This is a genomic window from Cupriavidus consociatus, assembly GCF_017814975.1.
GTDB lineage: Bacteria > Pseudomonadota > Gammaproteobacteria > Burkholderiales > Burkholderiaceae > Cupriavidus > Cupriavidus consociatus.
The window spans coordinates 229,730-287,212 of sequence record NZ_JAGIQA010000001.1 but is presented as its reverse complement, the minus strand read 5'-3'; the positions used below and the strand labels follow the sequence as shown (position 1 = coordinate 287,212).

Sequence of the window (57,483 nt, the reverse complement as noted above, 5' to 3'; positions counted from 1 at the left end):
CTATCCGTGGTGGAATAAAGCCCCGTCACGCGGTTACCGTACACGAGGCTGAGATGCCGCAGCCGATCGACATTCTTGTCCAGCACTGTAACGCGTGCTCCCATGCCCACCGCGATCTGAAGGGCATTGGTGCCGACCACGCCGGCACCGATCACCACCACGTGGGCGGGGGCGACCCCCGGGACGCCGCCAAGCAACAGGCCCATGCCGCCCCGCGGTTTCTCCAGATGCGCGGCAGCAACCTGGACCGACATGCGGCCCGCCACCTCGCTCATCGGGGCAAGCAACGGCAGGCCGCCATCGGGCCCGGTGACAGTCTCATAGGCAATGCAGATAGCGCCGGACCTGACCAGACCGGCGGTCAAGCTCCGGTCCGCGGCCAGATGGAGGTACGTGTAGAGAATCTGCCCGGCCTTGAGCAATGCCAGCTCGGATGGCTGTGGCTCCTTGACCTTGACGATCATCTCGGCCCGGTCATAGACGCTCATCGCATCCGCCGCCAGCTGTCCCCCCGCTGCCTCGTACTGCCGATCGGATAGGCCCACCGCAGCGCCGGCACCGGCCTGGATCATGACGGCATGGCCGTGGCTGACCAGCTCACGTACGCAAGCTGGCGTGAGGCCTACCCTGTACTCCTGGTCTTTGATCTCTTTAGGTACACCGATCCACATGGTGCCTCTCACAGTGGTGGGCAGCCAGCCCCCTTGCGGCAACCTCACATCTCTATTCCAGCGCAAATTCCGCGCAAAGCAACCTTGGCAGGCCCGCAAGCATCGGGCAATCCATGTCGGCATGGCGAGGCGACCGCGGCCTGGTGCCGCGGGTGCCCTTTACGACATGCGCGCATGGTCGTTCCGGAGGACGCTCCGGGGCGGCCCCACAACGCCGGAGATGGGCAATTTTCCGCCTGGCGCGACAGCTTTCACGTTGAGCGCTCTCCACATCGATGCAGAGTTACGGCGCGTGTTGATGTATGTCAAATACTCGCGGCACCTTCGCACTACGCTGACTACAACGCATGGCAATAACGATTTATCGCGCGTTGTGGACTCAGGAGACCAACCATGTACCACCGCATCTTGCTCGCCATCGACGGCAGCCGCTCGTCTGACCTGGCCCTGAGCCAGGCCATCATCGTTGCTCGGGCCACAGGCGCCGAGGTCAAGGCGCTGTATGTGGTGGACGACAGCGATGTCTACTTCGAAGCCAGCTACTTTGATCCGCGCGAGGTGGTAACAACGCTCGCGGCTCATGGCCGGAAGGCGCTGGACGCCGCCACGGCGCGCCTTGGCGAGGCAGGCATCCGAAGCACCGCGCAGCTTGACGAGAAGCCTGTGACACCGGGGCGGATCTCGTCGACCATCGTCGCGGAAGCTGACGCATGGAACGCCGACCTGATCGTCATGGGCACGCACGGACGCCGCGGTGTCCGGCGCATGCTGATGGGCAGTGTTTCGGAGGGCGTACTGGCCAGGACGAGCAAGCCCGTACTGCTGGTACGTAGTGAAATGGAAGGCTAGTCCGTAGATCGCTGCAAAAAGAGGCGACATGCCAGCAACCGTGCGAGCCATTCAATTGGAGGAGATAACCCGGCCGCTGCGGCCGGGTTGTTACCCGACAAAGTTCCACTCCCGCGAACACGCCGGCGCAGAGTTGGCAAAGCTGTTAAGCACGTACCGCGTCCCCGGCGTACTGGTACTGGCCATCCCGCGTGGCGGCGTGCCAGTCGGCCGGGTTGTCGCCGATGCACTGGAGGCAGACTTCGACGTGGTCATGGCTCGCCGCGTCGCTGCCGGGGTCGCCGTGGACGATACCGGCACGGCCTGGACCAGCGGTGCGCCGAGCGTTATCGACGAGCACGCCGCGCAATGCCGCGCACAGACCGACGCACTGTGCCGCCAACGCGCCTTGTACGCGGGTGTGCGCCAGTTCGCCGATCCACGAGGCCGGACCGTGATCGTGGTCGACGACGGCCTGGTTAGCGGCGCCACCATGATTGCAGCGCTCGCCAGCGTCCGCAAACGGCAACCCGCCCCCCTGATCTGCGCCCTTCCTGTTGCTAACCGCGTCGCTCTTGAAGAGGTACGTGCGCTGGCTGACGAGGTCATCTGCCTGGCTACGCCCGAACGCGTGGGCTGCCTGGCGCATTGGTATCGCGAGTTCCAACTGCTCACCGACGACAAGGTAAGGCAGCTGATTGAGAAGGCGTCGCCGACCTCGAGCCGGCACGCCGCCGACCGCTCGATAGCGCGTCTTCCTGCGCTCAGCATGGCCTTGCGGATACCGTATGCAATCAGCGGCCTGCCGGCCATGCTGGAATCTCCGCCAAATCCGCAAGCCGTGGTGCTCATGGCCTATGCCGGCAATGCTCAGCGCCGCAATCCCCGCAGCCAGTATCTGGCACGAAAGCTCCGCGGGAACGGCTTCGCCACCATGCTGGTAAACCTGCAGCCGGGCGACCGCAGCCGTGATGCCCAGGCTTTCGACATTGACGACCTGGAGGCCCGGATCAAGGCCAGCCTGGCCTTCCTCGACACACGCACCCCATACGCCACCCTGCCTGTAGGCTTGTTCGCCGCTGGCATCGCTGCCGCGGCGGCGCTGCGTGCCGATGTTTCCGCTCCCGGCCGCGTGGGCGCAATCGCCTGCGTTGCGGGCAGGCCAGACCTTGCCGGCGCGGCCATCCTGCACAAGCTGTCCACTCCCCTCCTCCTGATGTACGCGAGCGGCGATGCGGACAGCCAGCGCGTCAATACCGAGGCCCTGACGCAGGTCGACTGCATCCGGCAGTTGCAACGCATCCAGACCAATGGTCGTGGCTTTGACGACCGCAAAGCGCTGGAACGTATCGCCACGCTGACGGCTGACTGGCTCGGACCGCGCACATCAAGCGGCCAGCGTCGGACGGACTAAGGCCCAGCATGAGCGAGTGCTCGTCAACCGCTTCCCACGTCCTGAATCCCTTCGCTTCAATCGGGTTGCTGACACCTGCCCAGCGCAAACACGGGAAACGCTGACACCAGTTTCGAAACCTGCGCGACTACCGCGTGCCAGCAACGATGAGAAAAGCCAAGGCTCGGCATCGATCAATACCCCTGGCGCTCGAGCTTGCTCACGATCGGTTTGTTCCCAATCACGTCAATGCGAGGCAAGCTGCCGGCGGATATGTGCCGCCTTACTGCCGCCAGCAATTCAGCGGCGTCGCATCGTCCCTGCTCGATGGCACCCACCGCACCGCCGCTGACAGCGAACCGGCCACCACAGGCGGCGCAGCGATATATGCGGCCCCCACCTGTCGGATCGCGCCGGTCGAACCAGCGTCTTGCCAGCGCAGTGCATAGCAAGCAGGGCACGGCTGCTACTGTGCTCATCGTATGACCTCATTCAAAGTTCCACCTCACCCCGCCTGCCGGACCAGCGGAGGTCTGACCAGCAACGACTTCTCGGGAGTGATGGCGTCGCCAGCGGGAAGGGCCCGCTGCTCGGACCCTCCGATCGCGCCAGCATTGGCTCAAGTTTCAGTTAAGAAACGTTGCACGGGGAGCAAGAAGTGTTTGAAAGCCAACAAAAGCCAGAAATACCGCTTGTTGCAGGTCTTCCGCCCGATTGTATTTTTGCCCTCTCTTGCTTGCGTCAAAGTGTCTTGTCAGGCGGCCACAAAAGGGCCTTCCACCCCCGCGGCCTACGCCTCCAGGTAACCCTTGCGCAGTTTCTCCGCCACCAGCTTGTCCATCTCGCGCCGGGCCCGCTCGGCGCTGTCGAACGCCTTCACGCTGGTCTGCCCCGCGCTGCCGATGCGGCCATAGGTGACGGAAAGCTCCGCCCCGCGCACGCTGGCCCGCCAGAACTTGCGCGACGTCCCCTGCTCGAAGCGCAACGTCTGCGTGAACGCTTCTTGCACACCCGGCGCGGTTGCCGCCGCCTGAAGTTCGTCCGTTGCGGCCGCGCCCTGCATGGCGGCAGGCTTCGCCAAGGGCGCCGCCATCTCCACCTCCGCGTCCAGTGCGCGATCTTCGCCTTTGGCCAGCATGGCTTCGATCCGGGCCAGCACGGCGTCCCGATCGTCGAGCCAGTCCTTGCCCGGGATGTCCAGCACCCGCCAGCCGAAACTGCGCAGGATGCCGGGTCGGAACACATAGCGTTCAGCGGTATCCGTTACCGCCTCCGACGGCGAATCGAGCAGGATTGCCAACGCGTAGCCTTGTCCCGACGGCTCGGCAATGGCCAGGTCGCAACGGAACTGCGAGCGTCCGACGTTGGCGTGCACCTGGTGGCCGCGTGCGCGCAGCGCCTCGGCCAGAGCGTCGCGGATGCTGTCCGGCGTGGCCTCGCGCGTGAAGACGTCGCGGGCACCCGGATTCAGCGCGCCAAGCACCGCCTGGGCACGCGCGAACTGGCCGCGCGCGCTGGCCTGCGCGAACTGCAGGAACGCGCGCAGCGCGGCCGCGCCATCGTTGTGCACGTTGGTGATCGCTTCGGCCTGGATCGTCGACACCACCGCCATCCGATGGCGCGCGCGGCTGAAGATCACGTTCAGGCGCTTCTCGCCCCCACGCTGGTTGATCGGGCCGAAGTTCATCAGCATCTTGCCATCCGGCCCCGGCGCGTAGCAGATGCTCAGGATGATCACGTCGCGCTCGTCGCCCTGCACGTTCTCCAGGTTTTTGACGAACAGCCCGTTGAACTGGTCGTCATCCTCGCGCACGTACTCGCGCTCGAGGCGCATTGCGAAGTCTGCGTCTTCGGCGGCCAACGCCTCGAGCGCTGACTCGATGGCGCCCTGCTGCGCCTCGGAAAACGCCACGATGCCCAGGCTCAGCCCGGTCTCGCGGCACAGCATCTCGCGCACGGTGCGGGCGATGTAGACGGCCTCAGGCGTATTGCGGCGGTCCGCATAGACGCCATCGGCCAGCCAGTGGAAGCTGACTGGCCGCGCCAGCAACGCGTCGGCGCCAGCGATGCCGGCATCCTGCTGGTCCGAGCGCAGCTGAGCCGCCTCGTCCTCGGCCTGTTCCAGCACACGGTCGGGAATGGTGACAAGGCGCCCGTCGTAGAAGGCGGCGTTGGAGAAGCTGATCAGCGATTCGTGACGGCTGCGGTAGTGCCACGCCAGCAGCGTTGCTGGCAGGTTGCGCGCGGCCTGGTTCAGCAGGCTGTCCGAATCGAGGTTGATGGCGATGCGGTCGCCCTCCTCCTCCACCACGATCTCGTCGTCTCCCTCGGCGCCACCGGCCGTAAAGAAGCTCGTCGGGGGCAGCTGCATCTCGTCGCCGACCACTACCACCTGGCGTGCGCGGCTGAGCGCGGGCACGGCCTCCTCGGTCGGAATCTGGCTGGCTTCGTCGAAGATCACCACGTCGAACAGGTCCGGCGACAGCGGCAGCGTGTCGGATACCGACAACGGGCTCATCAGCCAGATCGGCTTCAGGTCGTTGATGACGAGGCCGGTCTCGTCGTCGGAGAGATCACGGATCGAGCGGTGGCGCATGCTCTTGCCGAACTCATGCTCCAGTTCGCGCCGGCCCGTGGCGTATTGCTTCTTGAACGCCTTGCCGTCGGCGTCCAGCATCGTGGCCGACAGCGAAGACACGCGCACATGCTCGGCGAAGTGCTTGTGCCGCGTGGCGCGCACGACCTCCGCGTTCAGCGCGAGCAGTTCGCGCTGGCCCTGCGCCACGGCACGCGCGGCCTGCGCGAGCGCGGCACCACCAAGTCTCGCCAGCAGCGGGTTCTCGCGCGCAAGGCGACGCAGCGCCTCGTCGGCCACCAGCGCTTCCAGTTGCGCGGGCTCATGATCGAGCCACTGCAGCGTAGCGGCACAGGCGGGATCGCCTGCATGCACAGCGCGCAACAGCGGCAACAGGTCCGGCAACTCGTCGAGCGCTTCGCGCAGGTCGCGCAGCAGTTCGGCGATGTCGCCGAGGCGCGCATCGCCGGCCAGCGCCAGCCCGTCGCGCACGCGCTGCGCGAGCTTCTCCAGCGCCTCGCGCGCACCGGCCTCGGCGCGCGCCGCCGCGACCGGATCGACGGCCTGGCGCAGATGCGCGACCAGTTCGCGCGGGCCCGCGCCCGACTGCAGGCGCTGCTCGAGTTCGTTGAGTGCGCGCAGGAAGGCCTGCATCTCGCTCACGCCATAGCGGCGGCGGCTGTCGGCATCGGCTGCCGCCAGCGCCGCACTCGCGGCGTGTTCGGCGGCCAGCGCTTCCAGCACCTTGCCGTAGCCGGGATGGATGGCGTGCTTCCCAAAATCATAGCGGCGCTTCAGTTCGCCGCGCAGCCGCCACCACGCGGGCTGCAGCCAGCGCGCGATCGACGGCTCCAGCCGCCGCGCGAGCGCCAGCGCCGATTCGGTATCGCCAGGGCTCAGCTTGTCGTGCCAGTTCGACGTGACGGCGCGCGCGTCCGCAAGTGCCTGCGTGCGTGTGTCGAGGTCCGCGCGGAGATCGCGCAGTGCCGCTTGTGCCGGCGAGGCCGGATCGAGCAGGTCCAGGTGTGCGGCAAGGCCCGTGTCGAGCAGCCATTGGCTGTCGACGGCAATCGCGCATGCCTGTTCCAGGCTGGTGTCCGGGCCGGTAAGGCTCGCCGTGCTGTCCAGCAGCGGGTCAAGCGCATCGAACAGGGCCTCGGCGTCCTGGCACAGTTGCTCGGCGCGGCCATACGCGCGCTCGTCGGCCACCAGTTGCGCAGACAGGCGCGCGAACGGATGCGCGGCCAGGCTGCCGAGACCGAAGCGCTCGCGCATCGCGCGGTGCAAGCGGTGTGCAAGATCGCGCTGGCGGCCCCATGCGGCGAGGGCCGGCAGGCGCTCGCGCATCGCAGGCCCGGCTTCCGGCACCGCAGGGAGCGTTACCACGCGGCGCAACACTGCACGCATGCTGTCGCCGAGTGGCTCAGGCGCTGCGGCCATTGCCGATTCGAAGGCGTCGATACGATGCTGGTGAGCGGCGAGGGCCTCCGCCACCTGTTTGCGGCGTGCCACCAGCGCATCGCCGTCGTGCGGCTGCGCGATCCACTGCTCGTAGCAGGCGCGCAGGTCGGCAATGAAGGCCTTCTTGTCGGTCTGCGAGTCGTGGATCAGGCAGCACAGCGAATCCAGCCCGCTTTGCTTGAGCCGATGGAACACCACATCGAGCGCGGCCCGCTTCTCGCAGACGAACAGCACGCGCTTGCCACGCCCCGCGTAGTCGGCGATCAGGTTCGTGATGGTCTGCGACTTGCCCGTGCCCGGCGGGCCCTGGATGATGAAGCTGCGCTGGCTGCGCGCAAGGCCGACCGCAGCGTTCTGCGTCGCATCGGCCGCCACCACGTTCCATTGCTCGGCCGGCGCGAGCGGCGCGGGCGCTTCCGTCTCCACGTCGCGCGGCTCGATCGAGAACACGCGGTCGAACGACGGATTCGCGCCGGGCTCGTCGAGCAGCTGCGCGTAGTCGCGCACCAGCGACATCTTGCGATAGTTGAAGTTCGCGAGCGTCACCTGCGTCAGGTCCAGATCCCAGGCATAACGGTGGCCCTCGGACTCCTCGAGCACGAAACCCTGGCGCTCTTCGCTTTGCGCCGCGGCTGCGCCGCTCATCTGCGGCTGGCGCGGGCCGGCACCCGTGGGCGCGCCGGCCTCGAAACGCTGCGGCAGCTCGCTCGGCCGCACCCAATGCTCGAACAGCGCGCGGCCCAGCGGGCGGTAGTCGTCCTGCGCATAGCTGTATGGCCGCAGCCAGCCGCCCGTGCGCGCAGCGGCCGTGCCTGGCCTGCGACGCTGAAACTGCTGCATCCGCTGCAGCGCCTTCTGCCGCACCAGCCGTACGGCGGCCTTGTCGACGAGGCGCAGCTCCACCGAAGGCTCGGAACGGCGAATCTGTGCGAGGATCCCGGCATGGATCTCCTCCAGCGAGGTCTTGCCGAGATCCACGGTCTCCTCGAGCCGGATGTCATAGAGCTGGCTCAGGTAGTGGCGCAGTACCGGATTGAACTCGGCTTCGCCGCCCGCGCACTGGATCACATACTGGTCGCGCACGCCCTTGCGCCTGACCAGCTCCACCGGCAGCCACAGCAGCGGCGTCACGATACGCTCGTCCGGCGCCTCCTTCAGGTTGTGCCAGCGCAGGAACGCAACCACCAGGCGCAGGTTGCTGAAGCCATATTCGGCGCGATCGCGGCGCGTCTCGGCGATCAGGCGATCGAGCGATGCCGGCAGGTATGGCTGGTCGTCGAAGCGCAGCCAGCGCTGCAGCGACACCGGTTTGCCCGCCACCAAATCGGCTGCGAACGGGCCGCCCCAGGTGCAGATGTGTTCGGGCCGCACGCTTTCGATCTGCAGCATCAGCGGCACGCTGGCCACCGTCAGGTTGACACTGGCCGCGGTCGGACGGAAGTGCAGCAGGCGGTTGCGCCGCGACAGGTCGAACAGGCGGTCACGCAGGTGCGTGAGCACGGCGGCACGGCGCGGCGTGGCGCCAGTCGTGCCAGCCAGCGCCCGTTCCACGTCCAGGGCTGCCGGCTGCTCGCGCCATGTGCGCAGCCGCGTCGCGAGCGCGGCGACATCGGTGGCACGATCGTGGCGGTTGATCCCGGTCATCTCGACGATCACCGCGGCGACGATCGGGTGCAGGCGCTCGTGCAGCAGGAACAGGTTGCGGCGGTGCGTCACGAAGCTGCGCAGATCGTGCTCATCGGCGAAGTCCAGGCCGCAGGCGAGGCTCGCCAGCACCATGCCGAGCAGGAAGACATCGCCGATCTCGTCATGGTGGCCCAGCAGCCCTTCCCAGCTCGCCGGCCCGCGCAGGTAGACCGGGCGCTCGATCGGCGCGGTTGCGTCAAGCTGCAAGGCCAGGTCGGTCTGGTCGCGCTGCCCGTCGTCGGCATGGCCGAGCTGCAGCGCGCCGACGATATTCAGGCCCGAGGCCGGATGCGGCTGCACGCGGTGCACCGCGCCGAGGTCCATGACGGGGAGTTCGCCATCCGGCCGCCGCAGTCGCAGCGCGCCGTCCTCGCTCACCAGTATGCTGTCGGGATCGAGCGCCGCCACCCTGCCCTGCGCATGCAATGCGGCGACCTGCGCGAACAGGGGCAGCACCAGCACCAGGACGTCGTCGACAGGCAGCGCCGCGCCCGCCTGCGCATCGATCAGTGCCCGCAGCGTGCGCGGCTCGCCGCTATCGTTCATACCGGCGTTGGTGTTCGTGCCGTGGGTCGTGCTGTCATTCATGCCCGGCCCTCCCTGGCCAGTTGGTGATCGAACTGGCGATCGAGTTGGCGCTGGTAGCGGTCCAGTTCGCGCTTGCCGAAGCCGGCGTCGCGGCGCAGGTTACCTTGCAGCGCTTCGAGGCTGCCGAGCCCCTGAGCCATCTGGCCGGCGCGCAGCAGGGCCGCGTCCTGCTGGTCGGGGTCTGCCAGCGCCAGGTCCATCATCAATGCATTCAGATAGCCGCGAACGCTGTCGTCGATCACGCCCTGCCCCAACTTTTCGGGCCCGATCGCCGGTTCAACGTCACGCCAGTCTGGGAACATCATGCGCACCTGCGCAAGCACCGCCTCGCTCGCCAGCGGCGTGCCGGCGAGAAAGTGAGCCAGGAAGCCGCGCGTGAGCGCCTGCAACCGGACCTGTCCGGGGAGGTCCAGCTTTTCCAGCGCCAACGGGCCGTGCAGGCGGGTCTCGATCCACGGATCAAGATCGGCCGCGCCCTCCCACCACAGCGCCAGCGCGCGGGCCCGGATAAAGGTCTCGGGATGGCTGTGGGCGGCGCTCGCGCCCGGCTCGCTGGATTCAATCTCGACCGCCTGGCGCAGGTAGGCGGCCGCGTCCACGCTGCCCATGCCGGTCTGCACCTTGACCAGCGTCGACACCGCCGGCGCCACCGCACCGGCCGCCACGGCGCCGCCACGGTCGGCAAACAGCTCGGTATGCAACGCGTAGCGCCGCCAGGTCTCGCGGTGGCTGGCACTCGCGCCTGGCGCGGCGAGTGCGTCGTTCAGGATGCGGTCAGCCACCAGGAACTGGTTGTCGTCGCGCGACCACAGCAGGTAGTGGGCCAGCTCGTGGCCGAACACCGCCCGCAGTTCCGGCGGCGCGAGCCGCTCCAGCAGCGGACCCTGCATGACGATGTGGACTTCTCCGGGCACATAGACCAGCGACGCGTTCATGTCCTGGCCCGGCGACTGGTAGAGCGTTGCGCGCGCTTCGATGCCAAGCCGCGACATCGCCTGCGCCAGCGCAGCGTGTACCTCGGCGTGGGGGTCAGCCTCGATCCGGTAGGTGTCCCGCAACAGCATCGAGCGCAACGCTTCGCGGTGGTCAGCGCCGGTAGCGCGAGCGCTGGCCCAGCGCCAGACCTCAGGCTCGTGGCGACGCAGATAGCCGACCACCGTTGCGTGATAGGCCAGCGGCAGCAGCGCGCCGCGATCCGGGGCTTGAGAGTCCATGCGGGACGTTCCAGGGTTGGTGGTAGCCGATTCTACAAGGTGGCGATCGCCAGGGGAGTCACCGTGGCAACTTCCCGCGCGAGCCGGTCCGCATGCCGCACCGTGTAAACTCCCGCACTGGCTGATCGCCGAACATCTCCTACCTGAGAAAGAACATGACTCGACAACCACTTCGTACGCTGTGCCTGACCCTGCTGCTGAGCGCCGCCATTTCCCCGGCGCTGGCCGATGACCTGAAGAACGCTGCGGGAGGCGGCCTTGGTGGCGCCGCGGGTGCGGCCCTCGGTGGCGCGCTAGGCGGCAGCACGGGCGCCGTGATCGGTGGTGCGGTGGGTGGCGGTGCGGGCGGCGCGGTGACGGCCAACAAGAAGGAACGCACGGGCGCGATCGTGGGTGGCGCGCTTGGCGGCGGCGCAGGCGCGGCGGCTGGCAATGCCCTGGGCGGCCGGACGGGCGGCATCGTCGGTGCCGCGGCCGGCGGTGCAGCGGGTTCGGCGCTGGGCGGCAACGTATCGCGCAACAACCATGCCGATGACCACAATAGTGGAAATCGTGGCAATCGCGGCAAGCACAAGGGTCACAGCAAACATCGCCACAACGACTGAGGTCATAGCAGCAGCCGTCTTGCACAGGCAGGTGCCCGGGACTGCCGATGCCGGACGGCCCAGAGCAGGCCGCGCAGCGCCGGCTGGTTCGCCAGCCTGATGGCGGCAGTGCATTGCTCGAGCACCGGGGTGAGAGGGAACATCGACATCTCGGCCGCGCATCCCAGCAAGACTGCAATGTCGACCGGCGAGCCGATGGTGAGCGCATGCCTGAGCTGTTCGCTCAGACACCGGGCCGCGCGGTCGCCCGGTTCTCCGCGAGTATCCGTGCCAGACCGGATCTCGCGACGCTTGGCGCGAATATAGTGCAGCAGGTCCGTTGGCGAGATGCGGCTGACGGAAGTATCCATGGCGCCGTTCCGGTCACTCGCCTACAGGATTCGGCCGGGATTCAGGGTGCCGTGCGGATCGAGCAGCCGCTTCAGTTCCGCCATCAGTGTCAGTTCCTCCGGCGAACGGCTGTAGGCCAGAAATTCCTTCTTGATGATGCCGATGCCGTGCTCGGCAGAGATGGCACCGCCAACGCGCCTCACTGACGAATAGACCAGTTCCTCGACGCGATGCAGATCGGCACTGTCATGGGGGCCGGACAGCACGTGCAGGTTGCCGTCCCCGATGTGCCCGAAAAACAAGTGGCGCTGACCGGGGAACGCCTCGCCGAGCCTCTGGCGCGTGGACTTGACGAAGGTCTCCATGGACGCCATCGGCACGCTGACATCGAACGCCGCGTGGGGCTTCATCTGCGACAGCAGTTCGCCGACGGACTCGCGATAGGCCCACAGCCCGGCCGCATCGTCGAGCGACTGCGCGACGATGGCGTCGTCCACGACCGCCGCCTCCATCGCCCGCTCGAGAAATGCTTCGAGCGCCTGGCGTTCGGCGGATTCGTTGCCGCCCAGGCATTCGATCAGGACATAGAGGGAATACGATTGCTCGAACGGCGGCCGCAGCGCCGTCACTTCCTGTGCTGCCGTCATGAAGTCGCTCCACATCACCTCGAAGGCGGACAGCGTCGGCAATGCGGCTCGGCTCAAGCGAATCAGCCGGGCCGCGGCATCGAACGAAGACAGTGCGCAAAGCGCGGTACACGAGCCTTCCGGTTTGGGAAAAAGCTTCACAACGAGCCTGGTGATGACGCCGAGCGTGCCTTCGCTGCCGATGAAGAGATGCTTGAGATCGATACCGGTGGTGTTCTTCGTCACGCTGTTGAGCATTGTGAGCAGCCGCCCGTCGGGCAGCGCCACCTCGATGCCGAGCACGAGATCCCGCATCGTGCCGTAGCGGATTACCCGGTTGCCGCCCGCGTTCACCGCAGCATTACCCCCAACCTGGCATGAGCCGCGGGCGCCGAGATCGAGCGGAAAATACCAGCCCTGCTCTTCAACGCTTTGCTGCAGTGTCTCCAGTACCACGCCGGCCTGAACCGTGGCGGTGCCGCCGACCAGGTCGATCGACTCGATGCCGCTGAGTTTCGACAGCGAAAGCGCAACCTCGCTGTCCCGCGGCGTGGCGCCACCCGCGAGCCCCGTCAAGCCCCCTTGCACTACCACCTGCTGCCCAAATTCGCTGCAGCGTCTCAACACCATGGCCACTTGCTGCGGCGTCCGGGGGAAGATGACCACAGACGGCGTGACCTTGGGCGCCTCGCTCCAGTCTCCGGCGAAGGCAGAGGCAATGGAGGGCTCGCGCACGAGCGCTTCGGCGCCCAGCTCCGTTGTGACGGCTGCCAGGAAGGCTTCGAATGATGAATTCATGATTCCGACGTTGCCCAACAGGGCTGTTGATCAGGGATTTTTTCGCCCGCCGCCGCTCTTGAGGCAGAAGACGATCAAGCTGGAAAGGATCAGGAACGCCGCGATGACATACAGCGCGACATTGGTGCTGCCGGTGCGGTCGGCAATCCAGCCCACCATATAGGGACTGACGAACCCCGCGAGGTTGCCAATCGAATTGATGAACGCCACGCCGGCCGCCGCGGCGATGCCGCCGAGAATCGACGTCGGCACACGCCAGAACACCGGCGCCAGGCACTGGAGACCCATGCAGGCAACCGTCAATGCGGTCAGCGCGACAATGCGGTCATGGCTGAAGACGGCGCTCCCGATGAGGCCCGCCGCTGCTACCGAGCATGGGATGAGATAGTGCCAACGGTGCTCGCCGTGGCGGTCAGCGCTACGTCCGACCGCGAGCATCGCTACGATGCCGAACGCGTACGGAATCGCTGACAGCAGCCCGACATTGAGCGCCGAGGACACGCCCATGCTCTTGATGATCGAAGGGAGCCAGAAGCTGAAGCCGTATTGCCCCATCGCCGCACCAAAATACGCGACGGCGAGCAGCCACACCACGGGACGCTGGAATGCATCGCGCAGCGACACCGAGGTCTTCTGCTTGCGATCCGCGTCGATATTGACCTTTAGCAGAGCACGCTCCTCGGCGTCGAGCCACTTCGCACTGTCGATGCCGTCATCAAGGTAGAACAGGACCGCGACCCCGACGATCACGGACGGCACGCATTCGATCAGAAACAACCACTGCCATCCGGCAAGTCCCGCATGGCCATTGAACGACGACAGCACCCAACCGGACAGCAGTCCGCCCAGCACGCCTGCGATCGGGATGGCGGTCATGAACGTCGCGATGACGCGGCTGCGGCGGTTAGCGGGATACCAGTACGTCAGGTACAGGATGATGCCCGGGAAGAAGCCCGCCTCGGCGGCGCCGATCAGAAACCGCACCACATAGAACGCGGTGGTCGAATTGACGAACGCCATAGCGCCCGTGAGCATGGCCCACGAAATCATGATCCGCGCAATCCACCGACGTGCGCCCACCCGGTGCATGGCCAGGTTGCTGGGAATCTCGAAGATGAAGTAGGCCAAAAAGAAAATGCCGGCGCCGAGGCCGTAGATCCGCTCGCTCCAGCCCAGGTCGGAGGACATCTGCAACTTTGCGAACGCAATGTTGACGCGATCCAGGAAGGCGATGATGAAGCACAGGCAAAGGAAGGGGATGAGCCGCCACGTTACCTTGGCGTAGGCTCGATCCTCGACGGCAGCTTCCGCGTCGAAGGGCGCAATGATCGGGTGTGCCACGGGGATGTCTCCTGATTCAAGTAGTTTTCACAGCGGGCCCCAGTCTGCATCGGGTCATCCCCCAAGACAAACGATGAATCATGGCCTATTATTAAGCCAATCTGTTTAATCACCGGATATGCATGCCAGCGCCGCGCTTCACTCCCCGGCAGCTCACCGCGTTTCTCACCGTTGCCGACGTTCGCAACTTCGGCCGCGCGGGTGAGCGCCTGAGCCTCTCCCCCTCGGCGGTCAGCCAGCTGATTGCAGAGCTGGAGTCGGCCACTGGATTTCGCCTGTTCGATCGCACGACGCGCAGCGTCACGCTGTCTCCCGCCGGCCGGGAGTTCGTGGCGCCAGCCCGAAGCGTGCTGAAGCATCTGGAGCTCGCGCAGTCGGCGGCGGACGATATCCGCAATCGGGCGGCAGGCGTCGTGCGCATCGCGGCGCCGATGGTCATTGCAGGCTCGATCCTGCCCGAGGCAATTCAGGCCTATGCGGGGCAGCACCCGAAGGTCGTGATCCGGATCCGCGATGCCGCGGTGGACAACCTGATCGACATGGTCGCCAATGCAGACGTCGACATCGCCGTCGGACCAGATCAGTACGTCGACGACAGCGTGACTCGTATCAGTCTGTTCAAGAGTTCCTGGGTACTGTGGTGCGCGCCGGACCATCCGCTGGCGAAGCGCAAGACAGTCCCCTGGTCAGAGCTTCGACAGCACGCCGTAGTGGCCGCCGGCCACGACTATGACCGCAACGTGTCGCTGATGCACGCCGGTGCCGCCGAAGGCGAGCGCATCGCCCCGGTTGATGTCGTCGACAACATCAGTACCGCGCTGGGCATGGCCGCGGCGGGTATTGCGCTGACGCTGGCGCCTGCCTACGTGGGACTGCTTGCGAATCGACTCGGCCTGGTAATGCGGCGCATTGTGGATCCTGAGGTGATGCGCCAGGTGTGTCTGTACTATTCTGCCGTTCGCGCAGCCTCCCCCGCGGCCGAAGGTTTCCGGGAGCACTTGATGACATGGCTCGAAGGCAAGGACACCTTGGGAATCCCGCAACATACAGCAACGGCCAACGGCTCCCGTCGCTGAATTGGATTCGCAGACAGCCCGTCTCCACTTCCGCTGCAGATGGAACGTGATGTCAATTGGCAACCACCGCCGAATGTTTTATGTCCATCGGCCCGGGTTGTACGCCCGGGCCGGGCTTGCATAGCGGAAGCCGCTGTGCCGATGCTCATGGTTGCACCAGAAGACGAAGTGCGCGCCCCTGGTCCGCCCCGGACGTCAATGAATCTGCATGCCCCGCATTGCATGAAGCCGCCCGTGATGCCGCATCAGGTCATCATACTGACGCTGTAGCATGGCGTTGGCCTCCGGTGGCAGCGACTTCGCCAGTACGGACTGATACTCGCGCCTGGCGGCTTCTTCCTCGTGCTCGCAGATGCCCAGTATGGCGTCGTCGTTGCCGGGCTGCAGCATGTGGCGCAATGCCATCCAGCCACGGAGCAGGGTTCCTTGCATGCTGCCGCGGTCAGCAGGCTGGCCACCCATGGCACTGACCATGGACTGCAGTTCTTTCACCGACGTGCGACACGACGCCGCCGTGCTGGTCAGAATGTCGCGAAGCTGCATATCGTTCACATCGCTAGCGCCACTCATGCAGGCAAGTTCGCTGTCCTTGCCAGCCGAGATCAGCTGGTTCAGCGCCTGGAAAGTTTGTTGCTGGGTTTCGCCCATGGCTTTCTCCTAACATGCGTGCCGGCGACGCGGGCGTGGCGCGACTCGCCGGATAGCCAAAGGAAGGATCCGTTGCAGATTGGAGACGCCTGCGCAATGGCTCACGTGGTTTGCGGTGGATCCTGCCGGCCTGCCGATGTTGTGGCAAGGCAAAACCATGATAGGAGATGGCCAGCGCGGGAGCGGAAAGGATCACATGATCGGCGCCGAGCCGCCTCGGCGGCTCCCATTTGGCAGGTCCACTCCACCTACCCCGCCCGGAAGGAGGTCTCGCGCTGGTAGCTCACCGACATGCCTGCCTCACCGATGCGGCAACAAGCACAAGATTCCCGCGGCCGAGTCACGCGCGCGTGACCGCGCAAACCTTTGAGATCATGTAACCCACGCCGGCGATCCGGTGCTCGTGGCGTGGCGCGAAGGCGTTCAGGTGTGCGCGGATGCAGCGATCGATCGCCTGGCAGGCGCCAGCGTCGTCGAACCCCGGCAGAAACGACACCGAGATGCTCGGCAGCGGATAGTCGAACAGGTGTGCCTCTGCCAGCTGGGTGTAGAGATTGCCGTTGCGGAAGTCCGCCGGGATGTCGTCCCATCTTGGCAGCAGCTTGACGGTGCTGCTTTGCACATCGGCTTCGGTGATGCTGTCTACGTCGGACCGTGAGAGCGAATAGGTCATAGGGGTTTCATCCTTTCAGGAACATCGACGACACGAAGGCAGGATCCGCGTCAATTGCCATGATGGCGGCCATGGCAAGCTTAGATTCACTGCCGCAGCGCCCGCCACGCAAAGGATGCCAACGACTTTGCATTTCATGCCACCGCAGCCAAGTGGGCAATCCCCGAGGCACAGGACGTTCTGCCCACCGTTTTTTGTTGATACGAGGAGGCGGGCCAAGGTGGCCGTGCGTACCCTTTCATGAGCCGGTCCACAAGAGACATCTAACGTACGTTGAAAGTCAGACATCGGCCGACAGCCCATTCAAGGCGTTATGCCTACAACACAGGCATAAAGCCTTCGAGCAGCAGCAGATGTTTGATTCCACCGTGCAAGTCGGACCACCGGACAACAGGGGACACAAATCATGAAGTTGTACTACGCCCCAGGCGCTTGCTCGCTGGCGCCGCATATTGCCCTCCTCGAGGCTGGCCTGCCGTTCTCGACCGAGCGCGTCGACCTGCGCGCTCAGCCGCATACCACCGAGAGCGGCACAGACTACAAGTCCGTCAATCCCAAGGGCTATGTGCCCACGCTGGTGCTCGACAACGGCGAGGTGCTGACCGAGGCCGCGGTGGTCTTGCAGTACATTGCCGATCGCGCCCCGGAAAAGCGCCTTGCACCAGACCGCAATACGAATGATCGGTACCGGGTGCAGGAATGGCTGAACTTCATCTCGACCGAGCTGCACAAAGGTTTCGCGCCGTTCTGGAAACCGGACGTGCCGCAGGAGCAAAAAGACGCGGCGTGGGAGCGCCTGTCACAGCGGCTTGAATGGCTGGAGCAGCAGTTCAACGGCAAGGACTATCTGATGGGTCAGTTCGGCATCGCTGACTGCTACTTGTTCACGATCCTCAGATGGACCGACGTCTTCAAGCTGTCTCTTGATTCCTGGCCGGCGCTGAAAGCGTATCGGTCGAGAGTCGCTGCGCGACCATCGGTGCAGCAGGCACTGAAAGACGAGCAAATCGCCTGATCGATCCCGCCGGCATTCGGCACCCAATCAATCGCATGGCTCCGCGCCCTCCGGGCCGGCTCATCGCTACGCCTCGGAACAGCAAGCCGGCTGCGCCAACCCTGAGGCCTGGCGCAGACGTTCGTTCCTACCGCTCAAGTTCCCGGACCAATTCTTCGGCTTGCTCCCATACGCCAAAGCCATCGGCCGGCGAAAGATGACCGACTTCGCCTGCATCGACGAAACGGCTGCCCCAGGCTTGCGCCATGCCGCGAACGTTTTCGAAAGCTCCGATCGGGTCGTTACGGCTGGCCACCACAATGCTGGGAAATGGCAGGCGCTCTCTGGGCATGGGCGTCCAGCCGTTGTCCGCGAGCGTTTGCGGATCGGAGTAGCCGGCGGGCATCGGCGTATCGAAATCGGGCGGCGCAGCAAGCAGCACGCCCTGGACTTCACGCTTTGCCTGGCGCGCCCAGTGCACGGCAATCAGACAGCCGACACTGTGCGCCACCAGCACGATTGGCCCCTCGATGCCACGCACGACACGCTCCAGGTTTGCGACCCTGGCGCTGCGCAGCCGCTGGTCGTGATCGATTTGCGGCACGATATACACTTCCCTGCCCTGTTCGCGCAGGCGCTCCGCCAGCAACGTCTGCCAGTGGTCCGGCATATGGTCACGAAAGCCAGGGACAATCACGACGGTCGGCAATGTCGCAGAGGTCATTGGTTCAACTCCTTTATTGAGATCCAGTGCTGGAGAGTTTTCGGCAGCCGGGGACCAGCGCCCCCGGCTGTCTCGCTGCAAGCCAATCCAATGTTCAGAATATGTGCCGGATACCGACTGCGGCGCCAAACATCGACGACTGCCCGTTGGCAAGCGCATAGGAATTTCCCAACGCCAGGCTCGACGGGAACCCGCTCGCAGCCGAGTCGAGGGTCAGGCCGGCATTCTTGCTATAGGCCGTGGTCGGATAGATGTCCGTACGCTTAGATAATGAGTAGTCGACAATCAGCGCGATCTGCCAGGGATTAGCGACACTGGTGCTGCCACCCAGGTTCCTGATGTTCTGATAGTCATACTCGAGCGTGAAATCGAGCGCCGGCGACAGCCGATACTGCCCACCTATCCAGTAGAAATCGTCCCGGACCACCAGCCTGCCGGTCTGGTCCTTGTTCTGCCCCCAGCGATAGCCACCCATCACCTTCGCGGTGTCGTTGAAGGCGTAGCTGGCCATCGCGGCAGCCTTCTTGTACGTCCCGGTACCGGTGCCCATCGTCGGGTTCCACTGGTCATAGGCAAGCCCAAGCCCGACCGGCCCGGCCATATAGCTCAGGCCTGCGCCATAAGCCGTGTCGCGCCGGAACTGGCCCGGCACTTCACCGCCGCCGCCCGCTCCCGGAACCGCAGGATTGGTCTGAGGGAGGGCCGTGCCAACGCCAAATGACCAGTTCGCCTGTGCGATAAGGGGCCCGAACTTTCCGGTGTACTTCACCACGTTATCCTCGCGGAAGTTCGCGCCGGCGATAACGGCAGCCGGTTCGTACTGCGTGGCAAATCGTGCCGGCACGAAATTGGCCAGCGTGGAAAACAGCGAGTGGTATTGCCGGCCAAAGGTGATCTGGCCGATGCGGGTATCGAGACCGGCGAAAGCCTGGCGGCCGAACATGCGTCCGCCCTGCTGCTGGGTACCCGTATCGACATTGAAGCCGCCCTCGAGGGCGAAAACGGACTTCAACCCTCCGCCCAGGTCTTCGGTGCCGCGCAAACCCCAACGCGATCCGGAGTAGCCACCCGAGTTCTCCCGAAACACCTTCTGCGCCCGGCCGGAATTGAACCCGTTGCTGGCCTGTGGCACCACACCGACATGGTTGACGTACTCGACATTGATGTCCGCCACGCCGTACAGCGTTACGCTGGATTGCGCCTTTGCCACACCGCATGCCAAAACAGCAGCAAGAAAAACAATCCTCTGCTTCATCAGTTCCCTTCCTCCATGGTTCATGTCTGTTTCTTCTACTTCTTGGGACAGTATCTGGGTAACCCGGCTGCGCCCGCTTGCTTATCTGTGACATTTGCTTGCCAATTTGGGACAATGCCATTTCCCCTTTCCCGCCTGCCGGCAGGCTCGGTAACATCGTGGGGTTCATACGAGGATCGCGTCGCCAGATTGGAACCACCGTTATGCATAACGTCGGACGACTCGCTCGCAGCGCGAGCCTTACTGGCTACATTGAACTGATGGAGTCGCGCGGATACGACCCGGGAATCTTTCTGCGAAAGGTCGGGTTATCGCGAAGGCTGCTGAAGGATCCTGCGGGGCAGATTCCCAGCCATGCCCTGCGCGAGCTGCTGGAAGTGACGGCAAGCGCCACGGGCATGGAAGACATCGCGCTGCGGCTCGCGGCACGCCGCACGTTTTCCAGCCTGGGTCCGATCAGTGTGGTGTTGAAGGAAGAGCCTTCGCCACGGCTGGCACTGGATGCCTTGTGCCGTTACCTGAAGCTGATCAGCCCCTCGCTGATCATGCGGATCGAGGAGAAGGCGCAAACGGTGATCATCCGGGAGGATCTGCTGCCCACGCCGGGACAACCGACCCGACAGGCAATGGAGCTGACGGTCGCCATGATGTTCCGCATCCTCGGTGAACTGATCGGATCCCATTGGCGCCCACAGCAGGTTTGCTTCACGCACCGGCCGCCGGCCGACATGTCAGCCCACCGCGCATTCTTTGGCCGCAATCCAAAGTTCGGGCAGTCGTTCAATGGCATCGTGTGCGGGGCGGCCGATCTCGACAGGCCGCGCACCCCGGACAATTCGGGGGCAACGCAACTGGCACGGGATTACCTTGACGCCGCGCTGATGCGGCGCGGCGAAGGCATCCGCGACTCGTGCCGGGATCTCATCATGGCGCTGCTTCCCGGCGGCCGCTGCACCGCGCAGCAGGTGGCACGGCACCTGCGTATCGATCGCCGCACCCTGCATCGCCATCTCATCGCAGAAGAACTGACCTTTACGGCCCTGCTCAACGAGGTGCGGACAGACCTGGTGAAGCGACACCTGGAGGAGAGCGACCTGCTGATCGGCGAGATCTCGGGCCTGTTGGGCTTCGCCAACCAAAGCAGTTTCAGCCACTGGTTCCGCGCGGCCTTCGGCTGCAGCGTGACTCAATGGCGCAGCCAGGCGGCGGATCGCCGCCCGCCTGCCCTCCTCAATCAGCGATAAGCACCAGCTTGCCCATATGCTGGCTGCGCTGGATGTAGGCGTAGGCTTCGCCAATGTCATCCATCCGGAAAGTCCGATCGATCGGGAGTCGCAGTTTGCCTTCACGGAAGTACGGCAAGAGATCACGCGCGCACGCCTGGATGCAAGCGACCCGTTCCGCCTCGCTGCGCGTGCGGAATGTGGCGCCAATGAGCTTCAGGCGATTCAGCCACAACAGATTGATATCGATCTCCGCCGTGGCGGCACCGCCCAGGCGGGCAAGGTTCACCAGCCGTCCCTTTACCGCGAGGCTCCTGATATGGTCGGGGAATGCCGTGCCGCCAATGGTATCCATGATGACATCAACGCCACGCCCCTCGGTGGCCGCCATGATCGATTCGACCTGCGATTCAATAGACGAATTGATGCCGACATCGACGCCATAAGCGGCCAGCCGCTGGAGCTTCTCGGCCGACCGCGAAGACGCGATCACCGGCCGGGCGCCCATCGCTGACGCGATCATGATGGCAGCCATGCCGACACCACCGGAAGCGCCATTGATAAAGACCGACTCGCCCGGCTTCAGCTCACCGTTGCTCACCAGGGCGTCATGGGCAGTGATGAATACATTGGGGAACGCCGCGGCATCGACCCAGGATACGCCGTCAGGAACCGGCATCAGCGCCAGGGGCGCCGCGACCGTATATTGCGCATGGCAGCCACGACCATGGCCCATGACACGGTCGCCTTCGCGCCAGCCGCTTACCTGGTCGCCAACGCTTGCGACCTCCCCTGCGAACTCCACGCCAGCGGTCATCGGGCTGCCGGTCCGATGCTCCCGCATGTACTTGATCTCGCCGAAGTTGAGACCGGACGCACGCACCCGCACCAGCACCTCGTTGGGCCCCGGCTTTGGCACCGGAATGTCGTGCACCTCAAGCCGACCGCCGTCGGCGCCGGGTAGTACCCTGACTGCCTTCATCTTTCCTCCTGTTGCATTCTTTGCGGTGGCGTCAGAACGCCACGCCTTGTCTGCCCTTGAGCTGCAGCATGCCGCGGGTCTCGTCGGGGGTCGCGATCTCCAGGTTCAGCGATTTCAGCACCGCGACGATGCGCTGAACCTGGTCGACATTGCTCTTCGCGAGACGGCCCGGCCCGTCCCATAGTGAATCCTCGAGCCCGACGCGGACATTGCCGCCCATCGAAGCCGCCATCGAGGCGAGCGGGATCTGGCTGCGGCCCGCGCCCAGCACCGACCAGTAGTAGTCGTCGCCAAACAGGCGTTCCGCCGTCCGCCGCATATGCATGACGTCATCGGGGTGCGTGCCGATTCCGCCCAGCAGGCCAAAGACGGACTGGATGAAGAAAGGCGGCTTGAGAATGCCACGGTCGATAAAGTGCGCGGCCGTATAGAGATGGCTGGTGTCGTAGCATTCGATCTCGAAGCGCGTGCCGTGGTCCGCGCAGGATTCGAGGATATAGCGGATGTCCCTGAAGGTATTGCGGAAGACGCGGTCTTCCGAACCCTCGAGGTACGGGCGCTCCCAGTCGTGGCGGAACTCCCGGTAGCGGTCAAGCATCGGGTAGAGCCCGAAGTTCATCGAACCCATGTTCAGCGAGGCCACCTCTGGCTTGAGCTGCAAGGCCGGCTGCAACCGTTCCTCCACGAGCATGTTCGGGGCGCCCCCCGTCGTGAGGTTGATCACGACATCCGACCGCTCGGCGATTACCGGCAGGAAGGCGCGGAACAGCTCGGGGTCCTGCGATGGCTGGCCATTCTCAGGCTTGCGTGCATGAAGATGGACGATCGACGCACCGGCTTCCGCGGCCGCGATTGCCTCCCGCGCAATCTGGTCGGCCGTGATCGGCAGGTGTGGCGACATGGTGGGCGTGTGAATCGCTCCAGTCACGGCACAGGTCACGATGACCTTGCTCTGGATGGCTGCCATGGCGAGTTTCTCCGTTCGGTTCCGGCGTCATTCCGGCGTCATTCCGGCGTGAAGTTGATGGAGCGCAGCAGCTTTCCCTGGCGCTCATGCGATTCACGTACGTCCTTGGCCAGCTCTTCGGAAGTTGCCGGCGAGCCGGCGTCCATCCCCAGATCTTCCAGCTTCTGTCGCAGCTTTGGCGACTGCATTGCCTTGAGGGTCGCCTCGCGCATCCTGGCAATGACTGCCGGCGGTACGCCGGGTGTCGACCAGAGTCCCATCCAGCCCACTTCATTCAGGTCCGGATAGCCCAGTTCGGCAAACGTTGGAACGTTGGGAAGCGCTGCCATCCGTTTGGGAAATGCCACGGCAAATGCCTTGAGTTTGCCTGACTTGATGAACGGCAACGACGTGGCGGGAGCGTCGAACATGAGGGGCACCTGCCCGCCCATGACGTCCTGCAATGCCTGGGGCGAGCCCTTGTAGCTCACCGTGCCGGTATCGAGTCCGGCCAGACGGTTGAATTGCACGCCAATCGTTTGCCCACGTGTGCCAATGCCGAAATTGGCGTAGTCAACCTTGCCGGGGTTCGCCTTGATATACGTGACGAGCTCGGAAAGATTCTTTGCGGGCAGGCCTGGATTGCCGACAAAGATCAGGCCCTGCCGGGTAAGCTGGGCAATGGGAACGATGTCCTTGAACGGATCGTAGGACACCTTCACCGCGTGGGGCACTTCCGCGGCAATCCCCTTCTGGATCAGCAGGAATGTGTATCCATCCCGCGGCGCAGACATCAGGCTCTGGACGGCGATGGTGCCACCAGCGCCCGTCTTGTAATCGACGACGACAGTCTGGCCAAGCGGCCCCTGCAACTCGTGCGCATAGAGCCGCGCCACGATATCAGCGGTCCCGCCCGGCGGCCCGCCAACAAGTATCCGCACGGGCTTCGCCGGCCATTCGGCGGCCCAGGCCGCGTCGATGGCCGGCATCAGTGCGCTAAAGGCAAACGCGAGCGCCAGAGTGTGGCGTCCAATCTTGGGGGGGCATCTCATTGCAGTCTCCATCTTGGTTGGATCGGCAGCTTTCATCGGGGCGACGATCGTCAGCATGCTGTCCGCCTGTCTTTCTGTACCGGGTCTTCGTGTCCGGTCTGATCGTCACGGCGACGGCCAGGGCCGTCGGCCATCGTGTCCGGTGGGTCGCTTTACTGTGTCTTGCGCAGATAACCCTGGGTGCCACCATTCCGGTTGGGCGCGAAGCCATTGGCGTGCAGGGTTTCCTCCACCGAGTCGTAGAACACGCCGATCTTGGAAATCTCGCGCGCCTCCCTGGCGGTGGCGATTTCGCGCCCGAATTCCTGCGAAATGCGCACCAGTTGCTCGATCTGCTTCACGGTACTCTGCTTTGCCGTCCGTTTCTGGTTCCACAGTCCATCTTCGATACCGCAGCGCACGTGCAGGCCCATGGCGATGCCCATCATATTGACCGGCAGCACGTTGCGCACATTGCTTTCCACCGTCACGACCGCGCCATCGGGCACGCCACGGATGAAGTTGGCAAGGCTGTAGACGCTGGGCGTGTCCATGCTGCCGCCGATGGCCACCCAGTTCATGACCAGCGGCCCTTTGTAGAAGCCGCGGCGCATCAGCCGCTCCACTGACTCGAAGCTGTTCGTGTTGTAGCACTGGAAGGCGCTCTGGATGCCCTTGGCGGACAACCGGCGGACGTGCTCCTCCACCCATCCCGGCTGCGCTGGCACCGTCATCTCCTTGTAGGCATTGAAGACGGCGGGATTTTCGCGAGAGGTGCCCTTGAAGTCCGCATCTTCCGCATGGTCGGTCACGTTCATTTGCGACGTGTTCACCGTTACCGTCACCTGGTCCGGCGTGGGCTCAAGTTCGGCCAGCATGTGGCGCGTATCGTCCGACAACCACTTGGCGGCCTGGCCTTCGTCCTCGGGAGCGAAGGAAATGGAGCCGCCCACCTGGATGATCATTTCCGGGACCGCCTTGCGCACCCCGGCAATCAGTTCGTTGAACTTGGAGAGCCGCTTGCTGCCCTTGCCGTCCAGTTCCCGTACGTGCAGGTGCAGCACCGTGGCGCCTGCGTTATAGCAATCCACCGCCTTCTGGATCTGGGCTTCCATCGTGACGGGAATGTCTTCTGGGAAGTCGGATGGCACCCAGCCCGGGGCATAGGGGGCGGCGGTGATGATCAGCGGCTGCTGGTTTTCGGGAAAAAGGTGACCGTCGAGAAAATTCATCGTGATTCTCCGGAGGAAAAGTGCGTGCGGATCAATACGGGATATCGCCCACGATGCCGGCGCGTTCCATCTTGCGGGGTGCCGGCCAGTAATCGTTGAGGGCGTAGTGCTGCGTGGAACGGTTGTCCCAGATCGCAACGTCCCCCTCCTGCCACGACCACCGCACCTGGTATTCGGGAATGGTGGCGCGGCTGACCAGGTAGTTGAACAGCAGCGAAGCGCCCGGCGCCTTGTCGATGCCGTGGCGGACGTTGGCCGGCGTGCTGTAGTTGGTGAAGTGCGTCGAGAATCCCGCGCCCACGAACAGGATCTTCTCGCCGGTCTCCGGATGCGTGCGCACCACCGGATGCTCGACGGACGGGTGATCCTGCACCAGCTTCGCGCGCGCTTCCGGGGTCATGACCGCGCCGAAGCTGTGCTCGATGCTGGCCCGCGCGCGCAGGCCGTCGATCTTCTGCTTGATGTCCTCCGGCAGTTCCTCGTATGCCTTCACCATGTTCACCCAGATGGTGTCGCCGCCGATCTCCGGGCATTCGATGCAGCGCAGGACCGCACCCATCGCTGGGTTGGGACGCCACAGGCCGTCACAGTGGTAGTTGTTCTCATAGCTGTGCGGGTTGTCGCTCCGGTAAACCCGCACGAGACCCGGATGATCGGGATCGCTGCCGACGACGGGATGGTCTTCCAGCTTGCCGAAGCCGCTTGCGAAGGCAACATGCTCGGCACGCGTGATGTCTTGCTTGCGAAAGAAGAGGACACGGTGCTTGAGCAGCGCCGCCCTGATCTCGGCGAAGCGCACCGGGTCCCGCGACACCTCGCCAAGATGCACCCCTGTGATCTCGGCGCCAATGGCGGGAGTAATTTGCCTGATTTTCATGTTGATGTCGCCTCCAGTCTGGTAATGCCCGGACCAGGTCAGTGTCCGGCTTCGGTGAATCAAGTATCGGACGGCCATCGCATTCCAAGTTTGTTTTTTTGGGACTCACATTTGCTAATTTGGGACATTCCCGAAGCAACCGTGGCGGCTCGGGGCCCTGATTTCCCATCCCGTCGTACTGGTAACGGGAGCGACGGCCGGCATCGGCCGGGCAGCCGCTCTCGCCTTCGGCCGTGAAGGTGCCCGAGTCGTCTGCTCGGGCCGGAACGCTGTGGCAGGAGCCAGGCTGGTCGAGGCGTTAAGGCAACTGGGCGCAGACGCGGATTTTGTGGCGGCCGATGTCAGCCGCGAAGAGGATGTCCATCGAATGGTGGAACATGTCGTTGCGCGCTTTGGTCGTCTCGATATCGCCGTCAACAGTGCCGGCACGGAAGGGACACCGGGACCGATCGTGAATCAGACCGTAGCGTCGTATACAGCGACTTTCGACGCCAATGTACTCGGCACCTTGCTTTGCATGAAGCATGAATTGCGCGTGATGCAGGCGCAGCGGCATGGCGCGCTGATCAATCTCTCCTCCACGATGGGAAGCCGGGGCAATCCGCAGAATCCGATCTATGTAGCGAGCAAGCACGCGATCGAGGGCCTGACCAGGTCAGCGGCCCTCGAAGCGAGTAAATTCAATGTCAGGGTGAACGCGGTGGCCCCGGGTCCAATTGAAACGGACATGCTCGAGCGCATTGCCGGCGGCGCCGAAAAGATCGCGGGGGTCGCCGCGACCATCCCGGCCGGGCGTATCGGAACACCCGACGAGGTCGCAGACGCCATTACGTTCCTTGCGTCCGGCAAGGCCAAATACATTACCGGCCAGATCCTTCACGTGAACGGCGGCAAGACGGCTGCGTAACTCCGTGGCAAGGCGAGACGGTTGCATCGGTGCCGCTAGCCCGCGACAGGCGGAAACACGTACCACGCGCCATTGCGGTGGCGGAAGAAGGCAATGGACAGGCGCCGCGTGGCTTTGGTCGATTCGACACACACGACGCAGCCCTTATGGTTGGCAAGGTGCCTGAAGCAGGCGACCCGAGCCGGGCTGGCATTGCTAGGCGACAACCACTTTTCTACCAGCGCGTGTAACGAATTATCTGTCTTGCGCATCGTGTCACTCCTCCTGAGGCACGCCTCACTGGTACTGCACGCTGCATCGGCACGTCCTTGATTCAAGGCTAGGTGCGGAACATCGCCAATGCCTTCAGTAAGGGACAACAAGACGCGTCAGGACGAACTGAATCATTCGTAGGAAATTCCTGACAGGAGGTACCCAAGCACCGATCAGCGCACGCGTCAGCCGGTTCCCGTCGCTCTGCTGCAGTCGTTGCGCCGCGTCGGCCCTGACGACTTCAGGGAAGCTGAGCCCTCAAGTCCTGCAGCAGCGTCGGCACCAGTTCGGACACCGTGGGATGGATGTGCACCGCGCGGCTGATCGTCGTGTAGGGCGCCCTGGCATACATGATGTCGAGCAGTGAATGAATCACCTCGTCACCGGTCAGGCCAAGGATCGCGGCGCCAAGGATCATCCGCGTGTCTGCGTCGACCACCACCTTCATGAAGCCCAGGCTCTCGCCTTTCTCCACTGCCCGTCCGACGCGGCTCATTGGGCGGATGCCGACCAGCACCTTCCGCCCGGACTGCCGCGCCTCGCTCTCCGTCATGCCGGCGCGGGCCAACGGAGGATCGATGAACATGGCATAGGCTGCAATACGGTCAGCCACCTTGCGCGGGTCGTTGTCGAGGAGGTTGGCAGCAACGATCTCATGATCGTTGTACGACGTATGCGTAAAGGCACCGCGGCCGTTGCAATCGCCAAGCGCCCAGATGCCAGGGACATTGGTGCGCAAATGTTCGTCTACCTTGATATAGCCGTGAGCGTCGGTCTCGACCCCTGCCTTGTCGAGCCCGAGGTCGTCGGTATTGGGCACGCGCCCTACCGCCAGCAGCAGGTGCGAGCCATGGACTTCGGGCGCGCCGGCCGCGCAATCGAGCCCGACGGCAATATGATCGCCGTCCCTGCGCGCACTCAGGCAGTTGGCATTGAGCCGAACTTCGATTCCCTCGGCTTCCAGTATCTCCCGCACTGCCTGCGACACATCCTCGTCTTCGCGCTGGACCAGGCGCGGGCCTTTTTCGACGACGGTCACCCTGGCCCCGAAACGCCGGTACATCTGGCCAAACTCGAGGCCAATGTAGCTCCCGCCAATGATGATCAGGTGCTCCGGCAGGAAATCCACTTCCATCATGCCCGAGTTGGTGAAGTATGGCACCTGATCCAGCCCGGGCATGGGCGGAACCAGGGCCCGGCCGCCGACGTTCACGAAAATCTGGTCGGCTTCCAGCAGTTCGCCGTTGACTCGCACACTATGTGCGCTCTCGAAGCGAGCATGGCCCTGATAGACCGCGGTGTTCTCCAGGCCGCGCACCCACTGCTCCACACCACTGCTGGACCGGCCCGAGATTTCGTCCTTGCGTGCCTTCACCCGCTTCATGTCGACGGCCACCGCCCCGCCGATCGTCACGCCGTATTCGTCAGCCCGCCGCGCCAGTTGGGCTGCGTACGCGCTCGCGATAAGGGTCTTGGTGGGAATGCAGCCGGTGTTCACGCAGGTGCCGCCAAAATGCGCGCGCTCGATGACGGCCAGTTTCATGCCCGCGCCGGCCAACCGCGCGGCGAGCGCGGGACCGGCTTGTCCGGTGCCAATGATGATCGTGTCGAATCCTTGAGCCATTACGATTCTCCTTGCCTGGTACGGTGCTCACCGCAGTGGATGACAAGAGCCGCCGTCGATCACTGACAACTTTAGGTGAAAGTCCACCAATTGATCCTAAAGTGGAGAAAGCGTCTGATCATCCAGGGACGCCGTCCTGAAGTTGCGTTCTGTTTGCATGGCACAAACTGCAATGCCGGGAACCACGCCGACGCCAGCCCTGCAGGCGCGGAACCAGCCTGACTCAAGCCAAGGAGATTGCGATGTCTGACGATCTTGTGATTCGGAACATGACACGCGCCGAGCTGGATCAGCTGGTCGGATGGGCGGCAAGCGAGGGGTGGAACCCTGGCCTTCACGACGCGGCGCTGTTCTGGGCCACGGATCCGGATGCCTTTATCGCCGCGGAGCTGGATGGGGAACTGATCGGCGGGGGTGCGATCACCTCGTACCACGGGGAGTTCGGCTTTATGGGCTTCTTTATCGTCCGCCCGGAGTTTCGTGGCCGCGGGTTGGGCAACACGCTGTGGCATGCGCGCCGCGACCGGCTGCTTGCGCGGCTGCGGCCCGGTAGCACCATCGGGCTGGATGGTGTCTTCGCGATGCAGGACTACTACGCCAGGGGTGGCTTCGTCTTCTCCCATCGCAACCTGCGCTTTCGTGCCGAGGTGCCGCCTGATCAGCCCGGCTCCCAGCCCCGCCCGCCTGAGCCGCCGCGCCCGGATGATGCGCTCGTCCTGCTGGCCGAGGTGCCTTTCGACGACGTGCTGGCATACGACCGCACATGCTTTCCCGCCCCGCGCGAAGCCTTCCTGCGCGGATGGGTCCGGCAGGCGGATGCGCTGGCGCTGGGATGCTTGCGCCAGGGCCGGCTCGCCGGATTCGGCGTGGTGCGCCGGTGCGGGGAAGGCTGCAAGATCGGACCCCTGTTTGCTGACGACGCCGACGCGGCCGAAGCCCTCTACGCACGCCTGGCCGCCTTTGCATCCGGCGGCCCGCTGTTCCTCGATGTGCCGGAAAACCACCCCGCAGCCATGGCGCTGGCACATCGGCACAGCATGACGGAAGTCTTCGGCTGCGCGCGCATGTATCACGGGCCATCGCCCGGCCTGGTGCACAAGCGCATCTTTGGCATTACGACCTTTGAACTGGGATGATGCAAGCACGCGACCTGGCCGGCTACGGCAACGCCCCGCCCGATCCGCGCTGGCCCGGTGGCGCGCGCGTGGCGCTGCAGTTTGTGCTGAATATCGAGGAAGGCGCCGAATCGTGCATCCTGAATGGCGACGCGAGATCCGAAGCGTACCTGCACGAACTGCCCGGCCGGCCGCCGCGCGAGGCGGAGCGCGACTGGAGTGTCGAAAGCATGTACGAGTACGGCGCGCGTGCCGGCGTCTGGCGCTTGCTCGACCTCTTCGCCGAGCGCCGCCTGCCGCTGACCGCGTTCGCGGTCGGTCGCGCGCTGGAGCTCAATCCGCGGATCGGGCAGGCGCTCAGTGCCGCAGGACACGAGGTTGCGGGGCATGGCTACCGCTGGATCGACTATCGTGACGTACCTGAAGACGAAGAGCGGCGCCAGATTCAACTGACGGTCGCGGCGATCGAACGTATTTGCGGCAAGCGGCCGGTGGGCTGGTACACGGGGCGGGTCAGCGCCGCGACGCGGCGCCTTGTCCAGGAGGAAGGCGGCTTCCTCTACAGCTCGGATGCCTACAACGATGACCTGCCGTACTGGCTCTCCGGCTCGCCGCCGCTGCTGGTGATTCCTTATACGCTTGTCAACAACGACGCCCGTTACCTGCTGCCCGACGGCTTTGCCTCCGGGGACGATTTTTACCAGATGCTGCGGGACGCGTTCGACCAGTTGTGGCACGAGGGTGCGCGCGCACCGAAAATGATGAGCGTCGGACTGCATGCCCGCGTCAGCGGTCATCCCGGGCGTGCCATGGCGCTTGCACGGTTCCTGGACTACGTGCGCGGGCATGACGCCGTGTGGATCTGCCGCCGCGAGGACATTGCCAGGCACTGGATGGCGCATCACCCGGCGTAACTTGCCGGTGCGTGCCCTTGCCCATCACGCCTGACCGCTCTGGCGTGTAGCGACCCATCGCCGCACGGCCCCGCTCAAGGACGATGAGGCCCTGCTGGCAGAAGTCGGTGCGGCGCTGGCCATGACCTATGCATAAGAACCAACCCTCGAGCGTCAGCGGTCACTGGCTTCAACGCATCGCGCTGCCCGCCGGTGTGAAAGCCGACGCCTTGCCGCTGCTGGCCGGCCGCGCGCTGCGTGGCATCTGTGATGGCTATGTGGCCGTGCTGTTGCCGGCCTACCTGCTGGCGCTGGGCTTCGACCCGGTGGCAGTCGGGCTGATCAGCAGCGCGACCCTGATCGGTTCTGCCCTTGCCACGATCCTGGTCGGGATCGTCGGGCACCGCTACCCGCAACGCCGCTTGCTGATGCTGGCGGCTGCCCTGATGGTTGCGACCGGGCTCGGCTTCGCGGGCTTCTCCACGCTGTGGCCGCTTCTGGTGGTCGCCTTCGTCGGCACGCTTAACCCTGGCTCCGGCGATGTCAGCGTCTTCCTGCCGCTGGAACACGCGCGCCTGGCGGAATCGGCCTCGCCCGACAACCGGACAGCGCTGTTCGCCCGCTACGGCCTGATCGGGGCATTCTCATCCGCGTTGGGCGCACTGGCAGCGGTCATCCCTGCATGGCTGGCGGGGCAATCCTGGCTGTCGTCGCTCGATGCCATGCGCCTGATGTTCGTTTTTTACGGGATCACGGGGCTGCTGCTGTGGCGTCTCTACGCGCGCCTGCCTGCCACGCAGCCTCATGGAATGCCCCTGGCGACAACACCATTGGGCCCGTCCCGTCCGATCGTATTGCGCCTGGCCATGCTGTTCAGCGTGGACGCGTTCGCGGGCGGGCTCGTCGTCAATTCGCTGCTGTCGCTGTGGCTGATGCAACGTTTCGGCCTGAGTCCTGCCGCGACCGGGCGGTTCTTCTTCCTGGCAGGCCTGCTCACGACGTTCTCGCAGCTTGCCGCGGTGCCGCTGGCGCGCAAGATCGGCCTGCTCAATACGATGGTGTTTACGCATATCCCTTCCAGCCTGTGCCTGATTGCGGCCGCTTTCGCGCCCACGATGGTGATGAGCCTGGCCTTGCTGCTGGCTCGCAGCGCACTGTCGCAAATGGATGTGCCGACCCGCACGGCCTATGTGATGGCCGTTGTCACTCCGCCTGAACGGGCGGCGGCGGCAAGCCTGACCGCGGTGCCGCGCAGCCTGGCTGCCGCGCTCAGTCCTGCGCTCGCCGCTACGTTGATGGCCTATGGCCATGCAAGCGCGCCGCTGGTCGCCTGCGGCCTGCTGAAGATTGCATACGACCTTGCCATGCTGCTCGCGTTCCGTCGGGTCAAGCCACTCAACTGACGGCTCGGCCCGATACGGGAGCGGCGAACCGGCCAGCCCATCGTGACGGCATCATGACTTGCCGTGGAAGATTTGTCTGGCAACCGCCATGTCGCTCGGCTAGTATGTTGTGCATCGCACCATGCGAGCCGCTGCGCGCCCCGCTCCAGAACCTGATGTGACGAAAATTCGCCCGATCGCAACCCGCGCGGGCGTTGGTGCGGTCATGCCGGTGCCAGACAGAATCTCAACAAGGGAAGTGGAGACATGGCAGACAATTTTGACAGCCAGATCGTACAGCTCGGCGCGTACAAGGTTGAAAAGGGAAAAAGCTCGATATCGGGGCTTTCGTCAGGCGCCTTTATGACCGTGCAGCTGCACCTGGCCCATTCGTCGAGCTTTTGCGGCGCAGGGGTTATCGCGGGAGGCCCATATCGCTGTGCCGAGTCCTTCCGCTCGGCGTCGGCGGTAGCAGAGGATGCCTTCGAACTGAATGCACTGCATCTGTGCATGAACCCGCTGGTGCCGCGGACCGCGCCCAACGCCAGGCATCTTGCCGAGCTTGCACATCAGACCGCACTCGCCGGCGAAATCGACGCTATCTCCAATCTTGCCGGGCACCGCGTCTATGTCTTCACCGGCAGCGAGGACAGCGTGGTGTATTCGAGCGTGGTGGCACGCACCCGCGAGTTCTACCGCCTGCTTGGCGTCAGCGCTGACGACATCCTCTATGACGACAGCGTGCCGGCCGGCCACTCGATCATCACCGACAATGCCGAGGATTCGCCGCTGGCCACCAACCAGCCGCCATATATCAACAACGGCGGATTTATCCAGTCCCACAGCATCCTGCGGCACATCTACGGCAAGCTGCACGCGCCCTCGCCACGACCGGGCGGGCGCCTGCTGCGCTTCGACCAGAGCGAGTTCTTTGGCAACGAGGCGCGAGCCAGCATGAGCAAGTATGGCTACGCCTATGTGCCGCAGGCTGTCGCCGACGGCGCCGAGGCCCGGGTCCATATCGCCCTGCACGGCTGCAAGCAAGGCTACAACTATATCGACTTCACCTTCGGCCAGTCCGACTTCGCCAGCCAGCCGCCTTATGGCAACCGGTATATCACGACGACGGGCTACAACAGTATTGCCGACAGCAACAATATCATCGTGCTGTATCCACAGGCCGAGGGTACGGATGACAGCCTGACGCAGAACCCGGACGGCTGCTGGGACTGGTGGGGGTATTCCTGCGCGGACGCCGAGCGGCCGGACTACTACTCGCGCAACGCAATCCAGATCAAGGCAATTCACGGCATGCTTAGCCGGCTTGGCGGTTGAGGGAGGAGCAAGATGGAAGGAACCACGATGAGTCACCACGACGGCGCGCTGACCGCGCCGAATACCGAGGCGGTGCCAGCACTTCACCACGCCCTCGCCATGACCCAGCCCGCCGCGATGCAGCGTGCCTTGATGCTCCAGACGCTGACGAGCGGGTGGGCCATGCGTACCGCCGGTACCGGAGCCAAGGCCCTGAACCTGGCGCCATTCAGCATGGATACGCAACTGCTCACGGAGTTGCTGCAGTTCCAGTCCGCGATCGTTCAGCGCCTGCAGGCGCAGCAGCAGGAATGGTTGCACGGCTGGGCCGCCTGGCTGCAGGAGCGCGCGCAGGTCAAGCGTGCCAACACCATATCCAAGCTGGTCGAGCAGGAATTCGACCTGCTCGCCCGCGCGATGCTGCTGGCAAGCGGCCAGATGGTCGACCTGGTGACCCTGCAGGAGAATATCGAGGTCAACAGCGGCTACTGGATCGGACAAATGCTGGCCGCAAAATCAGCGGAGCAAGCGGAATAGTTGCTTGCGTGGCGACCTTGGCATTATGACAGCCAGCAAGTCGCCATTCCCTGCCCGTGATGGCAAGTGCCCGCGCCCGCGTTCAGCCGAAACGCACGGGATCATACGGTCGGGCATCGACCCACGGCTGCTCGCCATCGATCAGCTCGCCCAGCAGCCGGGCCGTGACGGGCCCCAGCGTGAATCCCTGGTGGCCATGCCCGAAGTTGAACCACAGGCCGCGATGGCGCGGCGCCTGTCCTACGATCGGCAACATATCGGCGACGCACGGCCGCGCGCCCAGCCACGGAGCCTCCTCGACCGGCTCGCCGATGCCCACCAGTTCGCGCGCGTGGCGCTCGGCCTTATGCAACTGGACCGGCGTCGGCGCCGCATCGTGATGCGCGAACTCGGCGCCGGTGGTCAGGCGCAGGCCACGCTTCATCGGCGCCAGGAGGAAGCCGTTCTCGACATCCAGCAGCGGCAGCGACGGCATGGATTCGGCTGCATAGTGGCGGTGGTAGCCGCGTTTGACGAACAGCGGGAAGCGGTAGCCGAGCGGCCGGATCAGCGCCGAGGCCCACGGCCCCAGCGCAATGACGGCGTGGGCGGCGTTGACCGGCCCCTCGTCCGTCGCCACGGTCCAGCCGCTTCCCGTCTGCTTCAACGTCGTCGCGTCGCCGCGGCGCACGATGCCGCCAGCCTGCGTGTACAGCGCGGCATAGCGGCTGACCAGCTCGCCCGGATCAGCGACGGTCCACGGATCGCGCCAGTGGATGGCCCCGGCCAGCGCGCCGCGCCACGCCGGGTCGGTTGCGGTGATGCCGGCCTGATCGAGGACCTGGTAGTCGAGCCCGTGCTGCTGTCCGACTACGGTCGCGGCACGCGCCGCATCGTCGAAGGCTGCCGCGCTGCGATAGGCCTGGAGCCATCCCGACTTGCGCACGAGATCGTCGGCGCCGGCCAGCGCAATGAGGCGCTCGTGCTCGGCCAGGCAATGGCGGATGAGCGCGCTGTAGGCCGTGACGGTGCTGGCATAGCGGTCGTGCGCGGATTCGCGCCAGTAGCGCGCCAGCGTCGGCAGCAGGCTGGCGAGCGCGCCGGGGTGGTAGTGGACATCATTACCCTGCCGTGCCACCACGCGCAGCATCGCCATCCACTCGCGCGGAAAGGCGTACGGCTGCACCGCTTCACGCTGGATGATGCCGGCGTTGCCATAAGACGTCTCCCTGCCCGGCTCCCGCCGGTCGACCAGCACGACCGCATGGCCGCGCTGGCGCAGCGCCAGCGCAGTGCAGACGCCGACCATGCCGGCGCCGAGTACAACGATGTCCTTTGTCATGATGTCTGATGCGATGCTGCCGCGCGGGCAGGCCTGCGATCCGGGATCCGAAGCCTGATTCTGCCTCGGCGGCATGGCCGTGCGGAATATTGTTGGCAAGCAATTATTGGAATCGGCGATTGCCTTTACGGCAATCATCGGTGGCTGATGTGGGTGATGGCCTCGACGAGGTGCTGCACAAAGGCGCGTCCCGCCGGCGGCAGGTTGCGGCGGGCCAGCGTCTGGATCTCGATATAGCGCTCGTTCATTTCGCGGTCGCGCAGCGGTATGGCGGCAATGCTGCCTTCCAGCAGCCGTCGCCGGACCGACAGCTCGCCATAGAAAGCGACGACGCCGCCACCGGCCGTCGTGAAACCGACCAGCGAATCCAGGTTGTTGCTGGAAAAAACGGTCTGGTAGCTCAGCCCCTGGCGGCTGCAACTGGTGTCCAGCAGCTGCCGCAGCGAGCTGTCCTTCGGCGGCAGCGCCAGCGGGTAGCCGACCAGCTGGGACAGCGAGAGCTGGCGCTGTCCGGCCAGCGGGTGGTCCGGCGCCATGATCGCCAGCACCGGCGCCGGATGCCGCAATTCCACTTCGATCTCGAGCTCGGGCAGCCCGCTCAGCGTGATGCCGATATCCGCCTCGCCGTCCCGGATGCGGCGCGCGATGTCGCCTTGCGCGCAGACGTCCAGGTCGAAGCGGATCCCGCCATGCTTTTCCCGGAAGCTGGCGGCCAGTGCCGGGATGAAATCGTGGGCGATGCCCTCGACGCTTGCCAGGCGCACCTGGCCGACGCGCAGGCCGCGCAGCGCCTGGATATCGCCGGTGACGCGATCGATCTCCTGCTGCGCGCGCTTGGCATGCGCGGCCAGCAGTTCACCCGCGGCGTTGGGCACGAGGCCGCGGGCGCGCCGGTCGAACAGCAGCGTATCCAGCTCGCTCTCCAGCTTGGCGATCTGCCGGCTTACCGCCGACGGCGCCACGTTGAGCTTGAGCGCGGCGTCCTTGACCGAGCCGGTGCGCACGACTTCCAGGAAGTAGCGGACCGCGGTTTCCTGCAGGATGCGGTAGGACATGGGCGGAAGGTTGTGGGGTGTTCAGCATGCGCCGACGGCGTTCATTCTATGAATTGCCGTTTCGGCAATCAAGCGTTCGAAACATTGCCACGATTCCACGACGGATCGGTCGTACGATGGGTTCGACGTGGTCGGATCTTCCTCCGCGCCGCGTCGAGTCCTATCTGCCGGAGCCCCCGCCATGCGATCCACCGCTTACCGCCCCCCGTTGTTCCTGTGCACCTGCAGCCTGGCCGCCGCCGCCGTGCTGGCACCCGCTCCGGCTGCGGCGCAGGACGGTTATCCGTCCAAGCCGATCCAGCTTGTGCTGCCGTTCCCGCCAGGCGGCGCCACCGACATCGTCGGCCGCACGATCGCGCGCAAGCTCGGCGAACGGCTCGGCCAGACCGTGGTGGTCGAGAACCGGCCCGGCGCAGGCACCGTGGTCGCGGCGAGCTACGTGGCAAAGTCGGCACCGGACGGCTACACGCTGATGGCGACCTCGGGCACCACTTTTACTGTCAATCCCGCGGTCTACGCCAGGCTGCCATATGACCCGCAAAAGAACTTCGAGCCGATCGGGCTGATCGGCTCGACCGGGCTGGTGCTGCTGGCCAATCGCGAGGTGCCGGTCAATAACCTCAAGGAGTTCGTCAGCGCGGTCAAGGCACAGCCGGGCAAATACTCGTACGGATCGTTCGGCGCCGGCACCACCGCGCACTTCGCCGGCGAGGAACTGCTGAACCTCACCGGCACCAAGCTGCTGCATGTCCCGTACAAAGGCAGCGCGCCGGCGATGACGGACCTGATCGGCGGCCAGATCCCGTTCAGCGTCGATACCGTCGCCGCGGCGATCCCGCAACTGAAGTCCGGCAAGATCAAGGCCATCGCGGTCACCACGGCGAAGCGCTCCGCGCTGCTGCCCAATGTGCCGACCGTTGCGGAAAGCGGCTATCCGGGCATGGATGCCCGCACGTGGATCGCGCTGGTCGGGCCGCACGGCCTGCCCGCCGAGGTCCGGGCGAAGCTGGAGAAGGCGCTGGCCGACACCATTGCCGATCCGGCCACACGCAGCCAGCTGGCGGACAGCGGCATCGAGCCGTCGTTCGCGCCCGGCAAGCAGGTCGCCGCCATGATCGACAAGGAAATCCCGCAGATGCGCGCGATCGCACAGCGCGCCAACATCAAGCTCGACTGACCTTCCCGACACCGGCCGGTAACGCGACAGCGGCACCGCGCCACAGACTTTCATTCCAGCTCCAAGCAACCGATGCAAACATCGCTGACCTCATTGAGCGCGGTCGAACTGCGCCGCCTGATCGGCTCCGGGGAAATTTCGCCGGTCGAACTGCTCGAAGCGTGCATCGCGCGCATCGAGGCCTACAACCCGCTGATCAATGCCATCACGGCCACCTGCTTCGAGCGTGCCCGCCAGGAAGCGCGCGCCGCCGAACAGGCGGTGCTGCGCAACGAACCGCTTGGCCTGCTGCACGGGCTGCCGCTCGGGGTGAAGGACCTGGAGGCGACGCAGGGGCTGCTGACCACCTACGGTTCGCCGCTGTTCCGCAACCATGTGCCGGCCGAGGACAACGTGCTGGTGGCGCGCTTGCGCGCGGCCGGCGCCATCGTGGTCGGCAAGACCAACATTCCGGAGATGGGCGCCGGCGCGAATTCGCGCAACGCGGTCTGGGGCGCTACGGGTAATCCGTTCAATCCGAACCTGAATGCCGGCGGATCGTCGGGCGGATCAGCGGCGGCGCTGGCCGCGGACCTGCTGCCGGTCTGCACCGGCTCCGACACCGGCGGCTCGCTGCGCATTCCCGCGGCCAAGTGCGGCGTGGTCGGGTTCCGCCCATCGCCCGGCATCGTGCCCAACTCGCGCAAGCTGCTGGGCTGGACGCCGATCTCGGTGGTGGGACCGATGGGGCGCACCGTCGACGACACCTGCCTGCAGCTGGCGGCCTCGGCGGGGATGTCAGTGACCGATCCACTGAGCTACGCGGTGGACGCCAATGTTTACCTGTCGCCGCCACCGGTCGACCTGTCAACGTTGCGCGTGGGCTGGACTGAAGACTTCGGCAGCTGCGCGGTCGATGACGGCATCCGCCGCGTGTTCCGCTCGAAGATCGCGGCAATGCGCCACCTCTTCGCGCGTTGCGACGAAGTCAGCTTCGAACTTGGCGACGTGCACCGCTGCTTCGACGTGCTGCGTGCCGAGAGCTTCGTCGCCGGCCTGCACGACGCTTACCAGCGCGACCCCGCGGCGCTCGGGCCCAACACCCGCGCCAACTATGAAATGGGCGCGAAGATGTCGCTGGCCGACAGCGCATGGGCACAGGCCGAGCAGAACCGGATCCTGCAGCGCTTCCAGCGGGCCTACCAGCAATACGACCTGATCCTGTCGCCGACCACACCCGTGTCCCCGTTCTCCTGGACCGACCTGTACGCCGACACCATCAACGGCGAGAAGCAAGAGAACTACTACCGCTGGCTGGCGCTGACCTATGTCGTGACGCTGACCACGCACCCGGCCATTGCTCTGCCCTGCGGCAGCGACGACGCCGGCATGCCGTTCGGCTTGCAGGTCACCGGCCGCTTCCGCGGCGACCTGCAAACGCTGTCGGCGGCGCGGGCCATGGAAGCGGCGTTTGCCGCGTCGCCGGCATTGCGCCGTCCGGTGCCGGACCTGGCATCGCTGAAGCCTGCCCACCCGGCACTGCGTTCGATTGTCACGGCGCCGCCGTCGGCCGGGACGGCGCAGCAAGACGGCGGCGTCTCAGCGGTCTAGGCCGCGAGGCACTGAACCCCGGGGGACGGTCTTCCAACCGATCCCCACCCGGCATTCGCCAGGATGCCCGCCCGGGATAAAAAAACCGCCGGTTCTGCACCGGCGGTTTTTCTTCAAAGTCGCCAAGGCTCAGGGCAGCGTGTAGCCGGACAGGCCCTTGCCCTTCGGGAACTTCAGCAGCCACAGGCGCGTTTTGCGATCCACCACGTTGCCGCGCGTCACGCGCACACCGACCGCACCGGCGGTGCGCGATGCCGCCCACGTTGAACGTGACCTTGTCGCCCTGCTTGCAGTCGAACCTGCCATCCGTGCCGGCCCGGCCCGCCAGGCCCGAAGGGGTGGCGGCGTACTGCACGCCCTCGACCGCGCTGTCGAGCAGGCGTGCGCTGACGGTCGGCGTCTGCGACGCGGGGGTGGCCGGCGTGGTGACGAGTGACAAATTTGTGAACGAACCTTCCTGCCGGCGCTTGCAGCAGGCTGGGCCGGCGCAGGCGGGGCAAGCCTGGGCAAATCAGAGCTGCGGCGCCACCCACAGCGAGGCCAGTCATTCGAGTAGCCTTCCCGAGGCGGACTGTTCCGCCAAACCCGTATGCAATTGGCGTGGACAGTCGAGCCGCTGCCAGCGAGACTACCCATTCGCCCGTCTCGCGCCCCGCTGCGTCCCTGGAAGCCCCCAGAGATCTTGCTGGCAGCGGCGGTACGGAACCTGCTTGGTTGGATGAACCACACGAGGAGCAAGACGAATGACACATTGCCTGCATGTGCGAGGCCTCTGCCGCGCGAGGAGGTCCTGACATGGCCGGATCCAGCTTGCTGGTACTGATCGACGACATCGCGACTATCCTCGACGATGTCGCCACCATGAGCAAAGTGGCGGCGAAGAAGACCGCCGGCGTGCTAGGCGACGACCTGGCGCTGAATGCGCAGCAGGTCAGCGGCGTCAAGGCAGACCGGGAACTGCCGGTGGTATGGGCCGTCGCACTGGGCTCGCTTCGCAACAAGGTGATACTCGTCCCGGCGGCGCTGGCCATCAGCGCCTGGGCGCCCTGGGCCGTCGTGCCGCTGTTGATGGTCGGGGGCGCGTTCCTTTGCTATGAAGGCTTTGAAAAACTGGCACACCGGTTCTTGCACGGCGATGCGGAGGACGCGGCACATCACCTCCGTGAACTTGAGGCCATGTCGAACCCCGTGGTCGATGTGGTGGCGTTCGAGAAAGAGAAAATCAAGGGTGCGGTCCGCACGGACTTCATACTTTCGGCCGAAATCATCGTCATCTCGCTGGGCACCGTCGCCGACGCTCCTTTCGGCCAGCGGCTCGCGGTCTTATGCGCGATCGCGGCCATCATGACGGTCGGCGTCTATGGCCTGGTAGGCGGGATCGTGAAGCTCGATGACGCAGGCCTGTATCTAAGCCGGCGATCGTCGGCCAGCCTCCGCTGGCTGGGCCGGGGTTTGCTGCGGCTGGCGCCCTGGCTGATGAAAGCCTTGTCGCTCGCAGGGACGGCGGCGATGTTCCTGGTGGGCGGCGGCATTCTGATGCACGGGATCCCGGCGATGCACCACGTGCTGGAGGCCGCGGCACAGGCAGCGGCAGGCGTGCCGGCGATCGGCGGTGTCCTGTCCGCGCTGGCCCCGTTGGCGCTCGACGGGGTTGCCGGCATCGTCGCCGGTGCGCTGGTGCTCGCGGCGGTGAGCGTGGTCAAGGCCGGGATGCGGGCGTTGCGGCCGTCGGCACGCTAGGCGGGTAGGCCGGATGCTCCTTCGGCCCGATACGTGCCTGCGCGACTCCAGCAGCCGAAAGTGCGTTTCACATCGTGGAATTCAGGTCAAATCTTCTCCGACCTCGTTCTCTCGCGTCCTGAAAAGATGTTCCGCATCGTGAAAATTGCCACATAACTATTTGAAAAATAAAGATAATTTAAGTCTTATGTCTTATATAAGACTGCCGCTGCAACGCATCAAACGGCGCTACTATTGAGTCATGCAGTTCGCTTCGACAACGTAGCGGCACGCTCGATCATTTACTCAAACGCGCTTTGCTTCCAGGAGATACACATGGCCCAATATCAAGACGACATCAGGGCAGTTGCTGCTTTGAAAGAGAAACAAGGCAGTGCGTGGAACGCCATCAATCCCGAGTCCGCCGCACGCATGCGTGCCCAGAACAAGTTCAAGACGGGCCTGGACATCGCCAGGTACACCGCCAAGATCATGCGCGCCGACATGGCCGCCTATGATGCGGACCCGTCGAAGTACACCCAGTCGCTGGGCTGCTGGCACGGCTTCATCGGCCAGCAGAAGATGATCTCCATCAAGAAGCACTTCAACAGCACCGACCGCCGCTACCTTTACCTGTCGGGCTGGATGGTGGCCGCACTGCGCTCGGAGTTCGGCCCGCTGCCGGACCAGTCGATGCACGAAAAGACCTCGGTCAGCGCGCTGATCCGCGAGCTGTACACCTTCCTGCGCCAGGCCGACGCCCGTGAACTGGGCGGCCTGTTCCGCGAGCTGGACGCTGCCAAGGACGCCGCCGCCAAGGCCGCCATCCAGGAGAAGATCGACAACCACGTGACCCACGTGGTGCCTATCATCGCCGACATCGACGCGGGCTTCGGCAACGCCGAGGCAACTTACCTGCTGGCCAAGCAGTTCATCGAAGCGGGCGCCTGCTGCATCCAGATCGAAAACCAGGTGTCCGACGAGAAGCAGTGCGGCCACCAGGATGGCAAGGTCACCGTGCCGCACGAGGACTTCCTGGCCAAGGTCCGCGCCATCCGCTACGCGTTCCTGGAACTGGGCGTGGATGACGGCATCATTGTGTGCCGCACCGACTCGCTGGGCGCCGGCCTGACTAAGCAGATCGCCGTGACCCACACGCCGGGCGACCTGGGCGACCAGTACAACTCCTTCCTCGATTGCGACGAGATCTCGGCCGACGCTCTGGGCAACGGTGACGTTGTCATCAAGCAGAACGGCAAGCTGCTGCGTCCCAAGCGCCTGCCCAGCAACCTGTTCCAGTTCCGCGCCGGCACGGGTGAAGCGCGCTGCGTGCTGGATTGCATCACCTCGCTGCAGAACGGCGCCGACCTGCTGTGGATCGAAACCGAAAAGCCGCATATCGCCCAGATCGCCGGCATGGTCAACGAGATCCGCAAGGTCATCCCGAACGCCAAGCTGGTGTACAACAACAGCCCGTCGTTCAACTGGACCCTGAACTTCCGCCAGCAGGCATATGACGCGATGAAGGCCGCGGGCAAGGATGTGTCAGCCTACGAGCGTGCCCAGCTGATGAGCGTGGAATACGACGATAGCGAACTGGCAAAGATCGCCGACGAAAAGATCCGCACCTTCCAGGCCGACGCGTCGCGCGAAGCCGGCATCTTCCACCACCTGATCACGCTGCCGACGTACCACACCGCCGCGCTGTCGACCGACAACCTGGCCAAGGAATACTTCGGCGACCAGGGCATGCTGGGTTATGTGGCTGGCGTGCAGCGCAAGGAAATCCGCCAGGGCATCGCCTGCGTCAAGCACCAGAACATGTCGGGCTCGGACATCGGCGACGACCACAAGGAGTATTTCAGCGGCGAAGCGGCCCTGAAGGCGGCGGGTAAGGACAACACCATGAACCAGTTCTGATACTGGTAAAACCCCAGGCAATGCACCCCAAAGGTTGGATCGGCGTCCAGCTTTTGGGGTGTAGTTCATTCAGAGTTGGCGTTTTAGAGTTGGCGTTTTAGAGTTGGCGTTTTAGAGTTGGCTTTTTTTGTCCGGCGAGGCAGTCCCGCGGTATCGAGGAAAGCGAGCGAACTGCTATCGAACTACCTGTGAGGGTTCGGGCGCGGACGTCGGGCCGAACGCGTGGAAATCAGTCGAGCAAATCCTCGCCTTGCAATCGAGCCAAGTCCTGGCAGCTGGACACTCAGGCCAGGCGCATCGCCAGAACAACACGCGGCACAACTACTCGGCCGGCGCTTCCTACGTCGTTGGCAAGGCCACGGGCTATGTCGGCTACATGGGGCGCCGCGAAACCAGTCCGGACGCGCGCTTCTGGATCGCCTTCGTCGGCCACGGCTTTGGCAGCTCCGATGAACCGCCAGGTCTCCGGCCATGCCGGGACACGATGACCTGGCGGTCCTTGCTGGCGATCGCTTCAATGCGTCTGCAACTGTGCCGCCTCGTGGCAGGCATAGCCGAGATCGTGAGCAACCTCCTTGCAGGTCACCTTGCCGAACGCCACGTTCAGGCCGTTGGCAAGGTGCGGGTTGTCCGCCAACGCGGTCTTCCAGCCTTTGTCAGCGATCTGCAGGGCGAAGGGCAACGTGGCGTTATTGAGTGCATAGGTCGATGTACGCGGCACGGCCCCCGGCATATTGGCGACGCAATAGTGCAACACGCTGCCGACCAGATAGGTGGGATCAGCGTGGGTCGTTGCCCTGGCGGTCTCGCAGCAGCCGCCCTGATCGATCGCCACATCCACGATGACCGAACCCGGCTTCATCGCATCCACCATGCCGGCGCTCACCAGCTTGGGCGCGGCGGCGCCCGGTATCAGCACGCCACCGATGACGAGGTCGGCCGACAGTACGTGGCGCTCCAGGTTGTCCTGGTTGGAATAGACTGTCGTCACGCGGGCGCCCAGCAACCGGTCCATGCGGCGCAGCACATCGATATTGCGGTCGATCACCACCACCTGGGCGCCGGTGCCCACGGCGATCTGCGCGGCGTTGCTGCCCACCACGCCCCCGCCGAGAATGACGATCTTGGCCGGCTCCACGCCCGCCACGCCGCCCAGCAGAACGCCCATGCCGCCGCGTGCCTTTTCCAGGCAGTGCGCCCCGGCCTGCACCGACATGCGGCCAGCGACCTCCGACATCGGCGCCAGCAGCGGCAGGCCGCCGCCGGCCTGGGTCACGGTCTCGTAGGCAATGCAGACCGCACCGCTGCGGACCAGGTCGGCACACTGGTCCGGATCCGGCGCGAGGTGCAGGTAGGTATAGAGAATCTGCCCCTCGCGCAGCATGGCACGCTCGTTGGCCTGCGGCTCCTTGACCTTCACGATCATTTCCGCCTTGGCGAAGATCTCCTGCGCCGAATCGACAATGGTCGCGCCGGCCTTGCGATAGTCGGCATCGCTGGCGCCAATGCCCGCGCCGGCGGCCGTCTGCACCAGCACCTGGTGGCCGTGTGCCGCCATCTCCCTCACGGACGATGGCGTCAGGCCGACGCGATACTCGTGGTTCTTGATTTCCTTCGGAACTCCGATCCTCATGGCTGTCTCCTTCTTTAGTGGTGTATGAATCCGGTGCAAGGGCGCTGCCGCCTTACCAGGGCAGCGAATAGGTCTTGGTATTGCAGAAGCTCTTCATCGCTTCGAGCACGCCCTCCTTGTAGCCCAGCCCCGAGTCCTTGATGCCGCCGAACGGCGTCATCTCGAGCCGATAGCCGGGGACTTCGCGGACATTGACCGTCCCTACGTGCAATTCGCGGATAAAGCGGGTGATGTGGTCGAGCCGGTTGGTGCAGACCGACGATGAAAGCCCGTAGGCCGTGCCGTTGGAGATCCGGATGGCGTCGTCGATATCCTTGAAGCGGATCACCGGCGAGACCGGGCCGAAGGTCTCCTCCCTGACCACGGTCATCTCCGGGTCCACGTGGTCGAGAACGGTAGGCGCGTACAGTGCCCCGTCGCGCTTGTGGCCCGCCAGCAGGCGTGCGCCGCCGGCGATGGCGGCGTTCACCACGGACTCGAACTGGATGGCTGCCGCCTCGTCGATCACAGTGCCCATGTCCGTGGCAGGATCGAGCGGATCGCCATACTTCACCTCCCGCGTCTTTGCCACCAGCAATTCGACGAAGCGGTCGGCCACGGATTCCTGCACCAGCATCCGCTTCACCGCTGTGCAGCGCTGGCCGGAGTTCTTGTATGAGCCGCCCGCGGCCAGCGTGGCGGCCTCCTCCAGGTCGGCGTCTTCCATCACGATGATGGGATCGTTGCCGCCCAGCTCCAGTACCTGGCGCTTGTAGGCGGCCTTGGCCGCGATGTACTTGCCGATCGGCACCCCGCCGGTAAAGGTGACCAGGTCCACGTGTGGGCTGGTCAGCAGTTCGTCGGCGATCTCGCGCGGATCGCCGGTGAGCACCGACAGCATCTGCGGCGGCAGGCCGGCCTCATAGAGGATGTCAGCGAGCGCGAAGGCGGCCAGCGGCGTCTTCTCGCTCGGCTTGAGGACAATGCGGTTGTTGGTCGCCACCGCCGGCGCCACCTTGTGGATCACCTGGTTGAGCGGGTGATTGAACGGTGTGATGGCCGAGATGGCGCCCAGCAGGGGTTCCTTGAGCGTATAGACCTTGCGGCTCTTGCCATGGGGGGTCAGGTCGCAGGAGAAAACCTGGCCGTCGTCCACCAGCGCCTGGTTGGCGGCGAACAGCAGCACGTCGGAGGCGCGGCCGACCTCGTAGAGCGTGTCCTTGAGCGACAAACCCGATTCCAGCGTGATCAGCGTCGCGATCTCGTCCTTGCGCTGCGCGATGATCTCGCCGGCGCGCATCAGGATGCGGTAGCGGTCGTAGCGGGTCAGGGTCGAACGGTACTGATGGGCGATGCGCAGGGCGCGGCGCACGTCTTCGAGATCGGCCTTTGGCACGGTGGCGATCACTTCCCCGGTGTAGGGATAGGTCACCTCGATCACGCGGTCGCGATAGACTTTTTCGCCGGCGATGCGCAGCGCTTCGTGGCGGATGCCGGTAGCGGCTGGTGTGTTCATGAGTGTCTCCTCTTGGTTTCGTGCGGCGGGCGCGACTGTCCCCCCGCCCCTGCGCGAAGGGCGTGTCGGGACAGCAGGCAGGTATTCAGGAAGGCGCCGTCAGGCGGCGTGATTCAGCGCGAGGTCGAGCGCGTCGAAGTTGCGCAGGCGGCGGCCCGGATTCAGCCCGACCAGCGCGCGGTTGCAGATGAGGGGTACGACCTGCTCCGACACCCCGCCGTGGGAGCGCAGTGGTGCGTCCAGGCCGGACAGGTCGTGCCTGGACCGCGATGTGCCGATCACGACGTTCTGGCGCGAGACCGTGACGATGTCGCCGATGCGGTCGGGCGGCAGCCCGAAGCGCTCCGCTGCCTGCTGGCGTGTGAGTACGCTGTCCATGCCTTCGAGGTCGGCGATGCGCGGGATCCAGCGGGCCGCGCTCTCGGCATCCGGCGTATAAATCGTGGCAAACGAGCCCAGCGCGCCGTGGTGAACCACATAGGGGTCGGTGATGGGCAGGATGACGCGGGCCGAGCCCTCGCCGTACCAGGCGTCGAGCTGATCCTGCAGGTAAATGACGTTGGGCTCGCCAGTGGCGCCGTGCTTGTCGTTCATGCCGTGGTCGGCGGTCAGCACGATCGTGGCGCCCATGGCGTCGAGCCGGCTCAGGTAGCCGTCCATCATCCGGTAGAAGGCGTTGGCGGCCTCGCTGCCCGGCGCAGCCTTGTGTTGCACGTAGTCCGTGGTGGACAGATACATGAGGTCAGGCCGCTCCCGCTCCATCAATCTGACGCCGGCGGCAAAGACAAACTCGGACAGCTCCGCACTGTAGACCGACGGCACCGGCATACCCACCATCTCGACGACACCGGTGATGCCGTTTTCCGCGAGCGTGACCTGGTCGGCCTTCTCCGACGAGAAACAGATGCCGCGCATGCCGTGGCCGAGCAGCTTGCGCAGCTTGTCCTTCGCGGTGACCACTGCCACCTTCGCCCCGGCATCTGCAAAGGCAGCAAGCACGGTGCCCGCGCGCAGGTACTTCGGGTCATTCATCATCACTTCGGCGCCCAGTTCGCGATCGAAGAAATAGTTGCCGCAGATGCCGTGGACCGACGGCGGCACACCGGTGACGATGGACAGGTTGTTGGGGTTGGTGAACGAGGGGATCACGCAGTCGCCCAGCAAGCTCGTGCCGCGCTGCATGACGCTGCGCAGGAAAGGCGCCACGCCCGCCTTGGTGGCAGCGTGCAGGTATTCCGGCGCGCAGCCGTCCACGCATACCACGACCACCGGGCGGTCCATCCAGCGGTAGCTCCTGCCGTTGACTTCAATCCTTTCTGCCTGGGTCGTTCCCATGTTTAATCCCCTTGGTGATGAGCGTCAGCTCATGGTTCTTTGCTACTGCCTGGATGCACCTTGCGGTGCGCCTTGAGCATGCGTACACGGCTGGCGGCGACGTGCGCGCGCAGCGCGGCGCCGGCGCGGCGGGCATCGCCCGACACGATCGCATCGACGATCGCACGGTGTTCGTCGGCGGATACATCAAGCCCCCCGCCCTGGGTCAAGGCCTGCATGCGGAACAGATGCAACTCCTTCACCAGGCGCCGGTAAGTCTCGGTCAGCTTGCGGCTGCCCGCGTGTTCCAGCAGCAATTCGTGGAACCGAAGGTTCAACGATGCGTATTCGGCCGCTTCCTTCTTGTTGGCGGCTTCCTCCATGGCGGCCACCAGCTGGTTCAGTTCGGCTCCCAGCGTGGCATTGACGCGCTGCGCCACGCGCTTGCCGATGATTTCCTCGAGCGCTTCGCGCAGTTCGTAGATTTCATCGGCCTCCTCGACCGAAATCTCGCGCACGAACACGCCGCGGTTCTTCTCGTTGCGGGCCAGCCCGGCTTCTTCCAGTGCCCGCAGCGCTTCGCGGATCGGACCCCGGCTCGTGCCAAAGCGGGCAGCGATGTCGCTTTCATTGATGCGCGTTCCCGGCGGCAGTTCGCCGGTCATGATCAGGCGTTCGATTTCCTCCTGCACCAGCATCGGCAGCGAGCTTGAACGCAACAGTTGGATAGCGTCGGTCATTCCCATGGCTCCATTAAAGTTCCCACATTGTAAATTGTCAACAGTTTTCAATCTTCAGTTGACAGTCATCAACCTACGTTCTACATTGATTCCATCTTACCGCAGGGGTGCGCTACGACACACCGCGGCAAGGCATCTGGACAGACGACAGATCTGGCTAACAGGAGACAGAGCATGAAGAATTCCCTCGCCATGGCGCTTTGCGCCTCCTCGCTGGTATTCAACACGGGCATCGCGGCCGCGCAGCAAAAGACCATGTTGACGGTCTACACGGCGCTGGAGACCGACGCGATGAAGCTCTACAAGGACGGCTTCGAGAAGGCCAACCCCGATATCGAAGTGCGCTGGGTGCGTGACTCCACCGGCATCGTTACCGCGCGGCTGATGGCCGAGAAGGCCAACCCGCAGGCCGACGTGGTGGCCGGGCTGGCGGCCAGCAGCCTCGTGCTGCTGTCGCAGGAAGGCATGCTGCAGGCCTACGAGCCCAAGGGCTTCCAGCAACTGAATCCGAGCTATTCCGATACCGCGCGGCCGCCGCAGTGGGTCGGCATGGACGTATGGGCCGCCACCATCTGCTTCAACCGGGTGGAGGCGCAAAAGCTGGGCCTGCCCAGGCCGGAGAGCTGGAAGGACCTGGCCAAACCGGTCTACAAGGGCCGCATCACCATGCCGCACCCGGCTTCCAGCGGCACCGGCTATCTCGATGTGGCGGCGTGGCTGCAGATGTGGGGCGAGGCCGATGGCTGGAAATACATGGACGGCCTGCACGAGAACATCGCGCAGTATGTGCACTCCGGCTCCAAGCCGTGCAAGCAGGCCGCCACCGGTGAATTCCCGATCGGCATCTCGTTCGAATTCCGGGGTCACCAGGTGCGCAAGGCCGGTGCGCCGGTCGACCTGATCTTCCCCGCCGAAGGCCTGGGCTGGGATATCGAGGCCACGAGCATCATGAAGACGACCAGGAAGGTGGCCGAGGCGAAGCGCTTCGCCGACTGGATGGCCAGCCGCGACGCGAACCAGATCAGCGCCAACTGGTGGGCCGTGGTGGCCTACCCCGGGGTGGCCAAACCGCTGGACGGCATTCCCCCGAACTATGAGAGCCGCTTCGCCCGCAACGACTTCCAGTGGGCCGCCAGGAATCGCTCCCGCATTCTCGCCGAGTGGAGCAAGCGCTACGACAGCAAGGCCGAAGCCAAGTAAGTCAAGTAAGCCCGGCCCCGGGGCGCCCGCCGCCCCGTTTTTCACCACCATCGTAGCCTCACCACATTGCGGGGACACCCATGGAAATGACCAGCGCCAAGTTCGTCGCCACGCGCGCCGGCAGCGTGCCCGCCCTCGAGATCCGGGGCGTGCGCAAGGAATTCGAATCGTTCAGCGCCCTACGGCATATCGACCTGACCGTCTACCAGGGCGAGATGCTGTGCTTCCTCGGCCCGTCGGGCTGCGGCAAGACCACGCTGCTGCGCATCATCGCCGGACTGGAGAAGCAGACCGCCGGCACCATCCTCCAGAGCGGGCGCGACATTTCCGCCCTGCCTCCCGCCAGGCGCGACTACGGCATCGTGTTCCAGTCGTATGCCCTGTTCCCCAACCTCACGATCGCCGACAACGTGGCCTACGGCCTCGCGAATCGCCGCGCCAGCCGGGCCGGGACCGCGCAGCGGGTGCAGGAACTGCTCGACCTGGTGGGCCTGCCGACCTCCGGACGCAAGTATCCCAGCCAGCTTTCGGGCGGCCAGCAGCAGCGCGTCGCCCTGGCACGCGCGCTGGCGACCCGGCCCGGCCTCCTGCTGCTGGACGAACCGCTGTCGGCGCTCGATGCCCTCGAACGTGTGCGCCTGCGCGGCGAGATCCGGCGCCTGCAGCAGCAAGTGGGCGTGACCACCATCATGGTCACGCACGACCAGGAAGAAGCGCTGTCCATGGCAGACCGCATCGTCGTCATGAACCACGGGGTCATCGAGCAGGTCGGCACGCCGCTGGAGGTCTACGAAAGCCCGGCCACGCCATTCGTGGCGGACTTCGTCGGGCGCGTGAACGTGCTGTCCGGTACGGCCCTGGGCGGGCGGCGCTACCGCGTGGGCACGCTGGAACTGACCTGCGAAGGCTGCAGCCGCGAGTTCGAGCCCGGCACGCCGGTCAATCTCTATCTTCGCCCCGAAGACCGCCACATCGGCCAGTTCAGCCCTGACACGCCCAACCAGTTGACCGTCAACATCGAAAAGGTCGAGTTCCTCGGGGACACCTGCATGGCCGAAGCGAGCTGCGAGCAATTGCGGGAACAGTCGCTCAGCCTTCAGTTCACCCTCGACCAGTTCCACGACCACGGTATCCGCGCCGGCCAGCCCCTGCGCATTGCGCTGCGCGCCAGCCGCATCCAGGCCTTCGCAGCAACCGGAGCAGGACGATGAAAGAGATCGCGCTTACCCAGCCGCCCGAAGCCACCCATGCGGGCTGGCTGGCCAGCCGGAACTGGGACGAAATCATTGCCCGTGCGGTGCTGGCCTGCGTACTGGCCGCGCTGTTCCTTTTCCTGCTGGCGCCGATGTGCGCCATCCTGGCCAATGCCGTGCTCGATCATGACGGCCATTTTGTCGGGCTGGCCCACTTCGCCGCCTACATCAAGACGCCGGCGCTGATGCAGTCGGCGCGCAACTCGGTCATGCTGGCAAGCAGCGTGGTCGGCATCTCGGTACCCCTGGCCTTCGTCTTCGCCTATGCGCTGACGCGCAGCACCCTGCCCGCGCCACTGAAGGCAGTTTTCCGGCTGGTGGCACTGATCCCGCTGCTGGCGCCGTCGCTGCTTTCCGCGATCTCTTTCGTGCAGTGGTTCGGCAACCAGGGCGTGCTCAAGCCGCTGCTGGGCGGGGCCTCGATCTATGGTGCGCCGGGCATCATCATCGCGGAGGTTTACAACACCTTCCCCCATGCATTGATGATCCTTGTCACGGCGCTGTCGCTGGCTGACGGCCGCCTCTATGAGGCCGCCAGCGCCCTGGGCGCCGGTACCTGGCGCAAGTTCTTCACCGTGACACTGCCCTCCTGCAAGTACGGCCTGATCAGCGCGGCGACGGTGACCTTCACCTATGTCATCTCCGACTTCGGCGCGCCCAAGGTGATCGGCGGCGACTTCAACGTGCTGTCCATCGACGTCTTCAAGCAGGTGATCGGCCAGCATAACTTCTCGATGGGCGCGGTGGTAGGCATGCTGCTGCTGGTCCCGTCCGTACTCTCCTTCATGATCGATACCGTGGTGCGCCGCAAGCTGCGCGCCCAGCTCACCGCGCGTTCGGTGCCCTATGCGCCCAAGCCCAATGCCTGGGTCAACGCGCTGCTGGGCGGCTACTGCACGCTGGTCTGCGCACTGTTGCTGGCAGTGGTCGGCATGGCGGTCTATACCTCGCTGATCAAGCTGTGGCCATATGACCTGACGCTCGGCCTGCAGAACTACCGCATCGTACTGTTCGAGAGCGACATGGCGGGCGCCTACAAGAACAGCCTGGTGCTGGCGGGCGCCACGGCCCTGACCGGCTCGCTCATCGTCTTCACGGGAGCCTACCTGATCGAAAAGACCCGCAACCTCGGCTTGATGCGGCCGGTCATGCATTTCCTGGCCGTGCTGTCGATGGCCGTCCCCGGCCTGGTGCTTGGCCTGGGCTACGTGATCTTCTTCAATCACCCGTCGAACCCGCTCAACTTCCTTTACAACACGATGATCCTGGTGATCCAGTCGACCATCATCCACTACTACACCTCCAGCCACCTGACGGCCATCACCGCGCTCAAGCAGATCGACAACGAGTTCGAGGCGGTGTCGGCCTCGCTCAAGGTGCCGCAATGGCGCACCTTCCTGCGCGTCACGCTGCCGGTATGCCTGCCGGCGGTGCTCGATATCGCCCGGTATTACTTCGTGGTGTCGATGGCCACCCTGTCCTGCGTGATCTTTCTCTATACGCCGGAAACCATCCTCGCCTCTGTCGCCATCATGCACATGGACGATGCCGGCGACATCGGCCCCGCAGCGGCCCTGGCCAGCCTGATCGTGCTGACCTCGACCGCCATATGCCTGGTCTATGCCCTCTGCACCCGCGTGCTGCTGCGACGTACGCAGGCCTGGCGTGACCTGGCCCGCCGCTGAGCACCTCTTTCGACAGACCAGAAAAACCGACACCAGGAGATAACCATGACCACCGCGCCCTACCCCATTCTGCTGACCCCCGGCCCCCTCACCACCTCCGACCGCACCCGCGCGGCCATGCTGCGCGACTGGGGCTCGTGGGACGCTGACTTCAACACCATTACGGCCCGCATCCGGCAGCAGGTGCTGGCGATCGCGCATGGCGAAGGCACGCACGAATGCGTGCCCCTGCAAGGCAGCGGAACCTTTTCCGTGGAGGCCGCCATCGGCACGCTGGTGCCGCGCGACGGCCATGTGCTGGTGCCGGTGAACGGCGCCTACTGCCAGCGCATCGCCAGGATCTGCAAGACGATCGGCCGGCGCCTTTCCACCATCGAGTATGCGGAGGACCGGCCTATGCGGGCCTCGGACATCGACCGTCTGCTGGCGGCGGATCCCTCCATCACCCACGTCGCCGTGGTCCACTGCGAAACTGGCACCGGCGTGCTCAATCCGCTGGACGAGATCGCTCAGGTGGTGGCCCGGCATGGGCGCGGACTGATCGTCGATGCCATGAGCTCATTCGGCGCGATCGACATCGACGCTCGCACCACCCCGTTCGACGCCGTCATTGCCGCTTCCGGCAAATGCCTGGAAGGGGTGCCGGGCATGGGCTTCGTGATCGCGCGGCGCATCGCGCTGGAACGCTGCGAAGGCAACAGCCCCTCACTTTCACTCGACCTCTATGACCAGTGGAAATACATGGAACGAACCACGCAGTGGCGCTTCACGCCGCCGACGCATGTGGTCGCGGCGCTTGACCAGGCGCTCCAGCAATATGTGGAAGAAGGCGGACTCCCCGCACGCGGCGCGCGCTACACGCGCAACTGCGCGTTGCTGGTGGCGGGCATGGAAGCGCTCGGCCTGAAGCCCTACTTGGACCGCAAGGTGCAGGCACCGATCATCGTCACGTTCCATGCACCGGCCGACCCCCGCTACGATTTCAAGACCTTCTATCAGGCCGTCAAGCGACGCGGCTACATCCTGTATCCGGGCAAGCTGACCGAGATCGAGACCTTCCGCGTGGGGTGCATCGGCCATTTCGGAGACGCCGGCATCCCCGGCGCGGTGAAAGCCATCGGCGAAGTCCTGGCCGGGATGGGCGTCGAGATCGGACCGACCGTCGCCGCATGAGGCCGGGTTCGGGACGGTCGACTTGAGCTTGCGCTGGAGCCGGGGCAACCAAGGTGAGCAAAGACGCGCTGCAGGCAACAAGATGAAGGACCGGTATGCGCCACGAAGGCGGCACCGGTCCCGGCACGGCCATTATTCCATCTTGAGCCCCACCGTCCTGGTCATGGCCTGGTAGGTCGGCCAGGTCCGCGCGATGAACCGCTGCAGGGCTTCGCCGGTCAATGGCGTGTCCTGGCTGCCAAGCTGCTCGCGCACATTCCTGACGGCCTCCGATTCGGTGACCGACTGCCGTACCAGCGTGGCGAGGCTGGCGACGATGTCGGCAGGCAGCCCGGCGGGCCCCAGCAGCATGTTGCACTCGGCCAGGTTGCTGAAGATCGGGTCGGAGATGCCCTCGTCCGCCCAGGTCGGTATGCCGGGCAGCTTGGCCGAGCGCGGCCCGGAGATCACCAGCAGCGGCTTCAGCCCGCCGGAAGCCAGCCCGCCTGACATCCCGAGCAGCGAGCCCGCGCCGATATCGATATGGCCGGCCAGCAGGTCGCCGATCATGGCGCCGGTGCCCTTGTAGTTGATGATATCCAGCTGCGCCCCGGTCAGCTTCTTCAGCTGGGCCACCATCAGTTGCCAGCCCGAGCCAATGCCGTAGTTGCCCACGCTGACCGGCCGCTTGTGCGCCAGCGCGATCAACTCCTTGAAGGTGCTGGCCGGCAGGCCCTTGTTCGCCACCATCACGCCGACGCCGGTACTGATGGACGCCACCGGCGTGAGGTCGCGCGACGGATCGATGGGCGGCTTTCTCAGCAACACCGGCGCCTGCGCCAGCTGGCTGTGCAAGGTGCACAGCAGCGTGCATCCGTCGGGCCTGGCGCGCGCCACCGCCTCGGCGGCGATCATGCCGATGCCGCCGGGCTTGTTTTCCACCACCACCGGCACCTTCAGTTTGGCGGCAAAGAACTCCGCGAACGCACGCGCGGTGCTGTCGTTGGACGAGCCCGGCGCCTGCGCCGCGATGATCCGGATGGGACGCGTGGGCCAGTCGCTGGCAAGCGCATGGCGTGGCAACAGCCAGGGCAGCACAGCCGCCCCCGCCGCTGCGCCGAGCATCCGCCGCCGGCAAAGGTTGACGGTATCCGCGGGCAAGCCGTTGCCCGAACCAAACATGGAACACATGGGTCTTCTCCCGAATGCTTCAAGCCAGTGCCCGCGATGGTCCGCCGGCACCCCGGTTGGCCGTGCGATGCGCCACGGCCGGCACGGATGGCGTGCCGCTACATGCCGATCAGGTCGGCCCGCTGCACCAGGTTCCTGACGATGCGCACGGAGGCGATGTCGATCATCTTGCCCTCGTACTGGACCGCGCCCAGTCCCTGAGACAGCGCTTCGTCATAGGCGCGGATCATGTCGCGGGCGCGCGCCACGTCGGCGGCGGCCGGCGAGAAGACATCCTGCGCGAGCTCGACCTGCGCAGGATGGATGGCCCATTTGCCGACCATGCCGAGGATCATGGCGCGGCGGGCCTCCTCGCGAAATGCATCCGGACTGCGGAAGTCGGCGAAGGGGCCATCGACGGCATCGAGCCGGTGGGCGCGCGCGGCGATCGTCAGCCGCTGGCGCTGGTAATGCCAGATATCGCCGGGATACCCGCCGCCGCCGCCAATGTCGCGCATGGACACGCCCTGGCTGGCCGAATAATCCCCCATGCCGAAGATCAGGCATTCCAGCCGCGGCGTCGACGCAGCAATGGCTTCGACGTTCATCATCGCCTCCACCTCTTCGATCAGCACGTCGATGCCGATGCGGTGGCGCAGGCCAAGCTTCTTCTCCATCATCGACAGCAGCTTGTCGACGAACTGCACATCCGCCGCCGACATGGCCTTGGGCAGCATGATGACATCGAGGTTACGGCCGGCGCCCTCCACCACTTCAATGACGTCCTCATAGGCATACTCGGTGGTCAGGTCGTTGATGCGCACGCAGCGCGTGGTGCGACCCCAGTCCAGCCCGTTGAGGGCGTCTACGATCTTGCGCCGTGCCGGGCGCTTTTCGCTGGGTGCCACCGCGTCTTCCAGGTCAAGGAAGACAAAGTCAACTTCCATGCCCGCGGCCTTGGCCATCATCTTCTCGCTCGAGCCCGGCACGGACAGCTGGCAACGGCGCAGCCGTTTGGTTCGTTCCTGCATGAGGTTGTCTCCTGCTTGTTGTATTGGTGTTGTCTGCCGCCCTTGGCGGCGTGGCCCTACTGCACCACGCCGTCCGCACGCAGCGCGGAAATCTCGCGTGCATCAAAGCCGAGGTCGGCCAGGGTGCGATCGGTGTGCTCGCCGGTCATGGGCGCGCGGTGCCGCACGCCACCGGGCGTGGCGCTCATGCGCACCGGGCTGCCGGCAATGGTCAGCGTGCGCGCGGCGCCAGGCTGCTCCGCTTCGACCAGCATCCCGCGGACGCGGAAATGCGGATCGCCGAAGATGTCGGCGGCATCGAAGACGGGGCCGAACGGCACCGCGCCGCCCAGCATGTCGGCAAGCGCGCGCTTGGAGTGGCGCGCCGTCCAGGCGCCGACCGCCTGCTCCACCTCGGCGCGGTGCCGCACGCGCGATTCGTTGGTGGCAAAGCGCGCGTCGCCGGCCCATGGCGGATTGCCCATCCGCTCCACCAGCAGCCGCCAGAAGCGGTCGTTCGGCACCCCAAGGCTGATAAAGCCATCACTGGCCGGAAACAGCCCGAACGGGCAGAGCAGCGGGTGCCCGTTGCCCTCGGGGCCCGGTGCCTGCTCCGTGGCGCTGTACTGGAACACCATGCGCTCGCAAACTGCCAGCACGGCATCAACCATGGCCACGTCCACAAACTGGCCGCGGCCGGTGCGCTGGGCATGCCAGCATGCTGCCGCGATGCCGTAGGCAAGGAACATGGCCGGCACGATGTCGCCGACGCCCGGTCCGATCTTGGTCGGCGCGCCGCCGCGCTGCGGGCCGGTAATCCCCATGATGCCGCCCATTGCCTGCGCGACCGGATCGTAGGCGGGCCAGCCGGCGTAGGCGCTCTCGCCGCTGCGCGGGTCGCCGAAGCCGCGCAGCGCCGCGTACACCAGTTTCGGGTTTTCCTCGGCGAGCCGTTCATAGCCGAGCCCGAGGCGCTCCATCACGCCGGCGCGGTAGTTTTCGACCAGCACGTCGGCGCCACGCACGAGCCGCAGCAGGGTCTCGCGCCCGGCGGACTGCTTCAGGTCCAGCACCAGCGATTCCTTGTTGCGGTTGATCGAGCCGAAGTAGCCGCCAAACCCGCCTGACTCCATCCGCAACGCGCCCTCGAGATGCGGGCCGTTGCGCCGGGTCTGGTCGCCCCCGGGCGGCTCGATCTTGATCACGCGCGCGCCCTGGTCGGCAAGCATCATCGAGCAATAGGGACCGGCCAGCATCTGGGTCAGGTCGAGCACCACCATGCCGTCGAGCGCGCCCTTGGTGCGGCCATCCGCGCTGCCATCCGCGCTCATCGCCCACCCCAATGGCTCTTGCGCTGAATCAGCGCGGTGCGCTCCGCCTGCACGCACAGCTTGTCGTCCTGGTTCACGCCGTAGTGGCGGAAGCGGACGATGCCTGCATCCTCGCGGTCGGCATCCGCCTTGCCCAGCACCTCGGTGAAGGCGTAGAGCGTGTCGCCGTGGAAGACCGGATGCGACAGGCGGATCTTGTCCAGCGTCAGTTCGCGCAGGCAGTGCTCGGCGGTGTCCTGCGCCGCGAGCCCGAGCACCATCGACAGGTTGATGCCGCCAAAGACCACGCGCTGCGCGAAGATGCCGCCGGCGGCGCGCCGCATGGCGTCTTCATTGAAGTGCCCTTCTGCCGTATTCATGACCATGTTGGTCAGCATGACGTTGTCCATCTCGGTCACCGTCTTGCCGCGCGCATGGCGGATCAGCATGCCGGGCTCGAAGTGCTCGAAGTACCCGTCGGGGCTGGTGAGTGCGCAAAGTTTCATGCCGCCTCCTTCGACTGCCGGACTTGCCCGCCGAATGCGCGGCTGGCGATCATCCCCTCGACCTCGGACTTGCCGAGCAGGCTGTTGGCGATGATGCGTTGCTGGATTTCGGAAGTGCCTTCGAAGATCTTGGTGAGGCGCGCGTCGCGCCAGTAGCGCTCGACCGGGAACAGCCTGGTATAGCCCGCGCCGCCGAAAATCTGCAGCGCCGACGAAGTCACGCGCTCGGCCATCTCCGAGGCGAAGTACTTCACCATCGAGGCCTCCTTGTCGCAGCGGCGCCCGCTGTCGATCTCGTTGCAGACGAAGTAGAGCAGCTGCCGCGCGGCCTCGATCTCGGTGGCCATGGTGGCGATCTTGAAGCGGATCGCCTGGTACTCGGCGATCGGCATGCCGAACTGGCGGCGCTCCAGCGAATAGGCGATCGCGTCT

At 65.1% G+C, this 57,483-nt stretch carries 48 protein-coding genes (2 of these 48 only partly in view); 20 read left to right on the top strand and 28 right to left on the bottom strand.

What is annotated here, in order from left to right:
- Positions 1-671: the 5' portion of an alanine dehydrogenase gene (gene ald / locus J8I82_RS01260; RefSeq protein WP_209753922.1), read on the bottom strand. The gene continues 445 nt to the left of window position 1, outside the view; 671 of the gene's 1,116 nt are visible here — the first part of the coding sequence; its start codon is at positions 669-671; the stop codon falls past the left edge of the window.
- Positions 672-1,064: 393 nt separating this feature from the next.
- Here ald (J8I82_RS01260) and J8I82_RS01255 point away from each other — a divergent pair, with 393 nt between their 5' ends.
- Positions 1,065-1,520: a universal stress protein gene (locus J8I82_RS01255; RefSeq protein WP_209753920.1), complete on the top strand. Its 456-nt coding sequence runs from the start codon at positions 1,065-1,067 to the stop codon at positions 1,518-1,520.
- 28 nt (positions 1,521-1,548) lie between these two features.
- Positions 1,549-2,913: a phosphoribosyltransferase gene (locus J8I82_RS01250; RefSeq protein WP_209753918.1), complete on the top strand. Its 1,365-nt coding sequence runs from the start codon at positions 1,549-1,551 to the stop codon at positions 2,911-2,913.
- Positions 2,914-3,682: 769 nt separating this feature from the next.
- Here J8I82_RS01250 and J8I82_RS01245 read toward each other — a convergent pair.
- Positions 3,683-9,202 carry an AAA domain-containing protein gene (locus J8I82_RS01245; RefSeq protein WP_209753916.1) on the bottom strand — a complete coding sequence of 1,840 codons (5,520 nt, stop codon included), beginning with the start codon at positions 9,200-9,202 and terminating at the stop codon, positions 3,683-3,685.
- Positions 9,199-10,416, bottom strand: a complete 1,218-nt coding sequence (locus tag J8I82_RS01240; RefSeq protein WP_209753914.1) for a M48 family metalloprotease — start codon at positions 10,414-10,416, stop codon at positions 9,199-9,201. The genes J8I82_RS01245 and J8I82_RS01240 overlap by 4 nt, the downstream gene beginning before the upstream one ends.
- Before the next feature lie 155 nt (positions 10,417-10,571).
- Between J8I82_RS01240 and J8I82_RS01235 the strand changes: the two genes are divergently transcribed.
- Complete coding sequence (locus J8I82_RS01235) at positions 10,572-11,021, top strand: hypothetical protein (protein WP_209753912.1); 450 nt, start codon at positions 10,572-10,574, stop codon at positions 11,019-11,021.
- Between the two features lie 2 nt (positions 11,022-11,023).
- Here J8I82_RS01235 and J8I82_RS01230 read toward each other — a convergent pair whose 3' ends face one another.
- From J8I82_RS01230 to J8I82_RS01220, 3 genes are read right to left on the bottom strand one after another with little or no spacing between them, the layout of a single operon-like run.
- Entirely contained in the window at positions 11,024-11,371 is a 348-nt protein-coding gene (locus tag J8I82_RS01230; protein ID WP_209753910.1) for a hypothetical protein, read from the bottom strand.
- Positions 11,372-11,392: 21 nt separating this feature from the next.
- On the bottom strand, positions 11,393-12,775 hold the full coding sequence (locus J8I82_RS01225; RefSeq protein WP_209753908.1) for an FAD-binding oxidoreductase: 1,383 nt from the start codon (positions 12,773-12,775) through the stop codon (positions 11,393-11,395).
- Positions 12,776-12,805: 30 nt separating this feature from the next.
- On the bottom strand, positions 12,806-14,116 hold the full coding sequence (locus J8I82_RS01220) for an MFS transporter (protein ID WP_209753906.1): 1,311 nt from the start codon (positions 14,114-14,116) through the stop codon (positions 12,806-12,808).
- Between the two features lie 122 nt (positions 14,117-14,238).
- Between J8I82_RS01220 and J8I82_RS01215 the strand changes: the two genes are divergently transcribed.
- Positions 14,239-15,192 carry a LysR family transcriptional regulator gene (locus tag J8I82_RS01215; protein WP_209753905.1) on the top strand — a complete coding sequence of 318 codons (954 nt, stop codon included), beginning with the start codon at positions 14,239-14,241 and terminating at the stop codon, positions 15,190-15,192.
- A gap of 195 nt (positions 15,193-15,387) precedes the next feature.
- On the opposite strand, the gene J8I82_RS01210 is transcribed toward J8I82_RS01215, so the two are convergent.
- Together J8I82_RS01210 and J8I82_RS01205 are read right to left on the bottom strand one after the other, a co-directional pair.
- Positions 15,388-15,840 (bottom strand): PA2169 family four-helix-bundle protein, encoded by a 453-nt coding sequence (locus J8I82_RS01210; RefSeq protein WP_209753903.1) that lies wholly within the window; start codon positions 15,838-15,840, stop codon positions 15,388-15,390.
- Between the two features lie 340 nt (positions 15,841-16,180).
- Positions 16,181-16,513: a hypothetical protein gene (locus tag J8I82_RS01205; protein WP_209753901.1), complete on the bottom strand. Its 333-nt coding sequence runs from the start codon at positions 16,511-16,513 to the stop codon at positions 16,181-16,183.
- Positions 16,514-16,919: 406 nt separating this feature from the next.
- Here J8I82_RS01205 and gstA point away from each other — a divergent pair, with 406 nt between their 5' ends.
- Positions 16,920-17,528 carry a glutathione transferase GstA gene (gene gstA, locus J8I82_RS01200; RefSeq protein WP_209753899.1) on the top strand — a complete coding sequence of 203 codons (609 nt, stop codon included), beginning with the start codon at positions 16,920-16,922 and terminating at the stop codon, positions 17,526-17,528.
- Between the two features lie 127 nt (positions 17,529-17,655).
- Here gstA and J8I82_RS01195 read toward each other — a convergent pair whose 3' ends face one another.
- Positions 17,656-18,231 carry an RBBP9/YdeN family alpha/beta hydrolase gene (locus tag J8I82_RS01195; RefSeq protein WP_209753897.1) on the bottom strand — a complete coding sequence of 192 codons (576 nt, stop codon included), beginning with the start codon at positions 18,229-18,231 and terminating at the stop codon, positions 17,656-17,658.
- 94 nt (positions 18,232-18,325) lie between these two features.
- Positions 18,326-19,486 (bottom strand): porin, encoded by a 1,161-nt coding sequence (locus J8I82_RS01190; RefSeq protein WP_209753895.1) that lies wholly within the window; start codon positions 19,484-19,486, stop codon positions 18,326-18,328.
- Positions 19,487-19,689: 203 nt separating this feature from the next.
- On the opposite strand from J8I82_RS01190, the gene J8I82_RS01185 reads away from it, so the two are divergent.
- Positions 19,690-20,730 carry an AraC family transcriptional regulator gene (locus tag J8I82_RS01185; protein WP_209753893.1) on the top strand — a complete coding sequence of 347 codons (1,041 nt, stop codon included), beginning with the start codon at positions 19,690-19,692 and terminating at the stop codon, positions 20,728-20,730.
- Here the strand turns inward: J8I82_RS01185 and J8I82_RS01180 are convergent.
- The 5 genes from J8I82_RS01180 to J8I82_RS01160 form a co-directional block, all read right to left on the bottom strand.
- Complete coding sequence (locus tag J8I82_RS01180; RefSeq protein ID WP_209753892.1) at positions 20,717-21,691, bottom strand: quinone oxidoreductase family protein; 975 nt, start codon at positions 21,689-21,691, stop codon at positions 20,717-20,719. The genes J8I82_RS01185 and J8I82_RS01180 overlap by 14 nt on opposite strands.
- A 31-nt stretch (positions 21,692-21,722) precedes the next feature.
- Positions 21,723-22,658, bottom strand: coding sequence for a 3,5-dioxohexanoate:acetyl-CoA acetone transferase (kce, locus tag J8I82_RS01175; protein ID WP_209753891.1), 936 nt, complete (start codon positions 22,656-22,658; stop codon positions 21,723-21,725).
- 38 nt (positions 22,659-22,696) lie between these two features.
- Positions 22,697-23,689 (bottom strand): Bug family tripartite tricarboxylate transporter substrate binding protein, encoded by a 993-nt coding sequence (locus J8I82_RS01170; RefSeq protein WP_209754399.1) that lies wholly within the window; start codon positions 23,687-23,689, stop codon positions 22,697-22,699.
- Positions 23,690-23,841: 152 nt separating this feature from the next.
- Positions 23,842-24,900, bottom strand: coding sequence for a beta-keto acid cleavage family enzyme (locus J8I82_RS01165; protein WP_209753890.1), 1,059 nt, complete (start codon positions 24,898-24,900; stop codon positions 23,842-23,844).
- A 31-nt stretch (positions 24,901-24,931) separates the two neighbouring features.
- Positions 24,932-25,777 (bottom strand): TauD/TfdA dioxygenase family protein, encoded by an 846-nt coding sequence (locus tag J8I82_RS01160; RefSeq protein WP_209753889.1) that lies wholly within the window; start codon positions 25,775-25,777, stop codon positions 24,932-24,934.
- A gap of 160 nt (positions 25,778-25,937) precedes the next feature.
- On the opposite strand from J8I82_RS01160, the gene J8I82_RS01155 reads away from it, so the two are divergent.
- Positions 25,938-26,684 carry an SDR family NAD(P)-dependent oxidoreductase gene (locus J8I82_RS01155; RefSeq protein WP_209754398.1) on the top strand — a complete coding sequence of 249 codons (747 nt, stop codon included), beginning with the start codon at positions 25,938-25,940 and terminating at the stop codon, positions 26,682-26,684.
- A gap of 35 nt (positions 26,685-26,719) precedes the next feature.
- On the opposite strand, the gene J8I82_RS01150 is transcribed toward J8I82_RS01155, so the two are convergent.
- Complete coding sequence (locus J8I82_RS01150; RefSeq protein ID WP_209753888.1) at positions 26,720-26,935, bottom strand: hypothetical protein; 216 nt, start codon at positions 26,933-26,935, stop codon at positions 26,720-26,722.
- Between the two features lie 242 nt (positions 26,936-27,177).
- Positions 27,178-28,560: an FAD-containing oxidoreductase gene (locus J8I82_RS01145; protein ID WP_209753886.1), complete on the bottom strand. Its 1,383-nt coding sequence runs from the start codon at positions 28,558-28,560 to the stop codon at positions 27,178-27,180.
- Positions 28,561-28,802: 242 nt separating this feature from the next.
- Here J8I82_RS01145 and J8I82_RS01140 point away from each other — a divergent pair, with 242 nt between their 5' ends.
- From J8I82_RS01140 to J8I82_RS01120, 5 genes are all read left to right on the top strand, one after another.
- Complete coding sequence (locus J8I82_RS01140) at positions 28,803-29,696, top strand: GNAT family N-acetyltransferase (RefSeq protein ID WP_245179279.1); 894 nt, start codon at positions 28,803-28,805, stop codon at positions 29,694-29,696.
- The gene (puuE, locus tag J8I82_RS01135; RefSeq protein ID WP_209753885.1) at positions 29,693-30,589 is read left to right on the top strand and encodes an allantoinase PuuE; all 897 of its coding nucleotides are present in this window, start codon (positions 29,693-29,695) and stop codon (positions 30,587-30,589) included. The genes J8I82_RS01140 and puuE overlap by 4 nt, the downstream gene beginning before the upstream one ends.
- 128 nt (positions 30,590-30,717) lie before the next feature.
- Positions 30,718-31,971: an MFS transporter gene (locus tag J8I82_RS01130; protein WP_209753884.1), complete on the top strand. Its 1,254-nt coding sequence runs from the start codon at positions 30,718-30,720 to the stop codon at positions 31,969-31,971.
- A gap of 246 nt (positions 31,972-32,217) precedes the next feature.
- Complete coding sequence (locus tag J8I82_RS01125; protein ID WP_209753883.1) at positions 32,218-33,285, top strand: extracellular catalytic domain type 2 short-chain-length polyhydroxyalkanoate depolymerase; 1,068 nt, start codon at positions 32,218-32,220, stop codon at positions 33,283-33,285.
- A gap of 27 nt (positions 33,286-33,312) precedes the next feature.
- Positions 33,313-33,801, top strand: coding sequence for a hypothetical protein (locus tag J8I82_RS01120; protein ID WP_209753882.1), 489 nt, complete (start codon positions 33,313-33,315; stop codon positions 33,799-33,801).
- Between the two features lie 82 nt (positions 33,802-33,883).
- Here J8I82_RS01120 and J8I82_RS01115 read toward each other — a convergent pair whose 3' ends face one another.
- The gene (locus tag J8I82_RS01115; protein WP_209753881.1) at positions 33,884-35,122 is read right to left on the bottom strand and encodes an NAD(P)/FAD-dependent oxidoreductase; all 1,239 of its coding nucleotides are present in this window, start codon (positions 35,120-35,122) and stop codon (positions 33,884-33,886) included.
- 134 nt (positions 35,123-35,256) lie between these two features.
- Positions 35,257-36,177: a LysR family transcriptional regulator gene (locus tag J8I82_RS01110; RefSeq protein WP_209753880.1), complete on the bottom strand. Its 921-nt coding sequence runs from the start codon at positions 36,175-36,177 to the stop codon at positions 35,257-35,259.
- A 181-nt stretch (positions 36,178-36,358) separates the two neighbouring features.
- Between J8I82_RS01110 and J8I82_RS01105 the strand changes: the two genes are divergently transcribed.
- The 4 genes from J8I82_RS01105 (at position 36,359) to J8I82_RS01090 (ending at position 42,583) form a co-directional block, all read left to right on the top strand.
- The gene (locus tag J8I82_RS01105) at positions 36,359-37,354 is read left to right on the top strand and encodes a Bug family tripartite tricarboxylate transporter substrate binding protein (protein ID WP_209753879.1); all 996 of its coding nucleotides are present in this window, start codon (positions 36,359-36,361) and stop codon (positions 37,352-37,354) included.
- Positions 37,355-37,426: 72 nt separating this feature from the next.
- Complete coding sequence (locus J8I82_RS01100) at positions 37,427-38,944, top strand: amidase (RefSeq protein WP_209753878.1); 1,518 nt, start codon at positions 37,427-37,429, stop codon at positions 38,942-38,944.
- 795 nt (positions 38,945-39,739) lie between these two features.
- Positions 39,740-40,684, top strand: a complete 945-nt coding sequence (locus J8I82_RS01095; protein ID WP_209753877.1) for a DUF808 domain-containing protein — start codon at positions 39,740-39,742, stop codon at positions 40,682-40,684.
- Positions 40,685-40,999: 315 nt separating this feature from the next.
- Positions 41,000-42,583: an isocitrate lyase gene (locus tag J8I82_RS01090; protein WP_209753876.1), complete on the top strand. Its 1,584-nt coding sequence runs from the start codon at positions 41,000-41,002 to the stop codon at positions 42,581-42,583.
- Between the two features lie 514 nt (positions 42,584-43,097).
- Here the strand turns inward: J8I82_RS01090 and ald (J8I82_RS01085) are convergent.
- The 4 genes from ald (J8I82_RS01085) to J8I82_RS01070 form a co-directional block, all read right to left on the bottom strand.
- Complete coding sequence (ald, locus tag J8I82_RS01085; RefSeq protein WP_209753875.1) at positions 43,098-44,216, bottom strand: alanine dehydrogenase; 1,119 nt, start codon at positions 44,214-44,216, stop codon at positions 43,098-43,100.
- A gap of 52 nt (positions 44,217-44,268) precedes the next feature.
- Positions 44,269-45,711, bottom strand: a complete 1,443-nt coding sequence (gene phnY, locus J8I82_RS01080; RefSeq protein ID WP_209753874.1) for a phosphonoacetaldehyde dehydrogenase — start codon at positions 45,709-45,711, stop codon at positions 44,269-44,271.
- A gap of 99 nt (positions 45,712-45,810) precedes the next feature.
- A complete protein-coding gene (gene phnA / locus J8I82_RS01075; protein ID WP_209753873.1) occupies positions 45,811-47,046 on the bottom strand; it encodes a phosphonoacetate hydrolase in 1,236 nt (411 codons plus the stop codon).
- A 29-nt stretch (positions 47,047-47,075) separates the two neighbouring features.
- Entirely contained in the window at positions 47,076-47,765 is a 690-nt protein-coding gene (locus J8I82_RS01070) for a phosphonate utilization associated transcriptional regulator (RefSeq protein ID WP_209753872.1), read from the bottom strand.
- A gap of 174 nt (positions 47,766-47,939) precedes the next feature.
- Between J8I82_RS01070 and J8I82_RS01065 the strand changes: the two genes are divergently transcribed.
- The 4 genes from J8I82_RS01065 (at position 47,940) to J8I82_RS01050 (ending at position 53,076) form a co-directional block, all read left to right on the top strand.
- Positions 47,940-48,965, top strand: coding sequence for a putative 2-aminoethylphosphonate ABC transporter substrate-binding protein (locus J8I82_RS01065; protein WP_209753871.1), 1,026 nt, complete (start codon positions 47,940-47,942; stop codon positions 48,963-48,965).
- Between the two features lie 80 nt (positions 48,966-49,045).
- Positions 49,046-50,176, top strand: a complete 1,131-nt coding sequence (locus J8I82_RS01060) for a putative 2-aminoethylphosphonate ABC transporter ATP-binding protein (RefSeq protein WP_209753870.1) — start codon at positions 49,046-49,048, stop codon at positions 50,174-50,176.
- Positions 50,173-51,903 carry a putative 2-aminoethylphosphonate ABC transporter permease subunit gene (locus tag J8I82_RS01055; protein ID WP_209753869.1) on the top strand — a complete coding sequence of 577 codons (1,731 nt, stop codon included), beginning with the start codon at positions 50,173-50,175 and terminating at the stop codon, positions 51,901-51,903. The genes J8I82_RS01060 and J8I82_RS01055 overlap by 4 nt, the downstream gene beginning before the upstream one ends.
- 45 nt (positions 51,904-51,948) lie before the next feature.
- Positions 51,949-53,076 (top strand): 2-aminoethylphosphonate--pyruvate transaminase, encoded by a 1,128-nt coding sequence (locus J8I82_RS01050; protein WP_209753868.1) that lies wholly within the window; start codon positions 51,949-51,951, stop codon positions 53,074-53,076.
- Positions 53,077-53,208: 132 nt separating this feature from the next.
- Here J8I82_RS01050 and J8I82_RS01045 read toward each other — a convergent pair whose 3' ends face one another.
- The 5 genes from J8I82_RS01045 to J8I82_RS01025 all read right to left on the bottom strand — a co-directional run.
- Entirely contained in the window at positions 53,209-54,246 is a 1,038-nt protein-coding gene (locus J8I82_RS01045) for a Bug family tripartite tricarboxylate transporter substrate binding protein (protein WP_245179277.1), read from the bottom strand.
- Between the two features lie 98 nt (positions 54,247-54,344).
- Complete coding sequence (locus J8I82_RS01040) at positions 54,345-55,256, bottom strand: HpcH/HpaI aldolase/citrate lyase family protein (protein ID WP_209753867.1); 912 nt, start codon at positions 55,254-55,256, stop codon at positions 54,345-54,347.
- Positions 55,257-55,312: 56 nt separating this feature from the next.
- Positions 55,313-56,566, bottom strand: coding sequence for a CaiB/BaiF CoA transferase family protein (locus J8I82_RS01035; RefSeq protein ID WP_209753866.1), 1,254 nt, complete (start codon positions 56,564-56,566; stop codon positions 55,313-55,315).
- A complete protein-coding gene (locus J8I82_RS01030; protein ID WP_209753865.1) occupies positions 56,563-57,051 on the bottom strand; it encodes a MaoC family dehydratase in 489 nt (162 codons plus the stop codon). Before J8I82_RS01030 ends, J8I82_RS01035 begins: the two co-directional genes overlap by 4 nt.
- On the bottom strand, positions 57,048-57,483 hold the final stretch of the coding sequence (locus tag J8I82_RS01025; protein ID WP_245179276.1) for an acyl-CoA dehydrogenase family protein. 779 nt of this gene lie beyond the right edge of the window; 436 of the gene's 1,215 nt are visible here — the last part of the coding sequence; its start codon lies beyond the right edge, outside the window; the stop codon is at positions 57,048-57,050. Before J8I82_RS01025 ends, J8I82_RS01030 begins: the two co-directional genes overlap by 4 nt.

Bases quoted from the DNA above. Each gene is read 5' to 3' on its own strand.
- J8I82_RS01255 (WP_209753920.1), top strand. From the start codon at position 1,065: ATGTACCACCGCATCTTGCTCGCCATCGACGGCAGCCGCTCGTCTGAC.
- J8I82_RS01250 (WP_209753918.1), top strand. From the start codon at position 1,549: ATGCCAGCAACCGTGCGAGCCATTCAATTGGAGGAGATAACCCGGCCG.
- J8I82_RS01245 (WP_209753916.1), bottom strand. From the start codon at position 9,202: ATGAATGACAGCACGACCCACGGCACGAACACCAACGCCGGTATGAAC.
- J8I82_RS01240 (WP_209753914.1), bottom strand. From the start codon at position 10,416: ATGGACTCTCAAGCCCCGGATCGCGGCGCGCTGCTGCCGCTGGCCTAT.
- J8I82_RS01235 (WP_209753912.1), top strand. From the start codon at position 10,572: ATGACTCGACAACCACTTCGTACGCTGTGCCTGACCCTGCTGCTGAGC.
- J8I82_RS01230 (WP_209753910.1), bottom strand. From the start codon at position 11,371: ATGGATACTTCCGTCAGCCGCATCTCGCCAACGGACCTGCTGCACTAT.
- J8I82_RS01225 (WP_209753908.1), bottom strand. From the start codon at position 12,775: ATGAATTCATCATTCGAAGCCTTCCTGGCAGCCGTCACAACGGAGCTG.
- J8I82_RS01215 (WP_209753905.1), top strand. From the start codon at position 14,239: ATGCCAGCGCCGCGCTTCACTCCCCGGCAGCTCACCGCGTTTCTCACC.
- J8I82_RS01210 (WP_209753903.1), bottom strand. From the start codon at position 15,840: ATGGGCGAAACCCAGCAACAAACTTTCCAGGCGCTGAACCAGCTGATC.
- J8I82_RS01205 (WP_209753901.1), bottom strand. From the start codon at position 16,513: ATGACCTATTCGCTCTCACGGTCCGACGTAGACAGCATCACCGAAGCC.
- gstA (WP_209753899.1), top strand. From the start codon at position 16,920: ATGAAGTTGTACTACGCCCCAGGCGCTTGCTCGCTGGCGCCGCATATT.
- J8I82_RS01195 (WP_209753897.1), bottom strand. From the start codon at position 18,231: ATGACCTCTGCGACATTGCCGACCGTCGTGATTGTCCCTGGCTTTCGT.
- J8I82_RS01190 (WP_209753895.1), bottom strand. From the start codon at position 19,486: ATGAAGCAGAGGATTGTTTTTCTTGCTGCTGTTTTGGCATGCGGTGTG.
- J8I82_RS01185 (WP_209753893.1), top strand. From the start codon at position 19,690: ATGCATAACGTCGGACGACTCGCTCGCAGCGCGAGCCTTACTGGCTAC.
- J8I82_RS01180 (WP_209753892.1), bottom strand. From the start codon at position 21,691: ATGAAGGCAGTCAGGGTACTACCCGGCGCCGACGGCGGTCGGCTTGAG.
- kce (WP_209753891.1), bottom strand. From the start codon at position 22,658: ATGGCAGCCATCCAGAGCAAGGTCATCGTGACCTGTGCCGTGACTGGA.
- J8I82_RS01170 (WP_209754399.1), bottom strand. From the start codon at position 23,689: ATGAGATGCCCCCCCAAGATTGGACGCCACACTCTGGCGCTCGCGTTT.
- J8I82_RS01165 (WP_209753890.1), bottom strand. From the start codon at position 24,900: ATGAATTTTCTCGACGGTCACCTTTTTCCCGAAAACCAGCAGCCGCTG.
- J8I82_RS01160 (WP_209753889.1), bottom strand. From the start codon at position 25,777: ATGAAAATCAGGCAAATTACTCCCGCCATTGGCGCCGAGATCACAGGG.
- J8I82_RS01150 (WP_209753888.1), bottom strand. From the start codon at position 26,935: ATGCGCAAGACAGATAATTCGTTACACGCGCTGGTAGAAAAGTGGTTG.
- J8I82_RS01145 (WP_209753886.1), bottom strand. From the start codon at position 28,560: ATGGCTCAAGGATTCGACACGATCATCATTGGCACCGGACAAGCCGGT.
- J8I82_RS01140 (WP_245179279.1), top strand. From the start codon at position 28,803: ATGTCTGACGATCTTGTGATTCGGAACATGACACGCGCCGAGCTGGAT.
- puuE (WP_209753885.1), top strand. From the start codon at position 29,693: ATGATGCAAGCACGCGACCTGGCCGGCTACGGCAACGCCCCGCCCGAT.
- J8I82_RS01130 (WP_209753884.1), top strand. From the start codon at position 30,718: ATGCATAAGAACCAACCCTCGAGCGTCAGCGGTCACTGGCTTCAACGC.
- J8I82_RS01125 (WP_209753883.1), top strand. From the start codon at position 32,218: ATGGCAGACAATTTTGACAGCCAGATCGTACAGCTCGGCGCGTACAAG.
- J8I82_RS01120 (WP_209753882.1), top strand. From the start codon at position 33,313: ATGAGTCACCACGACGGCGCGCTGACCGCGCCGAATACCGAGGCGGTG.
- J8I82_RS01115 (WP_209753881.1), bottom strand. From the start codon at position 35,122: ATGACAAAGGACATCGTTGTACTCGGCGCCGGCATGGTCGGCGTCTGC.
- J8I82_RS01110 (WP_209753880.1), bottom strand. From the start codon at position 36,177: ATGTCCTACCGCATCCTGCAGGAAACCGCGGTCCGCTACTTCCTGGAA.
- J8I82_RS01105 (WP_209753879.1), top strand. From the start codon at position 36,359: ATGCGATCCACCGCTTACCGCCCCCCGTTGTTCCTGTGCACCTGCAGC.
- J8I82_RS01100 (WP_209753878.1), top strand. From the start codon at position 37,427: ATGCAAACATCGCTGACCTCATTGAGCGCGGTCGAACTGCGCCGCCTG.
- J8I82_RS01095 (WP_209753877.1), top strand. From the start codon at position 39,740: ATGGCCGGATCCAGCTTGCTGGTACTGATCGACGACATCGCGACTATC.
- J8I82_RS01090 (WP_209753876.1), top strand. From the start codon at position 41,000: ATGGCCCAATATCAAGACGACATCAGGGCAGTTGCTGCTTTGAAAGAG.
- ald (WP_209753875.1), bottom strand. From the start codon at position 44,216: ATGAGGATCGGAGTTCCGAAGGAAATCAAGAACCACGAGTATCGCGTC.
- phnY (WP_209753874.1), bottom strand. From the start codon at position 45,711: ATGAACACACCAGCCGCTACCGGCATCCGCCACGAAGCGCTGCGCATC.
- phnA (WP_209753873.1), bottom strand. From the start codon at position 47,046: ATGGGAACGACCCAGGCAGAAAGGATTGAAGTCAACGGCAGGAGCTAC.
- J8I82_RS01070 (WP_209753872.1), bottom strand. From the start codon at position 47,765: ATGACCGACGCTATCCAACTGTTGCGTTCAAGCTCGCTGCCGATGCTG.
- J8I82_RS01065 (WP_209753871.1), top strand. From the start codon at position 47,940: ATGAAGAATTCCCTCGCCATGGCGCTTTGCGCCTCCTCGCTGGTATTC.
- J8I82_RS01060 (WP_209753870.1), top strand. From the start codon at position 49,046: ATGGAAATGACCAGCGCCAAGTTCGTCGCCACGCGCGCCGGCAGCGTG.
- J8I82_RS01055 (WP_209753869.1), top strand. From the start codon at position 50,173: ATGAAAGAGATCGCGCTTACCCAGCCGCCCGAAGCCACCCATGCGGGC.
- J8I82_RS01050 (WP_209753868.1), top strand. From the start codon at position 51,949: ATGACCACCGCGCCCTACCCCATTCTGCTGACCCCCGGCCCCCTCACC.
- J8I82_RS01045 (WP_245179277.1), bottom strand. From the start codon at position 54,246: ATGTGTTCCATGTTTGGTTCGGGCAACGGCTTGCCCGCGGATACCGTC.
- J8I82_RS01040 (WP_209753867.1), bottom strand. From the start codon at position 55,256: ATGCAGGAACGAACCAAACGGCTGCGCCGTTGCCAGCTGTCCGTGCCG.
- J8I82_RS01035 (WP_209753866.1), bottom strand. From the start codon at position 56,566: ATGAGCGCGGATGGCAGCGCGGATGGCCGCACCAAGGGCGCGCTCGAC.
- J8I82_RS01030 (WP_209753865.1), bottom strand. From the start codon at position 57,051: ATGAAACTTTGCGCACTCACCAGCCCCGACGGGTACTTCGAGCACTTC.